The 52,553-nt window shown below is 64.2% G+C and carries 48 protein-coding genes and 1 pseudogene; 35 read left to right on the plus strand and 14 right to left on the minus strand.

Annotated elements, in window-relative coordinates; genetic code table 11:
• The 10 genes from BRAS3843_RS14865 to BRAS3843_RS14910 form a co-directional block, all read left to right on the plus strand.
• The coding region (locus tag BRAS3843_RS14865; RefSeq protein ID WP_035981759.1) for an XdhC family protein at positions 1-223 on the plus strand (223 nt) is incomplete at its 5' end.
• Entirely contained in the window at positions 220-1,824 is a 1,605-nt protein-coding gene (locus BRAS3843_RS14870; protein WP_008969759.1) for a molybdopterin-binding/glycosyltransferase family 2 protein, read from the plus strand. The genes BRAS3843_RS14865 and BRAS3843_RS14870, both read left to right, overlap by 4 nt.
• 216 nt (positions 1,825-2,040) lie before the next feature.
• The gene (locus BRAS3843_RS14875; RefSeq protein ID WP_050886436.1) at positions 2,041-2,397 is read left to right on the plus strand and encodes a DUF4189 domain-containing protein; all 357 of its coding nucleotides are present in this window, start codon (positions 2,041-2,043) and stop codon (positions 2,395-2,397) included.
• An 83-nt stretch (positions 2,398-2,480) separates the two neighbouring features.
• On the plus strand, positions 2,481-3,506 hold the full coding sequence (adhP, locus tag BRAS3843_RS14880) for an alcohol dehydrogenase AdhP (protein WP_008969761.1): 1,026 nt from the start codon (positions 2,481-2,483) through the stop codon (positions 3,504-3,506).
• A 110-nt stretch (positions 3,507-3,616) separates the two neighbouring features.
• A complete protein-coding gene (locus tag BRAS3843_RS14885; protein WP_008969762.1) occupies positions 3,617-4,897 on the plus strand; it encodes an alpha-galactosidase in 1,281 nt (426 codons plus the stop codon).
• A 166-nt stretch (positions 4,898-5,063) separates the two neighbouring features.
• Entirely contained in the window at positions 5,064-5,672 is a 609-nt protein-coding gene (locus tag BRAS3843_RS14890) for a TetR/AcrR family transcriptional regulator (protein WP_244425333.1), read from the plus strand.
• Positions 5,669-6,448 carry an efflux RND transporter periplasmic adaptor subunit gene (locus tag BRAS3843_RS14895; protein WP_008969764.1) on the plus strand — a complete coding sequence of 260 codons (780 nt, stop codon included), beginning with the start codon at positions 5,669-5,671 and terminating at the stop codon, positions 6,446-6,448. Before BRAS3843_RS14890 ends, BRAS3843_RS14895 begins: the two co-directional genes overlap by 4 nt.
• Entirely contained in the window at positions 6,445-7,380 is a 936-nt protein-coding gene (locus tag BRAS3843_RS14900; protein ID WP_008969765.1) for an ABC transporter ATP-binding protein, read from the plus strand. Before BRAS3843_RS14895 ends, BRAS3843_RS14900 begins: the two co-directional genes overlap by 4 nt.
• Positions 7,377-8,537, plus strand: a complete 1,161-nt coding sequence (locus tag BRAS3843_RS14905) for an ABC transporter permease (RefSeq protein ID WP_008969766.1) — start codon at positions 7,377-7,379, stop codon at positions 8,535-8,537. The genes BRAS3843_RS14900 and BRAS3843_RS14905 overlap by 4 nt, the downstream gene beginning before the upstream one ends.
• 27 nt (positions 8,538-8,564) lie before the next feature.
• The gene (locus BRAS3843_RS14910; protein ID WP_008969767.1) at positions 8,565-9,878 is read left to right on the plus strand and encodes an adenylate/guanylate cyclase domain-containing protein; all 1,314 of its coding nucleotides are present in this window, start codon (positions 8,565-8,567) and stop codon (positions 9,876-9,878) included.
• A gap of 6 nt (positions 9,879-9,884) precedes the next feature.
• Here BRAS3843_RS14910 and BRAS3843_RS14915 read toward each other — a convergent pair whose 3' ends face one another.
• Complete coding sequence (locus BRAS3843_RS14915) at positions 9,885-10,346, minus strand: DUF488 domain-containing protein (protein WP_008969768.1); 462 nt, start codon at positions 10,344-10,346, stop codon at positions 9,885-9,887.
• Between the two features lie 11 nt (positions 10,347-10,357).
• Positions 10,358-11,182 carry a DUF72 domain-containing protein gene (locus tag BRAS3843_RS14920; protein ID WP_008969769.1) on the minus strand — a complete coding sequence of 275 codons (825 nt, stop codon included), beginning with the start codon at positions 11,180-11,182 and terminating at the stop codon, positions 10,358-10,360.
• 160 nt (positions 11,183-11,342) lie between these two features.
• Between BRAS3843_RS14920 and BRAS3843_RS14925 the strand changes: the two genes are divergently transcribed.
• From BRAS3843_RS14925 to BRAS3843_RS14935, 3 genes are all read left to right on the plus strand, one after another.
• Positions 11,343-11,540, plus strand: coding sequence for a hypothetical protein (locus BRAS3843_RS14925; protein WP_008969771.1), 198 nt, complete (start codon positions 11,343-11,345; stop codon positions 11,538-11,540).
• Between the two features lie 248 nt (positions 11,541-11,788).
• Positions 11,789-12,922 carry a glycosyltransferase family 2 protein gene (locus tag BRAS3843_RS14930; protein ID WP_008969772.1) on the plus strand — a complete coding sequence of 378 codons (1,134 nt, stop codon included), beginning with the start codon at positions 11,789-11,791 and terminating at the stop codon, positions 12,920-12,922.
• Positions 12,919-14,436, plus strand: coding sequence for a glycosyltransferase family 39 protein (locus BRAS3843_RS14935; RefSeq protein ID WP_008969773.1), 1,518 nt, complete (start codon positions 12,919-12,921; stop codon positions 14,434-14,436). Before BRAS3843_RS14930 ends, BRAS3843_RS14935 begins: the two co-directional genes overlap by 4 nt.
• A gap of 12 nt (positions 14,437-14,448) precedes the next feature.
• On the opposite strand, the gene BRAS3843_RS14940 is transcribed toward BRAS3843_RS14935, so the two are convergent.
• Positions 14,449-15,255: an FkbM family methyltransferase gene (locus BRAS3843_RS14940; RefSeq protein WP_008969774.1), complete on the minus strand. Its 807-nt coding sequence runs from the start codon at positions 15,253-15,255 to the stop codon at positions 14,449-14,451.
• Between the two features lie 370 nt (positions 15,256-15,625).
• Between BRAS3843_RS14940 and BRAS3843_RS14945 the strand changes: the two genes are divergently transcribed.
• From BRAS3843_RS14945 to lepB, 18 genes and pseudogenes are all read left to right on the plus strand, one after another.
• Positions 15,626-16,798, plus strand: a complete 1,173-nt coding sequence (locus BRAS3843_RS14945; protein ID WP_083841369.1) for a tlde1 domain-containing protein — start codon at positions 15,626-15,628, stop codon at positions 16,796-16,798.
• Positions 16,799-17,829: 1,031 nt separating this feature from the next.
• Positions 17,830-18,519 carry a hypothetical protein gene (locus BRAS3843_RS14950; protein WP_139024866.1) on the plus strand — a complete coding sequence of 230 codons (690 nt, stop codon included), beginning with the start codon at positions 17,830-17,832 and terminating at the stop codon, positions 18,517-18,519.
• Positions 18,516-18,938, plus strand: coding sequence for a hypothetical protein (locus tag BRAS3843_RS14955; protein WP_008969777.1), 423 nt, complete (start codon positions 18,516-18,518; stop codon positions 18,936-18,938). Before BRAS3843_RS14950 ends, BRAS3843_RS14955 begins: the two co-directional genes overlap by 4 nt.
• 307 nt (positions 18,939-19,245) lie before the next feature.
• Positions 19,246-19,665 (plus strand): BlaI/MecI/CopY family transcriptional regulator, encoded by a 420-nt coding sequence (locus tag BRAS3843_RS14960; RefSeq protein ID WP_008969778.1) that lies wholly within the window; start codon positions 19,246-19,248, stop codon positions 19,663-19,665.
• The gene (locus tag BRAS3843_RS14965) at positions 19,665-22,193 is read left to right on the plus strand and encodes a M56 family metallopeptidase (protein ID WP_035981767.1); all 2,529 of its coding nucleotides are present in this window, start codon (positions 19,665-19,667) and stop codon (positions 22,191-22,193) included. Before BRAS3843_RS14960 ends, BRAS3843_RS14965 begins: the two co-directional genes overlap by 1 nt.
• 170 nt (positions 22,194-22,363) lie before the next feature.
• On the plus strand, positions 22,364-23,809 hold the full coding sequence (locus tag BRAS3843_RS14970; protein WP_008969780.1) for a DUF1800 domain-containing protein: 1,446 nt from the start codon (positions 22,364-22,366) through the stop codon (positions 23,807-23,809).
• 2 nt (positions 23,810-23,811) lie between these two features.
• The gene (locus BRAS3843_RS14975; RefSeq protein WP_035981761.1) at positions 23,812-25,059 is read left to right on the plus strand and encodes a DUF1501 domain-containing protein; all 1,248 of its coding nucleotides are present in this window, start codon (positions 23,812-23,814) and stop codon (positions 25,057-25,059) included.
• A complete protein-coding gene (locus BRAS3843_RS14980) occupies positions 25,056-27,017 on the plus strand; it encodes a S9 family peptidase (protein ID WP_008969782.1) in 1,962 nt (653 codons plus the stop codon). Before BRAS3843_RS14975 ends, BRAS3843_RS14980 begins: the two co-directional genes overlap by 4 nt.
• Positions 27,018-27,189: 172 nt before the next feature.
• Positions 27,190-28,365, plus strand: a complete 1,176-nt coding sequence (locus BRAS3843_RS14985; protein ID WP_008969783.1) for an OpgC domain-containing protein — start codon at positions 27,190-27,192, stop codon at positions 28,363-28,365.
• 17 nt (positions 28,366-28,382) lie between these two features.
• The gene (locus tag BRAS3843_RS14990; protein ID WP_008969784.1) at positions 28,383-28,871 is read left to right on the plus strand and encodes a DUF2059 domain-containing protein; all 489 of its coding nucleotides are present in this window, start codon (positions 28,383-28,385) and stop codon (positions 28,869-28,871) included.
• A 241-nt stretch (positions 28,872-29,112) separates the two neighbouring features.
• Positions 29,113-29,388, plus strand: coding sequence for a hypothetical protein (locus BRAS3843_RS40725; RefSeq protein WP_139024868.1), 276 nt, complete (start codon positions 29,113-29,115; stop codon positions 29,386-29,388).
• A gap of 55 nt (positions 29,389-29,443) precedes the next feature.
• The gene (locus BRAS3843_RS14995) at positions 29,444-31,723 is read left to right on the plus strand and encodes a hypothetical protein (RefSeq protein WP_139024869.1); all 2,280 of its coding nucleotides are present in this window, start codon (positions 29,444-29,446) and stop codon (positions 31,721-31,723) included.
• Positions 31,724-32,836: 1,113 nt separating this feature from the next.
• Positions 32,837-33,241, plus strand: a pseudogene (locus BRAS3843_RS42500) (RtcB family protein); the annotation flags it as partial.
• Between the two features lie 136 nt (positions 33,242-33,377).
• The gene (locus BRAS3843_RS42505; protein ID WP_277996480.1) at positions 33,378-33,899 is read left to right on the plus strand and encodes an RtcB family protein; all 522 of its coding nucleotides are present in this window, start codon (positions 33,378-33,380) and stop codon (positions 33,897-33,899) included.
• 94 nt (positions 33,900-33,993) lie between these two features.
• The gene (locus BRAS3843_RS15005; RefSeq protein ID WP_008969790.1) at positions 33,994-34,566 is read left to right on the plus strand and encodes a 2OG-Fe(II) oxygenase; all 573 of its coding nucleotides are present in this window, start codon (positions 33,994-33,996) and stop codon (positions 34,564-34,566) included.
• Between the two features lie 109 nt (positions 34,567-34,675).
• Positions 34,676-36,019, plus strand: coding sequence for an RtcB family protein (locus tag BRAS3843_RS15010; protein ID WP_008969791.1), 1,344 nt, complete (start codon positions 34,676-34,678; stop codon positions 36,017-36,019).
• A 90-nt stretch (positions 36,020-36,109) separates the two neighbouring features.
• A complete protein-coding gene (locus BRAS3843_RS15015; RefSeq protein ID WP_008969792.1) occupies positions 36,110-36,694 on the plus strand; it encodes a 2OG-Fe(II) oxygenase in 585 nt (194 codons plus the stop codon).
• Between the two features lie 111 nt (positions 36,695-36,805).
• Positions 36,806-37,564, plus strand: a complete 759-nt coding sequence (lepB, locus tag BRAS3843_RS15020) for a signal peptidase I (RefSeq protein ID WP_050886437.1) — start codon at positions 36,806-36,808, stop codon at positions 37,562-37,564.
• A gap of 61 nt (positions 37,565-37,625) precedes the next feature.
• On the opposite strand, the gene BRAS3843_RS15025 is transcribed toward lepB, so the two are convergent.
• The 4 genes from BRAS3843_RS15025 to groES form a co-directional block, all read right to left on the minus strand.
• The gene (locus tag BRAS3843_RS15025; RefSeq protein WP_008969794.1) at positions 37,626-37,910 is read right to left on the minus strand and encodes a HigA family addiction module antitoxin; all 285 of its coding nucleotides are present in this window, start codon (positions 37,908-37,910) and stop codon (positions 37,626-37,628) included.
• An 11-nt stretch (positions 37,911-37,921) separates the two neighbouring features.
• The gene (locus BRAS3843_RS39625) at positions 37,922-38,203 is read right to left on the minus strand and encodes a type II toxin-antitoxin system RelE/ParE family toxin (protein ID WP_083841370.1); all 282 of its coding nucleotides are present in this window, start codon (positions 38,201-38,203) and stop codon (positions 37,922-37,924) included.
• Between the two features lie 109 nt (positions 38,204-38,312).
• Entirely contained in the window at positions 38,313-39,953 is a 1,641-nt protein-coding gene (gene groL, locus BRAS3843_RS15035) for a chaperonin GroEL (protein WP_008969796.1), read from the minus strand.
• Between the two features lie 89 nt (positions 39,954-40,042).
• The gene (gene groES, locus BRAS3843_RS15040; protein WP_008969797.1) at positions 40,043-40,357 is read right to left on the minus strand and encodes a co-chaperone GroES; all 315 of its coding nucleotides are present in this window, start codon (positions 40,355-40,357) and stop codon (positions 40,043-40,045) included.
• 382 nt (positions 40,358-40,739) lie between these two features.
• Between groES and BRAS3843_RS15045 the strand changes: the two genes are divergently transcribed.
• From BRAS3843_RS15045 to BRAS3843_RS15055, 3 genes are all read left to right on the plus strand, one after another.
• Positions 40,740-41,024 (plus strand): usg protein, encoded by a 285-nt coding sequence (locus BRAS3843_RS15045; protein ID WP_008969799.1) that lies wholly within the window; start codon positions 40,740-40,742, stop codon positions 41,022-41,024.
• Positions 41,025-41,234: 210 nt separating this feature from the next.
• On the plus strand, positions 41,235-41,795 hold the full coding sequence (locus BRAS3843_RS15050; protein WP_008969800.1) for a cupin domain-containing protein: 561 nt from the start codon (positions 41,235-41,237) through the stop codon (positions 41,793-41,795).
• Between the two features lie 163 nt (positions 41,796-41,958).
• Entirely contained in the window at positions 41,959-43,953 is a 1,995-nt protein-coding gene (locus BRAS3843_RS15055; protein ID WP_008969801.1) for an acyltransferase family protein, read from the plus strand.
• A gap of 10 nt (positions 43,954-43,963) precedes the next feature.
• On the opposite strand, the gene BRAS3843_RS15060 is transcribed toward BRAS3843_RS15055, so the two are convergent.
• Positions 43,964-45,214 carry a nucleoside transporter C-terminal domain-containing protein gene (locus tag BRAS3843_RS15060; RefSeq protein WP_008969802.1) on the minus strand — a complete coding sequence of 417 codons (1,251 nt, stop codon included), beginning with the start codon at positions 45,212-45,214 and terminating at the stop codon, positions 43,964-43,966.
• 113 nt (positions 45,215-45,327) lie between these two features.
• Between BRAS3843_RS15060 and BRAS3843_RS15065 the strand changes: the two genes are divergently transcribed.
• Positions 45,328-46,554, plus strand: a complete 1,227-nt coding sequence (locus BRAS3843_RS15065) for an MFS transporter (protein WP_008969803.1) — start codon at positions 45,328-45,330, stop codon at positions 46,552-46,554.
• Between the two features lies 1 nt (position 46,555).
• On the opposite strand, the gene BRAS3843_RS15070 is transcribed toward BRAS3843_RS15065, so the two are convergent.
• From BRAS3843_RS15070 to BRAS3843_RS15095, 6 genes are all read right to left on the minus strand, one after another.
• Positions 46,556-47,839, minus strand: coding sequence for a glycosyltransferase family 87 protein (locus BRAS3843_RS15070; protein ID WP_008969804.1), 1,284 nt, complete (start codon positions 47,837-47,839; stop codon positions 46,556-46,558).
• Between the two features lie 228 nt (positions 47,840-48,067).
• Positions 48,068-48,823 (minus strand): SDR family oxidoreductase, encoded by a 756-nt coding sequence (locus BRAS3843_RS15075; protein WP_008969805.1) that lies wholly within the window; start codon positions 48,821-48,823, stop codon positions 48,068-48,070.
• Positions 48,824-48,921: 98 nt separating this feature from the next.
• On the minus strand, positions 48,922-49,680 hold the full coding sequence (locus BRAS3843_RS15080; protein ID WP_008969806.1) for a peptidase: 759 nt from the start codon (positions 49,678-49,680) through the stop codon (positions 48,922-48,924).
• Positions 49,681-49,793: 113 nt separating this feature from the next.
• Entirely contained in the window at positions 49,794-50,204 is a 411-nt protein-coding gene (locus BRAS3843_RS15085; protein WP_008969807.1) for a carboxymuconolactone decarboxylase family protein, read from the minus strand.
• Positions 50,205-50,437: 233 nt separating this feature from the next.
• Positions 50,438-51,289 (minus strand): transglutaminase family protein, encoded by an 852-nt coding sequence (locus BRAS3843_RS15090; RefSeq protein WP_008969808.1) that lies wholly within the window; start codon positions 51,287-51,289, stop codon positions 50,438-50,440.
• 143 nt (positions 51,290-51,432) lie between these two features.
• Positions 51,433-52,377, minus strand: coding sequence for an alpha-E domain-containing protein (locus tag BRAS3843_RS15095; protein WP_008969809.1), 945 nt, complete (start codon positions 52,375-52,377; stop codon positions 51,433-51,435).
• Positions 52,378-52,553: the final 176 nt, after the last annotated feature.

The following is a 52,553-nucleotide window of genomic DNA, read 5'->3' on the forward strand; positions in this document are numbered from 1 at the left end:
CGACTGCTTCTATATCGGCGCATTGGGATCGCGGAAGACGCATGGCAAGCGCGCCGAGCGGCTGCGCGCGCAAGGCGCGTCCGAGGCCGACGTCGCGCGCATCCGTGCGCCGATCGGGCTTGCAATCGGCGCGGTGTCGCCGGCCGAGATCGCGGTCTCGATCATGGCGGAGATCACCGCCGCGCTGCGGCTGCCGCCTAAACAGCAAGAAGAAGCGGCATGAAATTCGGTCCGGCCAGCCCGGCGGAGGCGATCGGCGGGGTGACCGTGCATACCCTACGCCGAGGATCCCTGGTGCTCAAGAAGGGCACCACGATCGGTGCGGCCGAGGTTGAGGCGCTGACCAAAGCGGGCGTGAACGAGATCGTCGTCGTCCGCCTGGAGACGGGCGACGTGTCCGAGGACGAAGCCGCCGCCAGCATCGCGCGCGCCGTCGCCGGCGATGGCATCCATGTCGATCGCGCCTTCACCGGGCGCGCCAACCTGTTCGCAGCGCAGGCCGGCGTGCTGGTGATCGACCGCGCTGCGGTGGACCGCATCAATGGCGTCGACGAGGCCGTCACCTTCGCGACCTTGTCGGCCTTCAAGCCGGTGGTCGAAGGCGAGATGGTCGGCACTGTCAAGCTGATCCCGTTCGGGGTCGAGGGGCGGCTGCGGGACGCCGCGGTGACAGCGGCCGGCGCAGGCGCGCTGCGGATCGCGCCCTATGTCGTCAAGCGCGTCGGCGTGGTCTCGACCATCCTGCCGGGCCTCTCGCCGAAAGTCATCGACAAGACCTTGCGTGTGACGTCCGAGCGGCTGGCGCCGGCGGGTGCTGCCATCATCGCCGAACGCCGGGTGCCGCATGAGGAAGCAGCACTGGCTGACGCGATCCTGGAGCTGCTCGGGCTCGGCGCCGAGCTCGTCATCGTGTTCGGCGCGTCGGCCATCGCCGACCGCCGCGACGTGATTCCGGCGGCGATCACCGGCATCGGCGGGCAAATCGAACATTTCGGCATGCCGGTCGATCCCGGCAATCTCCTGCTGATCGGCAACGCGTCCGGCGTGCCGGTGCTCGGCGCCCCCGGCTGTGCGCGCTCGCCGGTCGAGAATGGGTTCGACTGGGTGCTGATGCGGCTGCTGGCGGGCATCAAGGTGACGCGCGCCGAGCTGATGGCCATGGGCGTCGGCGGGTTGCTGATGGAGATCGTCACGCGGCCGCAGCCCCGCGCCCAGCCCGAGCCTGACGGCGCGCGCAAGGTCGCGGCGATCGTGCTTGCCGCCGGCCGCTCGACGCGGATGGGCGGACCGAACAAGCTCTTGGCCGAGCTTGAGGGCAAGAAGTTGGTGCGGATCGTCACCGAGCAGGCGCTGGCCTCCAAGGCCTGCGAGGTGATCGTCGTCACCGGACATCAGGCCGATCTGGTCGAGCAGGCGCTTGCCGGCCTCCGCGTCCGGTTCGTGCGCAATCCCGATTTCGCCGGCGGGCTCGCCAGCTCCGTGAAGGCCGGCATCGCCGCCGTGCCGGAGAGCGCCGATGGTGCAGTGGTCTGCCTCGGCGACATGCCGATGGTTTCCTCCGATCTGCTTGACCGGCTGATCGGCACGTTCGAGCCCGATCGCGGCAACCTCATCGTGGTGCCGGTCGCAGAGGGCCGGCGCGGCAATCCCGTGCTGTGGTCACGCCGCTTCTTCCAGGAATTGATGACGCTCGAGGGCGACGTCGGGGCGCGCCACCTCGTCGCCAAGCACGCAGAAGCCGTCGCCGAAGTCCCGGTCGAGGGCGATGCCGCCTTCCTCGATATCGACACGCCGCAGGCGCTGGAGGCGGCACGCCGATCGTAGGGTGGGTAGAGCGAAGCGAAACCCACCGCCGTGCCCGCTCCTCGATCGTTGATGGGTTTCGCTTGCGCTCAACCCATCCTACGAGACCCTCATTTCAACCTCCCATTCACCAAGTTGAAACGTCCTCCCGGCTAGATTTACCGCATTGGGCCTCGGGGGAGGATCTCGGTGATTGTTTCGACCGCCGCGCGACGTTTCGCGCTGTTTGCGTTCGGCATGACCGTTCTGGTCGGAGCCGCGCGCTTCGCCACTGATCATGTCGTCAGCGAGGCCCATGCGGCCGGCGCCTTCGCCATCGGCAAATGCGCGGCCTATGGCCAGGCTTATGACTATCCGACCGAGCCGCTGGCCAAGGCGGCCGCGCTCAAGCAGTGCAAGGGCGACTGCACCGCCGTGACCATGAAGAAAGCGTGTGCGGCGTTCTCGGTCGATCTCACCAATCCCTGTGGGCCGCATGGCTATGCGGTCAGGCCGAAGATCTCGACCTCGCTCAACGAGGCCACGCGCGAATGCTACAAATTCGGCGGTAAGGAATGCGTGATCCGCGCTTGGGTCTGCGACGGCAAGGGGTGATTGCTGCGGTGCCCTTGACACCGATCAAGCTCGGAACACCCGGCTTTGGCTAGTTTGCGCCTCGAGATGAGAGGAGCAGACACATGTCGACCATGAAAGCCGCCGTCGTCAAAGCCTTCGGCAAACCGCTGGTGATCGAGGACGTACCGGTTCCGGTGCCTGGGCCGGGTGAACTGCTGGTCAAGCTGAAGGCCTGCGGTGTCTGTCACACCGATCTGCACGCAGCTTCCGGCGACTGGCCGGTGAAGCCGGTGCCGCCGTTCATTCCCGGTCATGAGGTCGCCGGTGTCGTTGCCGCGCTCGGACCCGGCGTCACCGACTTCAAGATCGGCGATGCGGTCGGCGTCGCCTGGCTGCACGATGCCTGCATGCGCTGCGAGTATTGCGAGACCGGTTGGGAGACCTTGTGCGAGCACCAGCACAACACCGGCTACAGCGTGAATGGGGGCTTTGCCGAATATGTCATCGCCTCCGCGGCGTTTACGGCGCGCCTGCCGGCCAATGTCAATTTCGCCGCCATCGCGCCGATCCTGTGCGCTGGCGTCACCACCTATAAGGGGCTGAAGGAGACCGACACGCGACCGGGCGAGTGGGTGGTCATCTCCGGTGTCGGTGGACTTGGTCACGTCGCGCTCCAGTATGCCAAGGCAATGGGGCTGAAGGCGATCGGGCTCGACATTGCCGAGGACAAGCTGAAGCTTGCGCTGGAGGCTGGCGCCGATCATGCCGTCAACGCGCTCGACAAGGACGCGGTGGGGCGCGTCCTCAAGCTCACCGGCGGTGGCGCACATGGGGTGCTGGTGACGGCCGTGTCGACGCCGGCCTTTGCCCAGGCGCTGCATATGGTCCGTCGCAAGGGCACCGTCAGCCTGGTCGGGCTGCCGCCCGGCGAATTCCCGACGCCGATCTTCGACGTCGTGCTCAAGCGCATCACGGTGCGTGGCTCGATCGTCGGCACGCGGCGCGACCTCGATGAGGCGATCGCATTCGCAGCCGATGGCAAGGTCAAGGCGGAAGTGACGACGGCGCCGCTGTCGGAGATCAACGCGATCTTCGACAAGATGAAGGCCGGCAAGATCGACGGCCGCATCGTGCTCGATTTCACCTGACGGGACTGATCGGCGGACGTTCAATAGAGGCTGCGGCGTCAAGTAAATGCGCCGCAGCCTTTTTGATGTGGATCAGCATCCCCGTTGTTTCCGGCTGTCACGATGCTGGCATGGCAGCGGTGACAAAGATCGTCTTTCTCGGCGCGAGCAGCGCATCCTTCGGCCTCAGCATGTTTCGGGACCTGTTCTCGACGCATGAGCTCACAGGCAGCACGCTGGTGCTGGTCGGGCGCGATGCCGAGCGACTGGCGCGCGCCAAGGCCGTCGCCGGACTGCTGAACGAGAGGAGCGGCGCTGGGCTGACAATCGAGGCGACCACCGATTGGCGCAGCGCGCTCGATGGCGCCGGCTTCATCGTCCATTCTACCGCGGTCGACCGCAACCGGTTGTGGCGGCACGACTTCGAGGTGCCGCGCAAATACGGCATCCGCCACACGCTGGGCGAGAATGGCGGGCCGGGCGCGCTGTTCTTCACCTTGCGCACCTTGCCCGTGGTGTTCGACTTCGTCCGCGAGATCGAGGCGCGCTGCCCGGAGGCGCTGTTCATCAACTTCTCCAATCCCGAGAGCCGGATCATCCTGGCGCTGGGGCAGCACAGCCGCATCAAGCATGTCGGTCTGTGCCACGGCATCTTCATCGCGCGCAGCCAGGTCGCGTCGATCCTCGGACTGCCGGACGACCGGGTCGACGTCTGGGGCGCCGGTCTCAATCACTTTCAATGCCTGATGCAGATCCGTGACCGCGACACCGGCGCCGACCTTTATCCGCTGCTGCGCGAGAAGGAGGCGAGCCACGATCCCGAGGTGGCGCCGCTGACGCGGGCGCTGTTTCACAGCTTCGGCCATTGGCTCGGCTGCGGCGACGGTCATGTCGGCGAATATTTCGCCTATGGCTGGGAAGCGGGGGAGGGCGGCTACAATTTCGACTGGGACGAGGGTGAGCGTGCCAAGCTGAATCGCCTGATCGACGACGTGCTGGCCGGCCGCATCGAGATTCCTGACTGGTGGCGAATGCCCTCGGGTGAGCGCGCCGTGGCCGTGATCTCCTCCGTGCTGCACGATCGCAAGCAACTGATCGAATCCGGCGTTATCTACAATCGGCATGCCATTCCCAATCTGCCGGCCGATGCTGCGGTGGAAGTGCCGGTCGTGGCCGATCGCGCGGGGATCCATCCGGTCTCGCTCGGACCGTTGCCCGAGCCGATCGCGAAGCTGATGACCATTCAGGTCCAGGTGCAGCAGCTTGCGGTGCAGGCGGCGATGCAGGCCTCGAAGGAGATCGCGCTCCAGGCACTGCTGATCGACCCGGTCGTGAACTCCGCAACCTCAGCGCGGCAATTGCTGGACGAACTATGGGAGATCAACCGCCCCTACATTCGGCCGTCGGTCTGAGCCGAACTGCATGCGCTCGTGCCGTGGCGGGAACCGCAATGTCGGCCTTGACAATGACTGACCAGTCAGTCATATTATGATCATGGCCAAGCTGACGCGAAAACTTGCACCAGAAGCTCCACGGCGGACGAGGGCGCGGGAAGGGCACGCTGCCAGCACGGCGGAGGTGCCCGCGAGCCGGGCCGAGCGAGCGGCGGAACGCCGCGCGGCCATCGTCGAGGCAGCGATGGAGGAGTTCATCGCGCGCGGCTTCACTGCGACGCGGCTCGACGACATCGCCAAACGGGCCGGCGTCGCCAAGGGCACGATCTATCTGCATTTCAAGGACAAGGAATCGATGTTCGAGGAATTGATCCGCACTGCGATCGTGCCGTTCGTGAACCGCCTCACCGCGCCGCCGCCACCCGCGGGATCGGTGCGCGACATGGTCGAGGGGCTGGGGCGGCTCTTCATCCACGAGGTCGCGACCACGCGCCGCGGCGACATCGTGCGACTGATCGTGGCGGAGGGACCGCGCTTCCCGGCGATTGCCGATTTCTACTATCGCGAGGTGGTGTCTCGCGGGCTCGCCGCGATGCGCGCTCTGATCGAACTCGGCATCAATAGGGGCGAGATCCGCCAGCCCCAGCTTGTGCAATTCCCGCAGATCATGGTCGCGCCGGTGCTGATTGCGGTGCTGTGGAAGAGCCTGTTCGAACGGCATTCGCCGCTCGATGCCGAGGCGATGTTGCGGACCCATCTCGATCTCATCTTTGGCGAACGGAGTGCAACATGACAGGCCTCTGGCACTGCCTCGCTATTCTGGTCACGGCCTTCACGCTGAACGGCTGCCACGACAAGCGTGACCCCGGCTATCAGGGCTGGGTCGAGGCCGACATGATCTTCGTCAGCCCTGACGAGGCGGGGCGGGTGACCAAGCTCAATGTCCGCGAAGGCGACGAGGTCAAGGTCGGCGATCTCCTCTACTCGGTCGATGACGATCTGCAGCAGGCCGACCTCAACCAGAACAAGGCGACGCTGGCCAATGCGCAGCAGACCTATGACCGCGCGGCCGCACTGAGCAAGACCGGCGCCGGCACCCAGGCCACGCTGGATTCGGCGGTCTCCGCGTTGCGCGTCGCCGAGGCCCATGTGGTCACGTCGCAGACGCGGCTGGCGCGCCGCCGGGGTTTCGCGCCGGTCGCCGGCACAGTGCAGCAGATCTATTTCCGCGAGGGCGAGATGGTGGCGGCGCAACGGCCGGTGCTCTCGATCATGCCGCCCGGCAACATGAAGCTGCGCTTCTATGTCTCCGAGACCGAGCTGCCGAAATTTGCGATCGGCGATGAGGTCCGCGTCACCTGCGACAATTGTGCGCCCGATCTGACAGCACGGATCTATTTCATCGCAACGTCGGCGGAATACACCCCGCCGGTGATCTACAGCCTCGATGAGCGCAACAAGCTCGTGTATCTGATCCAGGCACGGCCGTCGCGGCCCGATGCGCTGCGCGTCGGCCAGCCGGTCAGCATCTATCCCAATGCCAAGACGCCAGTGGCCGATCGACGATGACGCACGCGGCTGACGAGATCGCGATCGACGTCAAGGGCCTGACCAAGTCGTTCGGCGGCCGCGAGGTCGTGCACGATCTGTCGATGCAGGTGAAGCGCGGTTCGATCTACGGCTTCCTTGGTCCGAACGGCTCCGGCAAGACCACGACCATCCGCATGCTGTGCGGGCTGCTCACGCCCGACAGCGGCGAGGGCACCTGCCTCGGTTTCGACATCCGGCACGACGCCGACCTCATCAAGCGGAGGGTCGGCTATATGACGCAGCGCTTCAGCCTGTACCAGGACCTGTCGGTGCGGGAGAATCTCGAATTCGTGGCGCGGCTCTATGGCCTGCGCGATCCGCGTGGCGCGGCGCGCGACATGGTCAAGCGGCTTGGCCTGTCCGGCCGGGAGGGCCAGCTCGCCGGCGAACTGTCGGGCGGCTGGAAGCAGCGGTTGGCGCTCGGTGCCTGCACGCTGCCCAATCCGCAATTGTTGCTGTTGGACGAGCCAACGGCCGGCGTCGATCCGAAGGCGCGGCGCGATTTCTGGAACGAGATCCACGCGCTCGCGGCCGAGGGGCTGACCGTGCTGGTCTCAACCCACTACATGGACGAGGCCGAGCGCTGTCACGAGATCGCCTATATCGCCTATGGCCATCTGCTGGTGCATGGGACGGTGGAGCAGGTCGTCGCACAATCGGCGCTCACGACCTACACGGTCAGCGGCGATCATCTGCAGGAGGTTGCCAATGCGCTAACGGGCCAGCCCGGCATCGACATGGTGGCGCCGTTCGGCACCAGCCTCCATGTCTCCGGCCGAGACAAGGCGGCGCTGGAATCCTCGATTCTGCCTTGGCGCGACAAGCCCGGCCTGCATTGGCAGCACGCAGCGCCGTCGCTCGAGGATGTCTTCATCGATCTGATGAACCGCTCGAAGGATAATTTCCAATGAGCGCCGTCGACACACAGCACGAATATGCGGGCGAGCCCCGCTTCGGATTCCTGCACCGGACCTACGCGATGCTGGTCAAGGAGTTCATCCAGCTCCGCCGCGACCGGGTGTCGTTCGCCATGATCGTGATGATCCCGGTCATGCAGCTCCTGCTGTTCGGTTATGCCATCAACACCACCCCGCATCATCTGCCGGCTGCGGTGCTGCTGCAGGAAGATTCCGATCTTGGCCGTTCGATCCTGAAAGCCCTGGAAAACACTGCCTATTTTCGCTTCACCCGCGAAGTGCATGACGTCAGTGAATTCGACGATCTCCTGTTGTCGGGCAAGGTGCTGTTCGGCGTCGAAATCCCGCGCGGCTTCGAGCGCGCGGTTCGGCGCGGCGATCGTCCGGCGCTGCTGGTCGCCGCTGATGCCACCGATCCGGTTGCTGCATCGTCTGCGCTGTCGTCGCTGGGCACCATCGTGCAGACCGCGCTCGCGCACGACCTCTACACCGGTGACCCCGTATCCCTGCCGTTCGAGATCCGCGCCCATGCCCGCTACAATCCGGCGGCCGAGTCGCGGCTGAACATTGTGCCCGGGCTGGTCGGTACCATCCTGACCATGACCATGCTGATCTTCACCGCGCTGTCGGTGACGCGCGAGATCGAGCGCGGCACGATGGAAAGCCTGTTGTCGATGCCGATCAAGCCGGTCGAGGTGATGCTGGGCAAGATCCTGCCTTACGTGATGGTTGGCTTCCTTCAGGCGTCCATCATCATCGGCATCGGCGTGCTGCTGTTCGGCGTGCCTGTGTTCGGCAGTTTGTTCCTGCTGGCCTTGCTCTCGACGCTGTTCATCGGCGCCAATTTGGCGATCGGTTATACCTTCTCGACCCTGGCGCAGAACCAACTGCAGGCGATGCAGCTGTCGATGATGTTCTTCCTGCCCAGCATATTGCTGTCGGGCTTCATGTTTCCCTTCCTCGGCATGCCGCAATGGGCGCAATATATCGGCGAGGGTCTGCCGCTGACGCATTACCTGCGTATCGTCCGCGCGATCATGCTGAAGGGATCGACCTTGCAGAACCTGCAATATGACACCATCGCTCTGTTCGGGCTGATGCTGTTTGCGATGACGGTCGCTGTGCTGCGCTTCCGCCGCACCCTCGATTGAGGCAGAATAGCTCGGAGAGCTGGATGGATGCCGACCGTGGGATGGGGCAGGGACGAGGAAGAGGAGGCCGTCGCTTCGGCTGGATTCAACCAGGCGCTGACGCGTCAGGTCATGGGCACGGAGCTGCTTCGCGTCAAGGTGCTGATCGGCACAGCGGCGCTCTTCCTCGCGATAACCGTCTTCGTCGATATTTTCGAGCCGAAGATCATGCTGTGGATCTGGCACGGCGGCTCCAGAGCGCTCACCAGCTACGCAATTCTGATCCTTTTCATTCTGTTCGAGGGCTGGATCCACTCCGAGATCCTTAAGAACATCGGGCGTGGCCGCGATGTGCCGGTCGTGCGGCGCTACGTCAGCGCCGTGATCGAGACCTCCCTGCCGACGCTGGTGCTGCTGATGCAGATCGAGAGCATCGGTCTCGACAAGGCGCTCGCCTTCGGCATGCCGCTCGCATACTTCGTTTTCATCATCCTTTCGACGTTGAGGCTCGACTTCTGGCTGTCGAGCTTCACCGGATTCGTGGCGGGTGCAGAGCTGCTGGCCGTCGCGCTCTTTGACCGTCCGGTCCTCGATGTCAGTCGGAATCCCGAAATCTATTTCCATGCCGAGCGCAGCTTCATCATCCTGCTCTGCGGCATTCTGGCCGGCGCGGTCGGCGTCCAGCTGCGACGCCAATTCGTGGCCAGCATTCATGCCGCAACCGCGCGCGATCGCGTCACGGATCTGTTCGGCCAGCACGTCTCGCCCCAGGTGGTCGAGCGCCTGATGAAGGAGGGGCCGACGGAAGCAAGAGACATCCGACAGGTCGCCGTGATGTTCGTCGACTTCCGCAGTTTCACCGCGGCCTCGCGGTCGCGTACGCCGCAGGAGGTGGTCGACCGGCTCGATGGCGCGTTCGCGGTGCTGGTCGATATCCTCGAGCGGCACGGCGGCATCGTCAATAAATTCCTCGGCGATGGCTTCCTGGCCCTGTTCGGCGCGCCGTTCGAGACGCCGGACGCGGCACAGCACGCCGTGACCGCGGCGCGCGAGATGGTGGCCGCGATGGAGCAGGTCAATGCCGGATCGGACTGGCCGCTACGGATCGGTATCGGCATTCATCTCGGCGAGGTCGTGGCCGGCAGCATCGGCTCCCCGCGGCGCAAGGAATACACCGTGATCGGCGACACCGTGAATTTCGCCTCGCGGCTGGAGGCGCTGAACAAGGAATTCAACTCTCAGCTTCTGATCTCGTCCGACGTGCGCGCCGCGATCGGGGAGGAAGGCAACGACGCCGTGCCGCATGGTCAGGTCGCAGTCCGCGGCTATGACCGAAGCGTCGACGTCTGGCAACTGAGCTAGCCAGGCTCACGTTTGCGGCGCGACCAGGTTTTCGACCTTGACGTGATCGCGGTCCTCGATGATCTCGGCGATCCACTGCCGGTGGCAGTGGCTGTGGTCGCGCTCGTAGCAGAGCAGGCAGATCGGGCCGGCCGTCTTCACCAGCGCGGATAGCTCGTCGAGCTGCTCTTTTGCCTGCGGCGTCTTCAGATGGGCGTTGTAGATCTTGTGGAGCGTGCTGTAGTGCCCGCTGCGTGCGGCCTCGCGGCCCTCCTTCGGCGTGCCCAGCCCGCGCAGGTGCACATAACCGATGCCGCGTTCGTCGAGACCTGCCGCGAGCTGGGTCTTGGAAAAGCCCGGGCGACGCGATGCTGCGATCGCGCGCACATCGACCAGAAGCTTCACGCCTGCGGATTGCAGCTCGTCGAGCACGGCCTTGGCGGGCGTCTGCTCATATCCGATCGTGAACAACGTCTTGGCTTTGGCCATCTCACTCTGCCTCAGCTTACCCGGGTGATCAGCTCCATGGCGCCGGCGGGTGCGCGCACCTTGCCCTCGTGAATGACGTAGGCGAAAACGTCGCGCGGGCTCTTCTTGGCTGGCTTGTCGTCAACGCGCGGCAGATCGTCGGGTTCGCCACCCTCGGCCCAGGTCTTGAGCCGCTTGGCCCAGGCGTCGAGCTGCTTCGGCGGATAGCAGGTCGCAATCTCGTCATCGCCCTTCTGCAGCCGTGCATAAACGAAATCGCCGGCGACATCAGCGATGGCCGGATATTTGCCGTGCTCGGCAAACACGACCGGGGTCTCGAACTCCCGCAGCAGAGCGACGAAGCCGGGCACGCAGAAGCTGTCATGCCTGACCTCGACGACGTGGCGCAGCTTGCGGCCGCCGATCTCGCGCGGCAGCAACTCCAGGAATTTGCCGAAATCGGCCTCGTCGAACTTCTTGGTCGGCGCAAACTGCCAGAGCACCGGGCCTAAGCGGTCGCCGAGCTCGAGCACGCCGGTGTCGTAGAAGCGTTTGACCGAGTCGCCGGCCTCGGCGAGCACGCGGCGGTTGGTCGCAAAGCGCGGACCCTTGAGCGAGAACACGAAGCCGTCCGGCACCTCGCGCGCCCATTTGCGAAAACTCTCCGGCTTCTGCGAGCCGTAATAGGTGCCGTTGATCTCGATCGACGTCAGCTTGGAGGCTGCGTATTCCAGTTCCTTGGATTGCGGCAGCTTCTCCGGGTAGAATACGCCGCGCCAGGGCGCAAACGTCCAGCCGCCGATTCCAATATAGATGTGGCTTTTTTGCTTTGCGGCGCGCGCGGGGGCTTTGCTCACGGAAGAGGTTCCGTTGTTCGGAGGGAAGAGGCGGGGATTGAGTGGAGAGAGTAGTCAAACCCTGCGATCTTGACCAGTTGGGCGGTATCGCCGTGACACTCTTTCAAGCCGCCGAGGTTCCGTGATATCCAGGCCGCGGGGGCGACGGGGACACATTCGGATGACATCGGAATCCATTGGCGGCGTTCTTGGCTTCATTGTCGCGGCGATCGTGCTGACGGCGGCGTTCTACTATGTTCCGGTAGGGCCGTTTGCCCGACCTGCTCCGGCCAGGGTCGAGGTGCCGGCCCAGCCGGTTCAGACCGTGCCCATCACGCCGACACCGCGTGGGCCAGTGGTGCGGGAGGTTCCGAACTAGCCGAAATCGCCCCTTGCGGATCGCACTGGGCCTCTTATCTAGCTTCTAACGGCGACGTTGAGCCTTGACGGGCTCCGTTGCTGGGACGACCACGGCAGAGCGGCTGCGCCGGATGTACGCGCTCCCTTTGTTTGTGGTCGTTGGCATTCTGGGCGGTATCTCGCACCGTCACACTTGCGGCTTTTTGCGCATCCGGGACGGCCCCGAGCTTGGCATGGCAGGGTGCGGCGGATATACGCATCCCCGCCATGAACGAAGCCATCAGACCGGCCGGGGCCGTGCCGCTGCAATCCGCTGCCATTCCGATCGTGACGGTCGTTGTTCCGACCTTCAACGAGCGCGATAACGTCGTGACGCTGTACAAGCGGTTGGAGGCGGCGTTCAAGGACCTGCCGTGGGAGGTCGTTTTCGTCGACGACAATTCGCCGGATGACACCTGGCAGGTGGTGCGGGAGCTGTCGCGGACCGACAGCCGCGTCCGCTGCATCCGCCGTATCGGTCGCCGCGGGCTCTCCGGCGCCTGCATCGAGGGCATTCTCGCCGCTAGCGCGCCCTATGCCGCCGTGATCGATGCCGATTTGCAACATGACGAGACGCAGCTGCCGAAGATGCTGGCGCTGCTCCAGAGCGGCGCCGCCGAGCTCGTGGTCGGCAGCCGCTATATCGAGGGCGGCAGCGCGGCGAGCTTCGACAAGCAGCGGGCAGGGGCTTCCGCTTTCGCCACCGAAATCGCCCGCCGCCTGCTCCGGGTCGAGATCGCCGACCCCATGAGCGGATTCTTCATGATCCGCCGCGACCGTTTCGAACAGATTGCGCCGAAACTCTCGACTCAGGGCTTCAAGATCCTGCTCGACATCGTCGCCAGCGCCGAGGGCGGCCTGCGCACGGTGGAAATTCCCTATACGTTCGGTTCGCGCCTGCATGGTGAAAGCAAGCTCGATTCGATGGTCGCGCTCGACTTCCTCGGCCTCGTGCTGGCCAAGATGACCAACGATGCCGTGTCGCTGCGCTTTCTCTTGTTCGCCATGGTCGGCGGCACGGGCCTGTTCGTGCATCTCGGCACGCTGTTTCTCGGCCTTCAGCTGTTCGACCTGCCGTTTACCGAGGCGCAGGCGATCGGCGCGTTCGCCGCGATGACCTCGAACTTCATCCTCAACAACTTTCTGACCTATCGCGACCAGCGGCTGAAGGGCTTTGCCGTCCTGCGCGGTCTCGTCGCGTTCTATGTCGTCTGCTCGGTCGGTCTGCTTGCCAATGTCGGCGTGGCCTTTTCGGTCTATGACCAGGAGCCGATCTGGTGGCTGGCGGGGGCTGCCGGCGCGCTGATGGGCGTGGTCTGGAATTACGCGATCTCCGGGCTGTTCGTCTGGCGCAAGCGATGATTTCTGCCGCCGCGGCCGAGGACGCGCGGCTGGTCCGCAACGTCTGGCTGACCATTGTCGCGCTGACCGTGCTGCGGCTGGTTGCGGCCGCGGTGACGCCGATCACCTTCGACGAAGCCTATTACTGGATGTGGTCGAAGCATCTGGCCTTCGGCTACTACGACCATCCGCCCCTGGTCGCGCTCGTCATTCGGCTCGGCACCCTGGTCGCGGGCGATACCGAGCTCGGTGTACGCCTGGTCTCGATCCTGCTCGCGCTGCCGATGAGCTATGCGGTCTATCGCACGGCCGAGATCCTGTTCGGCGGCGTGCGGGTGGCCGCGACCGCCGCGCTGCTGCTCAACGTCACCCTGATGGCCGCGGTCGGCACCATGATCGTGACGCCGGATGCGCCGCTGCTGGTGGCATCGAGCTTCGTCCTGTTCTGCTGCGCCAAGGTGCTGGAGACGGAGCGGGGTGCATGGTGGCTCGGCGTCGGCACAGCCGCCGGACTTGCGCTCACCGCAAAATACACCGCGATGTTCTTCGGCGCGGCGATCCTGATCTGGCTCGTCGCCGTGCCGAAGCTCCGGCACTGGCTGCGCTCGCCCTGGCTCTATCTCGGCGGGCTGGTCGCGCTTGCGATCTTCAGCCCTGTGATTGTCTGGAACGCCGAGCATCAATGGGTGTCTTTCATCAAGCAACTCGGGCGCGCCCGCATCGAGGATTTCCGTCCCGCCTATATCGCCGAGCTGATCCCGACCCAGTTTGCGTTCGCGACACCGCTCGTCTTCATCCTCGGCGTTATGGGTGTCTACGCATTGCTGACGCGCAAGGCGGGCGAGGCCGCGGGGCGCGTGCTCGTCAGCGTGATGGTCTGGGTCATCGTCGCCTATTTCATCTGGCACTCGCTGCATGCCCGGGTCGAGGCCAACTGGTTCGCGCCGATCTATCCGGCCTTCGTCGTGGCTGCCGCATTCGCAGCGCATCTTGCGCCATGGAAGCCGCGCGAGCAGCGGACCGTGTGCTTCTGCCTGCGCTTCGCGGCGCCGGTCGGCATCGTGATGTTCGTAGCCCTGATCGTGCAGGCCAACACCGGCTGGCTGTCGGGCTACGTCCGGGACTCCACGGTCCGTAGCGTCGGCGTCGGCTGGCGCCCGCTGGCCGACCAGATCGAGGCAGTGCGCGCCCGCGTCGGCGCGACTTGCGTGCTGGCGATGGACTACGGCACCACCGCCTGGCTCTCCTTCTATCTGCCGCCCGGCACCTGCGTGCTGCAGCCGATCCAGCGCATCCGCTGGGTCAATTTCCCCGAACCCGATCCGGAACAGCTCAAAGGCACGCTGCTGTTCGTCGACGAGGCGCAGATCGGGATCCGCTTCTATCCGAGCACCACCTTCGCCGAGATCGACAAGGTTGCGGAGGCGCCGCGCATGCGCGGACCGCTGGTGATCGAGACCTATGCGCTCTATGCGGTGAGCCATCCGAAGCGCGATGTCATCGACCACTCGCCGCCGCCGGAATTGGAGCGCTGAGGCGAGCGGGCCTCAGGCCGCCATCAGCTGCGGGGCGATGTCGACCAGCGTCTTGTCGCGCCCGTGGATTGCGATCATGTTGATGCCGGCCTCGATGATCTTGTAGCCGCGGCCGTCGAGCCATTGCCGCAGCTGATCCGCATCGGTCTTGATCTTCTCGATCAGCATGATCGGCATGCAGCGTTCGATCGTGGCCTTGCCGCCTTCGAGCGCCTCCATCTCCATGCCCTCGACATCGATCTTGATGAGGTCGCAGCGCGGCAGGTTGAAATCGTCCAGCGGGAGCTTCCGCACCTCGACCGTGTCGTTGGCGTAATCGACGGCCTGGCCGATGAACTCGGTATTGGGCCGCTGGCGCAGTTCGAGGCTGCCGAAGCTCGACGGTGTCAGATAGTTCGGGTTCGGGATCTTGAGCACCCCAGCTTCCGAAGATACCGCGGCATGGATCGCGATCGCGTTGAAGCAGTTGTTGATCGCGATATTGCCGGCGAGCGCGTAGTAGATCCGCTCCTGCGCCTCGATCGAGAGCACCGATCCCCAGCCGGTCATCGCATTCGCCCATTCGATCGTATGGACGCCGATATTGGCGCCGCAGTCGATGGCGACCGCGCCGTCGCCATAGTGCTTGCGGCGCAGGCTCAGGATGCGAACGGCGAGCTGTACTTCCCCGGGGTCGAAGGTGGCTGTCTCCAACAATTGGAAGCCGACGCCGTAGCCGCGCGTGGCGTCCACCATGCGATAGTCGAGCCGGTTGACGATCATCGTGCCGTGGTTGGTCGAGGCCAGCACGAAGGCAAGCTTGCGTCCGACGGTCTGCATCTACGAGTCCTTTTGGGTGCCGTGTCGGTAGGAGCGGACGCCATACGAATCGCCAGCGACATCTTACTGGGATTGGTTTCCTGTGCCATGCCGCTTCCGGCCGCCCGTCGGTGCGGACATTCCGGCAGGCTCCGGATTGAGGCGATTCGCGGCGCTCGTCGCAATTGCGCCCTGTTTCCGCCCAGGTTGCCGGCGACACAGGCCGAAATGGTTAACCCGCCTTCAATCTGCCAAAACTTAATCCGCATTTAACTAAAAGTCGCCTTAATGACGCTCCGTGCCTCTGCGAGATGCACAGCGGTTGGGCGATCCGCGACGCATCGAAAAGAGAGTTTCGAGTTTCCGTAGTCTCCGTTCCGAGCGTCAGTAAATGAGTAAGAGTCGAGCTGCGTTGGCTGCACGAAACCGCAGGAAATCTTCCCTGAAAGCGTTTTCTCACAAACTGTTCGGCGGCGCTGCAATCGCGTGTCTGGTGGCGGGTTGCGGCGTTCTGGTCTACGCCAAGATCATCGCCGCAAGCGCCTACCCGACGCTTGGGACCGACGGTTATGACGAGCCGGTGGTCAAATTCTCGTCGCCCATCGGTACGCGCAATGCATCGGATGCCGTCAACGACGCCTTCGCGGCGCTCCCCGACACGGCGCCCGTGATGGCCAAGGTCGCCAGCGTGCCCGCGATCACGTCGCAGATGTTCAACGATCGCTTTGCCGCTGCCGTGCCCCAGGGCGTCGCGTCCAACGCCGCCAACGGAGCGCCGCCGCCGTTGCCCCGGCTTGCGGAAGCCGCCGATTCCGACGAGAAGCCCGCCGGTCCGCCAAGGATGGCAGAGAAGGTCGCCGAGGCTCAAAAGGCCGAGGCTCCGAAGAAGGACGCGCGGCCGCCGATGCGGCTGGCGCTCGCCAATCCGAAGCAAGCGGCGCAGCCGGCGCCGTCGGCTGACGGCAGCGAACCGAAGGCCGGCATGAGCACGTTCCGCGCGATGACCGAGCGCGCCAAAGCGGCCGTGCTGTCGATCACCGGCGAGCGCCATTCGATCCAGGAAAAGCTCTGGGGCGGCAAGCCCGACCAGAACGGCGGGCTGCTGGCCTATGCCTCGGCGGATGCCAACATCACCGCGAGCATCGGCCAGGATCCGACTCACGGCGGCCAGCCGCCGTATGATCGCTCGACGGCGGTCTACGACATCTCGGCCAAGATGGTCTATCTGCCCGACGGCACCAAGCTCGAGGCGCATTCCGGCCTCGGCGACAACCTCGACAATCCGCGCTCGGAGAACGTCAGGATGCGCGGCGTCACCCCGCCGCATATCTATGAGTTGAAGCCGCGCGAGGCGCTGTTCCACGGCGTGCCGGCGCTGCGTCTCAATCCGATCGGCGGCAGCGAGTCGATCCACGGCCGCGACGGCCTGCTCGCGCACACCTTCATGCTCGGGCCGAACGGCGATTCCAACGGCTGCGTCTCGTTCCGCGACTACTACGCCTTCCTCGATGCCTACAAGAACAAGGGTATCCGCAAGCTCGCGGTCCTCGCCCGCATCAACTGAGGCGGATGAGGGCGGGCGACCATTGCGCCGCTTGCCCTGCATTGTATGTCCACCCTGCGTCTTCCTGGTCATTCCGGGGCGTCCACAGGGCGCGCCCGGAATCCATAACCACAGGCCGGCATGTAGGGCACGCTCTCAGACCAAGCCTGCTTCAACAAACATCTGTCGGGGAGTATGGATTCCGGGCTCGCGCGTACAGCGTAAAATGGCTTCACCATTTTATCGCGACCGCGCGCCCCGGAATGACGCCGGAAAGAATCTTCGTACACTCCTATCCACGCTTCAAACAGCAGCGGGCATACGTCCGCCATCTCGCGGCACCTTGTGTCCGAGTCTTGCTATAGCTGTGACCCTCTAGCTCAGAAGAGGGTGCAGGGAAGGCCGGGTGTTAGCCCACACCCATGGCCCGCCTGCAGAAGAAAATGCAGGCGGCAGTCACCACAGGTACGAGCCGCCACCGGCCTTCCCTGCGCAATGGTTTTTACGGCTGCTTCGCGCTCTCCCCAGGGACCGGCGTTCTTGCCCCTGTCATCGGCGCGATGCCCTCGCGTCGCAAAGCGATGTCGAGAAGCATCGTCGCCAACTTGATGTCAGCACCGGGACATCAGGACCACACGACTTGACCGTGCGCATCGGGATTGTTCGTCCGCATGAAATCACGCTGCAACCCGACGCGCCCACCGCATCCCGCACCCGACGTTCGTGACGACGCGTACGTCCCTCTGGTGAGGCGGGACGCGACTAGCATAACATAATTTCTGGAAAAGCGAAATCGATTTTTCGCGTGCCTCCCGACCAGAGCGATGGGGCTGAAAGCGCTCACGAAATCAGGCTTTCCACGCATCCTGTTCCAGTGGCGTGTGCGCTTGGCCTGTTGCCGCGCCGGTTGATGAAGCGGCAATTGATGCGGAGTAGGGCGGCACGCCGCGACCGCGTGCAGGCGACTCTTACGGGTATCCGCCGTTGACGAGCCCTTAATCGCTGGGCAATACCTGTTACCGTGGTTTTGAGTCGTTTTTCGGAGCCTACCGGTGAAAAGAGACCTCTCGATGATCGGTTTGGGCCTGTATACTCCGGTGGAGGCGGCGGCCCTCACCCATGTCGAGCCCCCGAAAATCCGTCGCTGGCTGTGTGGTCATGTCATTGGCGACAAGACCTATCCTGCACTGTGGAAAAGCCAACTCGAAAAGTTCGACATGGAGCAGCTCCATCTGAGCTTTCTCGATCTGGTGCAGTTGCGGGTCGCAAAGGCTTTCATCGAAGCGGGCCTGTCGCCGCAGAAGGTGCGGCGGGCGATTGAGTTCGGGTCCGAGATCGTGGCTTCGGATTATCCGTTCGCCAGCGCACGCTTCCGTACCGACGGCAAAACCGTTGTGCTGCATGTGCTCAAGACCGACGGCGACGAGGAGTTGATCGATCTGTTCAGCCAGGGCCAATACCTGATGCAGAAGGTGATCGAGCCAAGTTTGAAAAATCTGGAGTTTGACGAGGCCGAGACCGCCGCGCGGTGGTGGCCGCTCGGGCGGGGCAAGGGCGTAGTGATCGATCCACAGCGCCAATTCGGCCAACCCATCGATGATGCGACCGGCGTCCCGACCAGTGTGCTGGCTGAAGCCGCCAAGGCCGAGGGCTCTCCTGCACTCGCCGCCAAGCGGTTTATGGTGCCCCTTGCGTCCGTTCATCGCGCTGTTGCTTTCGAGCAGCAGCTCGCTGCGGCGTGAAGGTCTTTTTCGATAACTGCACAACACCCGTGTTCGCGGGATGCCTTGACGCTCTCGTCCGACCTGACGGCGACGAAGCGCACCACGTCCGATTCATGCACGAGTACGGTTTCACCCACGACACCAAGGACGTCGATTGGATCAAGCGACTTGGCGCGGACAATGACGTGTGGATTGTCGTCACCGGGGACCATCGGATCCGTAAGAACCTCGCCGAGCGCACGGCCTGGATCAAGGCGGGACTAAAGGGGTTTGTGCTCGCCAAGGCCTACCAGAAGACTCCGATCAACCAATGTGCCTCGATGCTGTTATGGCGTTGGCCCGAAATGCGGACCTTCATCTCGTCCGCTGCGGTCGGCTCGATGTTCGAACTGCCGATCAACAAGCGCAGTGGCTTCGAGGCGCTGGCGGTGAGGTGAGGCCGATCATCGCGGGCAGCGTGTCAGCTCCGCGTGAACCCGGACCAGAGTGTTAGGACACGATACGCAGGGCTTTTGCACACCTGCTTCCAGTTGGTGCAGGCCGGCCTCCTATTGCCGTGCCGGTCAACCAATGGGCAGCTGGTGTGGCGAGTTGCAGTTGCCACAACGCGGTAGTTCCTCATACCGCGGGACGGGCCATTTTCCCCCTCGATCAAGATCGTAAGCCCCATGAAAACGGTTGCCCGCGGCCGGACATTGCGCGACAATCTGTAGCGTTACAGAGCTTAAGCGACAGGACCGGTCCATGGATGGCAGCCTTCCCGAACTCGGCGACCTCGAACGCGAGGTCATGCAACTGGTCTGGGAGCATAATCCGGTCACAGCCGAAACCGTCCGCGAGAAGCTGTCGCGCCCGTTGAAGGAATCGACCGTGCGCACCGTGCTGCGGCGGTTGGAAGAGAAGGGCTACACGACCCACACCGTCGATGGCCGGACCTATGTCTACACCGCCGCCGAGCCGCGGGCACGCGTTGCCGCCAAGGCGGTGCAGCGCATCGTCGACTGGTTCTGCGACGGGTCGGTGGAGGAGGTGCTGGTCGGCATGGTCGACAATGCGATGCTCGACCAGCGCCAGCTGCAGATGCTGGCGGATCAGATCGCTGCGGCCAGGAAAGACAAATCGCCGGTGAAGCCAGTGAAGAGGTCAACAGGCGGGAGGAAATGATGCTCACCGTTCTGGCGGAAGCGGCGCTTCGCACCGTCCTGCTGGGAAGCGTCGTTGGTTTCGGTCTTTATCTGTTTCGGGTCCGTCATCCGCAGCTGCAGATGACGGCGTGGCTGGTCGTGCTAGCGGCGTCCCTGGTGATGCCGCTGCTGATGCATTGGAGCACGGTGACGATCACCTTGCATGCGCCGCAGGCGGCCAGCATCAGCCCGGTCGGCCCCATCGAGGATCTGCTGCCGGCGTCCGCGCCGGCTCCGCTGGCGGACGAATTTGAGGCCGTTGACGTCGCGCCGGTCGCGAACGTTCATGTCGTGAGCCCATGGACGATCGCCACGATCATCTACCTGCTCGTGGCCGGATGCCTGTTGCTGCGGCTCGCGATCGGGCTACGGCTCACCTACAGGCTCGTCCGCAAGGCGCGGCCGCTTCCCGGCGGTCAGACGGCTGATCTGCGCATCAGCGATGTCGTCGCGAGCCCGGTGACGATCGGCTCGACCATCCTCGTTCCGTCGCAATGGCTGTCATGGGACGCGGTGAAGCGCGAAGCCGTGCTCGCGCATGAGCGATCGCATATCGCCAACCGCGATTTCTATGTGCTGCTGATCGCAGCGGTCAATCGTGCGCTGTTCTGGTTCAGTCCGTTTGCCTGGTGGCAGTATCGCCGGCTCGCCGATCTCGCCGAGATGATCAGCGACGCCAGTGCGATCGAGGCGCTCAACGACCATGTCTCCTATGCCGAGATCCTGCTCGAGATCGTTCAGGCCCCGCGGGGCAGCGCCGTTGCGCTGGAGATGGCGCGCGCCTCGACGGTGCGCGCTCGGATCGAGCGTATCCTGGGCGGCGGCGCCGGTCCGGCGAAGGTCCGCCTGCGCGGGCGCATCGCCGTGGCCGCGGCCATCCTGCCAGCCATCATCGTATCGGCGCTCGCGATCGCGACGCGGACGGAGATAGCGAAGGCGAAGGCCGTGGCCGGGCCAACCGAGTTGGGGATGTCGACGCAAAAGGCCGAGCGCATCAGCTTCTATTCGCTGGGGCCGCGCGGGGTTTTCGCGATTTCCCGCCATGGTGACGCGCTGTTCGGGCAGCTCACCGGTCAACGCCGGCTGCGGCTCGCATCGATCGGGCAGGGGGCCTATTCCTACGCCGACACCACCGGCCTGCTCAACTTCGTCGTCGGGAATGACGCGCCGCCGGATCTGGTCGTACATCAGGAGAGCCGCGAGTGGCAGGCCGGGCGCATCGCCGAACTATCGCCCTGTGACAGCGAGGCCGAGGCCAGGCCTGCCGCCGATTATCTCGGCTTTTACGAGTTGAGCCCGAGCCGGGTGCTCGCGGTGACCGCGAGCGGCGAGCGGCTGCAATTTCGCGAGACCGGGCGCGGCTCTTTCGAGGTGAAGGCTGATTGCCCCGATGCCTATTCGAGCGCCAGCGACGACCTCGTGTTGTTCCTGCGCGATAGCAAGGAACAGGTGACGCGGCTGCTGCTGCAGGATCCGCTGCTCGGTGCCCGGGTTGCCCACCGGGTCGACGAGCCGCGAGCGAAAGAGATCGAGGATAATTTCGCCCGGCGCATGGCCGAAGTGCCGGACCGCTTCCGCGAGCAGGTGCCGACGCCCGGCAGCCGCGAGATGGTGCTGCGGGGCATCGCAGATCTGCAACGGGGCGCGCCGAACTACGAACGCATGGGGGCGGCGCTCGCGAGCTATATCCGCCAGCACATGTCGTCGCTGCGGAGCACGCTGGTGACGCTGGGCGACGTGCAATCGATCTTCTTCCGCGGTGTCGGCGGAGGCGGCTACGACATCTACGGCGTGAAGTTCGCCAACGGCTCGGCAGAATTCCGCATTCTGGTGGGGCCAGAGGGCAGGGTCGATGACGTGCTGTTCCGGCCCGACGGCAATGATGCGCCGGGCGAGGTGCTGAACTGCGCCAGCGAAGCGAATTTGCGCGCGCAGCCGGATCAGACGCCGATCAAGCTGATGATCTACAACGCGACCGGCGCTGAGATCCGCCTGTTTCGCGTCGACGCGCAGGGCCGGCGGTCGCCGCATGGCGTGGTCGAGGACGACCTGTCGTCGTCGTTCCTGACCGAGATCGGCAGTCCCTGGATCGTCGCCGATGCGAATGGGCGTTGCCTGGAGATCATCCTGCCGGGGCGGCGGACGCGCTATAACATGGTCGAGGCGCAGCGGATCGGCAACGCAGCCGACCATTTCGGCGAACGCCGGGGCGCGCCCGCGCCCGGCAGCGAGGACAAGCTGCGGCGCTATATCGAATCGATCGCCGACGGCCACCCGGATTATGAGCACATGACCACCGAGGTCGCCGCCTATACGCGGCAGCAATTGGCGATGAACCAGGCCATCCTGGCGCGGCTCGGCGCGTTGCGGGCGATCAGCTTCCGCGGCGTCACCGCGCTGGATAGCGACATCTACATGGTGCATTTCGCCAACGGCACCGCCGAATGGCGCATCGGCCTTGCGAGAGACGGCAGCATCGGACGCATCGCGCTCGGTCCGTCGTACTGATCTTTCGGGCGGGCCGATCTGAACCTGTGCTGAGCTGACGGCACGCTGATCCGCACCGTCAGCTCGCTGCCCGCGCGGTACCATCCCCGTTGGCGCAATCTCGGCTTGCGGGGCTGCGTCTCAAATGCTACAATTTGTAGCGCTACAGATCGTCATGAGAGGACGGCGCGATGCAGAGCTCGCCCAAGGCGGACGCGGTGCTGGTCTTGAACCGGTTCGGACTGGGGCCTCGTCCCGGCTCGATCGTTGGCATCGCATCGGATCCGCGCGGGGCGCTGCTGGCCGAGCTCGAACGGGCGCCGGCGATGCTTGCAGCGGCCGCCGCCTTGCCGTCCACGGCCACGGCCTTTCGCGCCGTCAATGAGGCTAATGCGCGCCGCCAAGCCAAGACCATCGCGGCGAAGAAGGCGCGCGAGGAGGCGAAGCGGCAGCAGGTTGCGGCCGGCGCGACCATGGTCGCGGATAGCGGGCAGGCCGACACCGAAGCGGACGCCAAGGCGGCAGCGGAAGCGGTGCCCGATCCCGGCCGTCAGTTCTATCTCCAGGAGGCGAAGGTGCGGACCGAGGCGGCGCTGACCGCCGAGATCGGCTTTGCCGAGCGCCTGGTGTGGTTCTGGTCCAATCATTTCTGCATCTCCGCCGACAAGATCCAGAGCATGTCGGGCGGCTATGAGCGCGAGGCGATCCGCCCCTACGCGCTCGGCCGCTTCGTCGACCTCCTGCTCGCGGCGGAGGGGCATCCGGCGATGCTGTTCTATCTCGACAACAACGTCTCGATGGGCGCGAACTCGATCGCCGGCATCAACCGCACGCGCGGCCTCAATGAGAACTTCGCGCGCGAGATCATGGAGCTGCATACGCTGGGCGTGCGCAGCGGTTACGGCCAGGATGACGTCATCGCCTTCGCCAACGTGCTGACCGGCTGGACGCTGCTGCCGCCGGCCGACAATCCCGAGCATGGCGGCGAGTTCAGCTTCAATCCGCGCCTGCACGAGCCGGGCGCCCAGACCGTGCTGGGGAAGAGCTATGCCGAGGAAGGTGTCGAGCAGGGGCGCGCCGTCCTGCGGGATCTCGCCGCCCATCCCGCGACGGCAACGCATGTGGCGGGCAAGCTGGCTCGCGATTTCATCGCCGATCAGCCGCCTCAGGAGCTGGTGGACGACATGGCGCGGGTGTTTCGAGACACCGCTGGCGATCTCAAGGAGGTTGCCAAGGCGATGGTCGCATCGCCCGCGGCCTGGACTCTGCCGCCGACCAAACTGAAGCGCCCGTCCGAATGGGTGGTCGGGATGGTGCGCGCGGCCGGGATCACGGAAGTCGATGCGCTGCGTTTCACGCAGGGGCAGAGGATCCTGGGCGAGGCGCTGTGGCGGCCGCCGTCGCCGAGGGGCTACGCCGATGACGAGGCGAGCTGGATCGACGGCCTCGGCCGGCGGCTCGACGTCGCCAATGTCTTTGCCGAGCGCATCGCCGGCCAGGTCGATCCGCAATTCGTGACCGAGACCGTGCTGCAGTCCTGCGTGTCATCGGACGTGATGGAGGCGATCGCGCACGCCGAAAGCCGCCAGCAGGCGCTGGTGCTGCTGTTCATGTCGGCGGATCTTCAGAGGAGGTGACGATGGCCGGATTTCATCTGCCGACGCGACGCGATGTGCTGCGCGGCTCGGGCGCGCTGTTCGCCTGGACCCAGATGCCGCGCCTTGCACGCGCGGAAGGGCGCGATCCGCGCCTGCTGGTGATCGTGCTGCGCGGCGCGCTCGACGGGCTCGGTGCGGTGGCTCCGGTCGGCGATCCCGACTGGGTCGGCTTGCGTGGCGATCGCGCGCTGCTCCTCGACGGCAAGCCGCCGGCGCTGTCGCTTGACGGCTTCTTTGCGCTCAATCCGGCGATGCCGAACCTGCACCGGCTGTATCAGGCGAAACAGGCCGCCGTGGTGCATGCGACCTGCACGCCCTATCGCGAGCGCTCGCATTTCGACGGTCAGGACGTGCTCGAAAGCGGCATGGTCAAGCCCGGCGCGACCGACACCGGCTGGCTCAACCGCGCGCTCGGCGAGATGCAGTCCGACGGCCGCGTCAATCTCAACGGCAGCCGCGTGCTCGGCGTCGGCGCGGTGACGCCGCTGGTCGTGCGCGGCAAGGCGCCGGTGATGTCCTGGGCGCCGCAACTTCTGTTGCCTGCGAGCGCGGACACCCAGATGCGGCTGCTCGATCTCTATCGCCACACTGATCCGAAGCTGGCGGCGGCGATGGAGGGGCGGATCAATCTTGCCGCGATCGGCGGCACCGCCGCACCGAGCGCGCCGATGACCGATGATCCCGCGGCCGCGCTGCTCGGCTTCGCCCGCGTGCGCACCTTCTTCGCGGACACCGCAGGCGCTGCTGCGCGCTTCCTGGCGCGGGCCGATGGTCCGCGCGTCGGCGCCCTCGGCTTCGTCGGCTGGGACACTCATGTCAATGAGGGTGCGGGCTCAGGCCAGCTCGCCAATCTGCTGGGCGCGCTCGACGGCGCGATTGCTGCGATCGAGACCGGCATGGGGCCGGCGTGGGGAGAGACCGTCGTGGCCGTCGTCACCGAGTTCGGCCGCACCGCGCATATCAACGGCACCAACGGCACCGATCACGGCACCGGCACGGTTGCCTTTCTCGCGGGCGGCGCGTTGAATGGCGGCCGCGTGATTGCGGACTGGCCGGGCCTAAAACTCGCCCAGCTCTACGAGCAGCGCGATCTCAGGGCGACGACCGATCTGCGGGCTGTACTCAAGGGATTGCTCAGGGATCATCTGCGCGTCGACGACCAGGCGCTGGCGGCGCGCGTCTTCCCTGATAGCGGCGACCTCGCGCCTATGGCGGGTCTGTTGGCATGAACTCAGCGACCGACGGCCGGGCATTCGACAGCGCGCGACGTGGGCTCATTCCCCGTCGCGTGCTGTTCGACAATCCGACGTTCTTCGACGCCAAGCTGTCGCCGGACGGACAATTCGTGTCCTGGCTCGCGCCGGTCGACGGCGTGCTCAATCTCTGGGTCGCGCCGTGCGATCACATTGCCGGCGCAGAGCCGGTGACGCGCACGAAGGGCCGGCCGATCACCTGGCAGGATTGGAGCCCCGACGGGCGCTTCCTGATGTTCATCAAGGACGAGAACGGCGATGAGAACTTTCATCTGTTCGTGGTCGATCCATGGACGTGCGCGTTGCGCGACCTCACGCCCTATCCGGGCGTGCGCGCGATGCCGACGCTGTGGTCGCGCGCCGTGCCGAACCAGATCGCCGTCACGCTCAACGATCGCGACCCTCGCAGTCCCGACGTGTTCGCGCTCGATCTCGACAGCGGCGAGCGTACGCTGATCTGGCAGAACACCCAGCAGCTCGAGTTCGTCGGCCTGGACTGGCAGCTCAAGCCGCGGCACGCCCGCAGCTACGCACCCGACGGCGGCGCGCGGCTGTGGCGGATCGAGGACGGCACGCTGGTGCCCTGGTGCGACGTGCCGTTCGAGGCGAGCTGGAGCACGCGGGTCGCGACCTTCGACATCAGCGGACGCCATCTGCATCTGTTCTCCTGCCTGCATCACGACAAGACGGCGCTGGTGCGCATGGACTGGGCGACCGGCGACGAGCAGGTGCTGTTTGCCAGCGATGAGGCCGACGTGACCGGCTGGATCCTGGATGGACAGAGCTTCGAGCCGCTGGCGGCCGCGATCGATCCCGGCCGGCAGCACTGGCATGCGATCTCCGGCGCGGTGGCGAATGATCTGGCGCTCATCCGCGATGCGCTGCCGGGCCATGCTTTTCACGTCATCAGCCAGTCCGACGACGCCCGCCGCTGGACTCTGATGAGCTACACGCCGCAGCAGCCCGGCACTTTCCATCTGTACGATCGTAACAGTGGCACGGTGACCGAGCTGTTCACCGCGCGGCCGGAGCTGAAATCATACCGCCTCGCGCCGATGCATCCGATCAGCGCCAAGGCACGCGACGGGCTCGATCTGGTGTCCTATCTGACCCTGCCGTCTGACATCGACGGCGACCGGCCGCCAGAGCCGCTGCCGATGGTGCTGGTCGTGCATGGCGGGCCCTGGGGCCGCGACGTCCACGGCTATCGCGGCGACCATCAATGGCTCGCCGATCGCGGTTATGCCGTGCTCTCGGTGAATTATCGCGGCTCGACCGGCTTCGGCAAAGCCTTCGTCTCGGCGAGCGAGAAGCAGCATGCGCGCAAGATGCACGACGATCTCATCGACATGGTCGACTGGGCGGTCGCGCAAGGAGTAGCGCTGCGCGACCGGATCGCGATCACCGGCGTGTCCTACGGCGGCTACGCCTCCTTCGTCGCCGCAACCTTCACGCCGGAGGTGTTCTGCTGCGCGGTGCCGGTGGTCGGCATCACCAACCTGCAGACGCTGCTCGAATCCATGCCGCCGTATTGGTCGGGATTTGCCGAGTTCATGTATCGCAGCTATGGCGATCCGCGCACCGCGGCGGGGCGGGCGCTGCTGGCCGAGCGCTCGCCGATCCATCAGGTCGACAACATCACAAAGCCGATGCTGATCTTCCACGGCGCCAACGACGTGCGCTGCCTGATCGCGGAGAGTGATACCATCGTCGCCGCGATGCGACAGCGGAGTATTCCGGTCACCTATATCGTCTATCCCGACGAGGGGCATGGCTTCCAGAAGCCGGAGAACCGCCTGTCCTATATCGCGATGGCGGAGGCCTTCTTCGCGCGCCATCTCGGCGGCGCATTCGAGCCGATCGACCGGGATTTCGACGGTTCCAGCCATGAGGTGAGGGCCGGCGCGCCGCTGCTGGCCGACTATATCGCATAGACGAGCGCCCTCGCGGCGCCCAATCCGCGAGCGCCTGCCGGCCTATCGCCCTGCCCAGATGGCGGATGGACGGTACCACGAACCCCATTTACATCACCCTGCGATCGCGCTGAAAATGGCGCTCTCTTGATGTGTGCCGATGCAACGGACGATTCCGGAGCAGGGGGCGACGATGATCAATCCGAATGCCTTAGCGGGGTTGCGCCGGATCGAACGCGACGTGCGGCTCGATCTGTTTCGGGGGATCGGTCTGTGGATGATCTTTCTCGATCACATTCCGCATGACGTCGTCTCCTGGCTGACGCTCCGCAATTACGGCTTCAGCGACGCCGCCGAATTCTTCGTCTTCATTTCGGGCTATCTGGTCGGCTTCATCTACGCGCCAATCATCCGCGCCGGACTGTTCTTTGCCGCCGCCAAGCGGCTGCTGCGGCGGGCGCTGCAGATGTACGTGGCCCATATCATGCTGTTTCTTTTGTTCACCGCCCAGATCGCGCGTACCGTGCGGCGGTTCGACAATCCGCTATATGAGGACGAATTCAACATCCACAATTTTCTGGAGCATCCGGACGTGCTGATCGGGCAGGCGATCACGCTGCGCTACAAGCCGGTCAATCTCGACGTGCTGCCGCTCTACATCACCCTGGTCGCAACAGCCCCGTTCATGCTCTGGTGCCTGGTGCGCCGGCCGAACCTGACGCTCGCGGCGTCGGTGGTGCTCTATGCGTTCTCGCGCTGGTTCGATTGGAACGTCCCATCGTATCCGGCGGGCACGACCTGGTATTTCAATCCGTTCTGCTGGCAGCTTCTGTTCGTGTTCGCGGCATGGTGCGGCAATGGCGGCTTTGCGCTGATCGCGCGGTGGGTGTGGTCGCGCGCGGTGATGTGGCTTGCGGTGGCGTGGCTGGTCTTCGCCTTCCTGATCGTGATGACCTGGCACATCCCGGCGCTCGCGGTGCTGGTGCCGAAATGGATGATCAAGGTGATCTATCCGATCGACAAGACCGACCTCGACCTGTTCCGCCTGACGCATTTCCTCGCGCTGGCGACCTGGGTCTCCTATCTCGTGCCGCGCGACTGGCCGCCGCTGAAGGCGCGCTGGACATTCCCGATGCGGCTCTGCGGCCGGCACTCGCTGCCGATCTTCTGCCTCGGCGTGTTCCTGTCGTTCTCGGCGCATTGGATCCTCATGCAATATACGCGTGGCGTCTGGGAGCAGCTGGCGGTCAGCGCCGCCGGCATCCTGATCATGATCGGCTTCGCCTGGCTGCTCGAGCGCACCAACGAGGTGCCCGACCTGTTCGTCGAGGTGCTGGAGAGCAAAGAGGCCGGGACCGAGAGCGCCTGATGCCGGGGGAGAGATCGATGCCTGCGCGGATCCTGATGATCGTTGCGATGGTCCTGGCTCTGACCGGTCACGCCGGCGCGCAAGCGCCGTCGCCCGAGGCGTTGGAGGCCGCGCGCAACCTGGTCGTGACCATGAAGCTGGCTGATCAGTACAAGGCGATGCTGCCGACCATCCTGCTCGGCATCAAGCCGGTGCTGGTGCAGGACCGGCCGGAGATCGAGCGCGACTACGAGGCGATGGCGGCGACGGTTGGTGACGCCTACACGCCGTTCTATCAGGCCATGGTCGATCGCGTCGCCGCGCTCTATGCCAGCGCGTTTACGATCGACGAGCTGCATCAGATCGAGGCGTTCTATCGCACGGCAGTCGGTCAGAAATTGCTGGAGAAAGTGCCCGCGCTGGCGCAACAGCGCGAGGTCGTGGTGCAGGACATCAGCCGCAAAGCTGCCGATGAGCTGAAAGCGCGCCTGACCGACGCGCTGCGGCAGAAGGGGCACAAGCTGTGACGGCGTCGTCACACAGCGTGCGCGACACAAAAATTTCGTAACTCAGCCTCTTGCAAGGGGCCCCGGTGCAAGCTGGAAACGTCTCGATTCGCCACGGTTCGAACCATGCCTGCCGTGATGTCCTGGACCAGCGTACCGCCAAGCTTCCCCTCAACTCGGTCCAAGAAGCAATCTTGCGGCCGGCCTTACGACGGTGCTCTGCTCTGTCGGCGAAGGTCAGGACCGAGCCTGGTCCATCGAGATGACGTTTCCGCTCGCGCGGTTCCTCCTTGGCAGCCTGACGCGCGGCAATTTCTCGGCTTGTCGTTTTGCAGGATTTGTGGATTTCTTGCCTGGCGATGATCGTTCGAGCATGTGCGAAATCCCGCTTCGGCCGTATACGCCGGCATGGCGACGGGTGGCTCGTGACGATCACCGCGACAGCCCGGGAACCAATGCTTTCAACGCCATGGGCGTGTCGCCGGCGTCGGTTCGAATGCAAGTTCAACCACGCAGGCTCAGTGACGCCAGGCTTTGAAACAAATGGGCTTCAGTATTTCGGGATTGCCGCAGTGCCATGGAGATAACATCCAGTGAATATCAATCGGCGCGGCATTTTAACGACATTCGTAGCCACAGCGGTTAGTTCGGTTAGTGAAAAGGCCCTCGCATTTGTGAGAGGCGGGATACGGTCAGCATCCACTGCCGCTCCAACCTGGCAAACGCTCAAGGTCGGCGGCGGCGGCAACATGCGCGGTATGGATGTCGTCGGGACCACGCTCCTTGCGCGGTCGGATACTCACCCAGCGCTCTATTTTTGGGATTCGGCGGCCAACAGATGGGACCCTTTAGTCACGTCCTATTCGTTGCCATCCAACTATGTGGCGTCCTATGGCAACAACGTCTTCGCGGATGGCGTATGGGAAGCGCGCATCTGCCCGAGCACGTTGACCAAGCTTTATATGGTCTATCTCAGCACGCCATTCGTTTCGACGAACAGCGGGCGGACTTGGACGTCGATCAAATCCGGTGCGTGGCCGAGCTTTGCCAACAATGGCGTTGCCGGTTGGTTTGAGGCGAACGGCGATCACGGCGTCTGCAACATGGCGGTTGATCCCGCCAATGACCAGATCGTGTTTGTGGGATCGCCTGCAAACGGTCTGCTCAAGACCAGCAACAGCGGCGGGAAGTGGGTCGTCGACAGTGGCGTTCCCGCTGCGACGTCGCAAGGTATCGGAATTGTCTTCGATCCCACGTCCTCGGTGGTTGGCGGCGCAACTCAAGGCATATTTGCCGTCTCGAACGGGCAAGGGGTTTGGCATTCGACCAACGGCGGTTCGTCATGGACCAGGCTCAACACGACGGGAATGCCGACCGCCTATTGGGATATGGTCGTAGATCAGCTCGGGACGCTATGGATCACGACAGGCGCGGGAGGTGCACTCCGGTCGTGGACGTCTGAAACTGGATGGGTCAGAAACTCACTCAGGGATGGCGCAGGTCTCAGCGGGATCGCGGTGTCGCCTCTTACTCCTAATAATATGCTCTGCTGCAGCCTCGGCGGTCGCATGTACATCTCGACTGATCGTGGGAGCACCTGGACCACGTCGATCATCACCTCGAGGGTTGACGGCAGCGCAGACGCGCCTTGGCAGAATTGGGGACCTTCTGCTGGCTACGCTGGAACAAATAACGGCGGCTATAGCCGAGGATCCTATGGATACTCGGCCAACAGGCTTCTGTTCGATAGCACCGGCGTCGTCTACATGGCGCAAGGGTTCGGGGTTTTCTCAGCGCCGACGCCGTTCGCGAATCCCAACAATATCACCTATAGGGCACAGTCTCGCGGCATTGAGGCGCTTGATGCCACCTGTGTTATCCATCCTCCGGGCGGGGTCCCGATCGGAACTGCATGGGATCTACCGATCTGGCGGTGGCCGGACTACGGCGCGGCATATCCATCGAAGTACGGTCCGGACGACGACTTCTATGCCAACATGCCAACCTACGGCGTGGCTCTGAAGCGTGGTCACATGATCGACTATGCCTCAAGCTCACCAAATTTCCTTGTTGGCTTGACCTCGTTCGGTTTGTACTACTCCAGTGATTACGGCAGCACCTGGTCGCGGATGTCAAACCAGGCGGCGCTGGGAGATACCTATTATCAGGGAGCTTGCGTCGCATCGTCATCCCCGACCAACCATCTTTTCTTTGGTGTCGGCTCAGGGCTAATCTACACGACTGACAACGGGGTGACGTGGAAAAAATCGTCCTATGCCGGCAGTGGCATGCCGTCTTTCCCATTCTTCTATGAATGTGTCATCGCAGCCGATCGCGTCACGCCCGGAAAGTTCTATGTGCTTTCCGCCGGCGACAAGATGTACGTGTCCACGGATGGCGGGGCGACGTTCAAGGCCGCCGGCGCGCTGACCGACGCCCTCGGGCTCGCGCGAGTCAAATGCGTGCCTGCGAATGCCGGGCATGTGTTCGTCGTGACCGGAAACTCGCTCAATCGGCAGCCAGTGCCCAGCGCCATCTTGAAGTGGTCCACCAAGAGCGGCACCTCGTTCTCGACGCTGTTTGACTTCCACAGCGTGGAGGACATTGGCTTCGGGACGGTCGTCGCGGGCCAATCCTATCCAACGCTCTACATCGCCGCCCACCGCGCCAGCACGGCGACCTACGGCATCTACAAGTGCAACAACTTCAACCCGAGCACAGGCGCCGGCACCTGGACGCTGATGACGAATTCAGACGGGACGAACTATCCGGAAGGGTGGTTCTCTGCGATTGCCGGCGTGGCGGGTGACCCGGTCAACGACAATAGATGCTCAATCGCTTATACGAATGGCGGGTTCAAGAGGTACGGTTAATCCCGTACCTTGTTGATGGCGCGATTCGGGAGCCGCCGCGCTCGCGACGCCGCAATGTAGTCGTTGCGCACGCAATCCGCTTTCGAATTGATTGGATCAAGAGTGAGTTTTGTGAGGCTCTTGCGAAATCCCGAATATCGAATGACCGACAGACTGTAGCATTTCGCCGATCGGTTCCGAGCTCTTCTCCCCATGCTCCTCGAACAGGATGATCTTGGTGCTTGCGATACGATTGAGCCGGCACTTGCGACTTCAACATGCGTTCGTGGTTATGGATTCCGGGCTCGCTTGCTCCGCAAGCGCCCCGGAATGAAGGATAAATTGTGTACTCCCTCTACTCGTCATTCCGGGGCATCGCGCAGCGATGAGCCCGGAATCCATAACCACGCGCTCATTTGCAATGTGCTCCATGAGCACGATGCGGATCTCATTTTGTATCAGCGCTCCAACTGACACTTTACAAATTCCGAAATTGCTGTAAGAGCACGGGCCACGACGTTGCGGATTTCCGCCAGCGAGAGACCTATGCCGTATTCGTATCCACGCCCGATCAAGGAAGCAGCGCTGCCGCTGATGCGGCAATGCCTGAATTCCGCGCGCGTGCCGGCGGTCTCCGCAGGCAAGGCGCTGCCAGGCAATATTGCACCGATAGCGTAAAGGCGGCGGGTTTTCCCTCTGCCTTGGGCAGAGAGAAAATCCGCAAAGCCGTGGTCCCTTCGGGGACGATCTCGACCGACCTCTCTGCTTGCACAACGGTTTGCGCGATCTGACATCGCGCTGGCCTGATATCTGGAGCCCATGTCGGGTTTCCGGACCTGTAACTGCTTGAGAGAGGAGGATCAGATGCGATCCGATCCCTACCGAGAGCGGGCGCGAGAGCTGGCGGTTGAAGCCGGCCTCGATCCCGATGCCAAGATCGACCGGCCCGGGCAGCGGCCGATGCCGCTGTGGTGCACGTTTCACGACGCCGCCCGCAAGGAGCAGCTTGCGCGTGACGCGGAGGCGCTCGCCAACACCGTGGCGGGCCGGCCGCAGGCGGCCGAGTATCAGAACAGCCCGCTGAAGGTGTTCGGCCAGCACGAGGACGCGACGCTTGCGCAGATGCGCAATTGCATGGCGGTCGGCAACGCCGTGGCCGGCGTGATCTGCGCCGACGGCCATCTCGGCTATGCCCAACCGGTCGGCGGCGTGATCGCCTATGAGAAGCAGATCAGCATCTCCGGCGTCGGCTTCGACATCGGCTGCGGCAACATGGCCGTGCGTCTCGATACTCAGTTCAGTGAGATCGAGAACAAGGTCGGTGCGATCACCCAGGATGTCGCCAAGGTGATCTCCTTCGGCGTCGGCCGCAAGAATGCACAGCGCGTCGAGCATGAGCTGTTCGACGACGCCGATGCCTGGCGCGAGTCCGACATGGGCGAGTACCGGCAGAAGGCCGTCGGACAGCTCGGCACGGTGGGTTCGGGCAACCACTATGTCGATTTGATGCGCGATGAGGCCGGCTTCGTCTGGATCGGCGTGCATTTCGGCAGCCGTGGTCTCGGCCACACCAGCGCGACGCGCTACCTCAAGGCGGCCGGTGGCAAGGACGGCATGACCTGCCGTCGTCGACGAGGACTCGGAGCTCGGGCGGCGCTACATCGCCGCGATGCAGTTGGCGGGGCGTTATGCCTATGCCGGACGGGAGTGGGTGGTCGAGCGCGTGCGCGCGATCATCGGCGGCGCCGTCACGGACATGGTGCACAACCACCACAACTACGCCTGGCGCGAGACCCATGGCGGCAAGGACCTGTGGGTCGTCCGCAAGGGGGCGACGCCGGCCTTTCCTGGCCAGCGCGGCTTCGTCGGCGGCTCGATGGGGGACGATGCCGTCATCATCGAGGGCGTGGAGTCCGAGGAGGCGAAGGCTTCGCTGTACTCGACGGTGCACGGGGCCGGGCGGCTGTTCGGGCGGCGGGAAGCCAAGCGGCGTTTCACCCGCGCCGAGATGGACGCGTGGCTGCAGGGCCGGGGCGTTACCCTGATCGGGGCCGACCTCGACGAGAGTCCGATGGCCTATCGCCGTCTGCCGGAGGTGATCGCCGAGCACGCGGGCTCGGTGAAGGTGCTTCACACCTTGCGTCCGTTCGCGGTGGTGATGGCCGGCGAGGGCGAGTTCGATCCGTTCAAGGATTGAGTTCGTCGTCACGGCCGATTGGCGGTCAACGTGTGGTTCAATTCAAGAGGACAGGCCGCCCACGGGCGGCTTGTCATTCCGGTGGAGGATGATGATGGCTGAGCTGACATGGAGAGCGGATAACATCGAAACGATCGCGGGCTTTTTCTCGGCTGCGGAGTGCGACGATTATATCGCGTTCGCGGAGATGATGGGCTTCGAGGAGGCGACCTTGTTTGCGCCACGCGGTGTGAAGGACGTACGCAACAATGATCGCGTCATCGTCGACGACGCCGAGCGCGCGCAGGAGCTCTATCAGCGGCTGATTGGTCATCTCGCGCCGTCGTTCCAGCATCGCTGGACGCCGGTCGGGCTGAACGAGCGGTTGCGGCTCTATCGCTATGATGTCGGGCAGCGGTTCGAATGGCATCGCGACGGCCACTTCGAGCGGCCGAACGGCGAGCGCAGCCAGTTCACCTTCATGGTCTATCTCAACGATGACTTCGAAGGAGGAGCGACATCGTTTGGCGATGACAGCGGTCTGACGCCTGATGGTCCTCTTCGCATCACGCCGGAGAAGGGCATGGCGCTGCTGTTCCACCACCCGATCATGCATCGCGGTGATCCCGTCACCAAGGGGCGCAAATATGTGTTGCGGAGCGATGTGATGTACCGGCGCCTCGCTTGAGGCCGTCGCGCTCAATTGCTGGAAGCCGCCCACGGGCGGCTTTTCGCCCAATGAACATCGTCGAGGCCGGGTACGACAAATATTTCTGAATTGGAATGCGAGACGAGCGATGATCGATGGAAACACCTTGATCGCCTGGGGGTTCAAGCCGGGCCGCTGGTTCAGGGATGGACTGGCGACGGCGAACGCGTTGCGCGCCGAGGGCGCCGACGACGACGCGATTTTCGCGGCCTTGCAGGCATTGCAGCCGCTCGAAACCTTGATGCGCACCAATGGACTCCCGTTCTCCATGCTGATCGATGCCGAGAACGAGCTGGAACGTGCCAACGTCGCGGCCGTGGCGCAGCACATGGATGCGCTGATGAGAGTCCCGACCATTGTGATCGGCGCGGTGATGCCGGATGCCTGCCCGTCCGGGACGACGACGGGCACGATTCCCGTGGGCGGCGTGGTCGCCTGCGAGGATGCGATCCATCCCGGCTTCCACTCTTCGGACATCTGCTGCTCGGTCGCGATCACGGTGTTCACGCGCAAGGATGATCCGAAACGCGTGCTCGATGCCGTTCACGCCGTCACTCATTTCGGCCCGGGCGGCCGCGACAAGCTGCTTAGTCCGCCGGACGAGGTGATGGCTGCGTTCGACGCCAATCCGTTCCTGAAGGGCCTGGAGCGTTTCGCGGTCGGCCACTTCGCCACGCAGGGTGACGGCAATCATTTTGCATTTGTCGGCCATCTGAAGTCGACGGGCCAGGTCGCGCTGGTGACCCACCATGGCTCGCGCGGCCTCGGCGCACAGGTCTACAAGCGCGGCATGGCCGCGGCCAGGAAGCACACCGCGATCCATGCGCCGAAGGTCCCGGACCACAATGCCTGGATCAGAGCGTCGAACGACGACGGGCGCGCTTATTGGGAGGCGTTGCAGGTGGTGCGGCTCTGGACCAAGGCCAACCACCACGCCATCCATGATCTCGCGGCCGCCAAGCTTGGTAACAAGATCGCCGATCGTTTTTGGAACGAGCACAATTTCGTTTTCAGGAAGACGGACGGCCTGTTCTACCACGGCAAGGGCGCAACCCCGAACTGGGCGGGCTTCTCCGCCGATGATGACGGGCGCACCATCGTGCCGCTCAACATGGCGGAGCCGGTGTTGTTGTTGAAGCATACCGACAACAAGGACGCGCTTGGCTTTGCGCCCCACGGCGCCGGTCGTAATCTCGGGCGCAAAGCGTTTCTGCGCCAGAACCGGCCCGAGCTGCCTGATGGCATCGACGCGCGCTTCTACTGCGGTAAGCCGGACCTGTCCGAGCTGCCGCAGGCCTACAAGAACGCGGCCTCGGTGCGTGCGCAGATCGAGGCCTATCGCCTCGGTGAAGTGATCGACGAGGTGATCCCGTACGGCTCGGTCATGGCCGGCGATTGGGAAGCCGATGCGCCGTGGCGGAAGGGACGGTGAGGTTCGGAACGGGACGTCGCGCGAAAGTTTCGGCGAGATCGGAGAGGCCGCCCACGGGCGGCCTCCGGCCAAGCAGGATGGAGGCGAGACATGAGCGAGATCCGGTGGAGAGCGAAGAATGTCGGTACGATCGAGGGCTTTCTCTCGCTCGGCGAATGCGACGACTATGTTCGGTTCGGCGAGGCGATCGGCTTCGCCGAAGCACCGATATCGACCTTGGAGGGCATGATCATGATGAAGGACGTTCGTAACAACGATCGGGTCATGGTTGACGATTCCGCGCGGGCTCAGGCGCTTTATGAAAGGCTCTCCGGTCATTTGGCGCTACGATTCCAGAAGACGTGGGTGCCCGTCGCGCTGAACGAACGCCTGCGGCTCTATCGGTATGATGTCGGGCAGCAGTTCGACTGGCATCTCGATGGCCATTTCGAGCGCGAACTCGGTGAGCGCAGCCAATTCACCTTCATGGTCTATCTCAATGACGACTTCGAAGGCGGAGCAACGTCATTCAAAGATGGCTATGGAGGAGCCTCGATCGGTGATCCGTTTCGGATCAGGCCGGAGAAGGGAATGGCGCTCCTGTTCCACCATCCGATCATGCATCGCGGCGATCCAGTTACGAAGGGGCGCAAATACGTGCTGCGAACCGATATCATGTATCGTCGCCAGGGGTGAGGCATGGCGCACCACACGCAACCAATTGGCGGTTGCGTGTGGTGCTGCCGTCGGCCATCCTTGCGGTGAGATGCATTGGGGGGCGTGGTGACGGGCGTCGAGGCTGGAGCGATCAGGTCGAAGCGGGAGCCCTGGTGGTCGATCGCGGCTGTTTTCGTGCTCGGTTTCGTGCTGCTGTCGCTCTTGACGGCGTCGCCGCTGTTGGTTCGTGCCTTTCTGTATCAGCCGTTCAATATTCCGGCCGGCTCGATGAAGCCGACCTTCCTGGTCGGCGACGTCTTCTTCGTCGCGAAATATCCCTACGGCTATAGCCGTTACACGTGGCCGTTGTCCTGGCCGTCCTCCCTGGCTGCTTCGGCCCGCATCTGGGGTGCTGTGCCCGCGCGCGGCGACGTCGTCGCGTTTTTCCTGCCGAAGGATAATGCGACCGTGTACATCAAGCGCGTGGTCGGGCTGCCCGGTGACCGCATTCAGATGAAGGACGGGCGGCTCTACATCAACGAGACGCCGGTCGTGCGCGAGCGGCGCGACGACGCGGTCGGGCTCAGCGCCTGCGGCGACGAGTCCCGCGAGCGCGTCAAACGCTGGCGCGAAACCCTGCCGAATGGCGTGAGCTACGACACGCTCGATTGCCTCGACAACGGTTTCTTTGACAACACGCCCGTCTATACCGTGCCGCCCGATCGATTGTTCATGCTCGGCGACAACCGCGACAATTCCACCGACAGCCGCGTGCTCAGTCAGGTCGGCTATGTCCCGATCGAGAACGTCATCGGCCGCGCCGCGATGATCTATTTCTCGGTCACAGGCGGCGAAAAGGGGGAGCCGGGCCGGATCCGCTTCGAGCGGATCGGGATGATGGTACGGTGACTTTAGTTAGCTGCGTCAGCACGGATACCGCGCATCGCCCTGTCATCGCACCAGGGGCATTTCAAGCCGCGTCGCGCGGCACGATCTTCTTGTAATTCTGTGTCTGTGCCGCCTTGGAAAGATCATAGGCGGTCTGCAGGTTCATCCAGAAGCGGGGGTCGGTGCCGAAATAGCGGCCGAGCCTGATCGCGGTGTCGGCCGTAACATCGCGGGTGCCGCGCATGATCTCGGTGAGACGATTGGGCGGCACGTCGAGCAGCTTTGCCAGGGCGCGCGCAGACAGGCCAAGAGGAATCAGGAATTCCTCGCGGAGCACTTCGCCGGGATGGGTGCGCAGGCGGGGCATCGTCCTCTCCTTCAATGGTAGTCCACGATCTCAACTTCTTCTGGACCGTCAGAGGTCCATCGAAAGCAGAGGCGCCATTGCTGGTTTATCCGAATGGAATGCTGACCGCGACGATCGCCTTTCAGAGCTTCCAGCCGGTTGCCCGGCGGGGAGCGCAGATCCTCCAGACGAACGGCAGCATCCACCATGTCGAGCTTCCGAAGGGCGACCACTTCGAAGCTCCGCCACTTCGCAGAGCAGGCGCCGTCCCGGAACAGCCGCTCAGTCGCCCTGTCGGCAAAGCTGCGGATCATGCGCCATGATGTGATACGTATCGCGTATCAGTCAAGTCTCTCGTTGGTCTGAAAACAAAAAGGGCGCGGTTCGCACCGCGCCCTTCGTAAAGTTCAGAGCAGTTGGACCTTAGAAGTCCATGCCGCCCATGCCGCCGCCCGGAGGCATTGCGGGGCCGGCCGCGTTCTTCTTCGGCAGCTCGGCAACCATCGCCTCGGTGGTGATCAGGAGGCTGGCCACGGAGGCCGCGTTCTGGATCGCGGTGCGCACGACCTTGGTCGGGTCGATGATGCCCTTCGAGACCATGTTCACGTATTCGCCGGACTGCGAGTCGAAGCCGTAGGCATACTGCTCCTTCTCGAGGATCTTGCCGACGATGACCGAACCGTCCTCGCCCGCATTGATGGCGATCTGGCGGGCCGGAGCGGAGAGCGCCTTGCGGACGATCTCGATGCCGGTCTTCTGGTCCTCGTTCTTGGAGCGCAGGCCCTTGAGCTGCTCGGAGGCACGGAGCAGGGCGACGCCGCCGCCCGGCAGGATGCCTTCCTCGACAGCAGCGCGGGTCGCATGCATCGCGTCATCAACGCGATCCTTGCGCTCCTTGACCTCGACCTCGGTCGCGCCGCCGACGCGGATCACCGCGACGCCGCCGGCGAGCTTGGCCAGACGCTCCTGCAGCTTCTCACGGTCGTAGTCCGAGGTGGTCTCCTCGATCTGCGCCTTGATCTGGGCCACGCGCGCCTCGATGTCGGCCTTCTTGCCGGCGCCGTTGACGATCGTGGTGTTCTCCTTGTCGATCATGACCTTCTTGGCGCGGCCGAGCATCGACAGGTTGACGTTCTCGAGCTTGATGCCGAGATCTTCCGAGATCGCCTGGCCGCCGGTCAGGATCGCGATGTCCTGCAGCATGGCCTTGCGGCGGTCGCCGAAGCCTGGCGCCTTGACGGCCGCGACCTTCAGGCCGCCACGGAGGCGGTTGACGACCAGGGTGGCGAGCGCTTCGCCTTCGACGTCCTCAGCGACGATCACCAGCGGCTTGCCGGTCTGCACGACGGCTTCGAGCAGCGGCAGCAGCTCGTTCAGCGACGACAGCTTCTTCTCGTTGATCAGGATGTAGGCGTCGTCCATCTCAACGCGCATCTTGTCGGCGTTGGTGACGAAGTAGGGCGAGATGTAGCCGCGGTCGAACTGCATGCCCTCGACGACGTCGAGCTCGGTCTCCAGCGACTTGGCTTCCTCGACGGTGATGACGCCCTCGTTGCCGACCTTCTTCATGGCGTCGGCGAGGAACTTGCCGATCTCGGCATCGCCATTGGCCGAGATGGTGCCAACCTGGGCGATCTCGTCGTTCGAGGTGACCTTCTTGGAGTTCTTCGACAGGTCCGCAACGACCGCCTCGACCGCGAGGTCGATGCCGCGCTTGAGGTCCATCGGGTTCATGCCGGCGGCAACCGCCTTGGCGCCTTCGCGCACGATCGCGGCGGCGAGCACGGTCGCGGTGGTGGTGCCATCGCCGGCAGCATCAGCGGACTTGGAGGCGACTTCGCGCACCATCTGCGCGCCCATGTTCTCGAACTTGTCGTCGAGCTCGATCTCCTTGGCGACGGTGACGCCGTCCTTGGTGATGCGGGGAGCGCCGAACGACTTGTCGAGCACCACGTTGCGGCCCTTCGGGCCGAGGGTGACCTTCACGGCATTGGAGAGGATCTCGACGCCGCGCAGCATGCGGTCGCGGGCGTCGACGCCGAACTTCACGTCTTTGGCTGACATATTGGGTTTCCCTGAGTTGAAACGTCTATCTCACCCTTGCCGGGGCGCCCGCGGGGCGCTCCTCAGGGTGAGCGTGTGCGAGCGGATAATTAGGCGGCTTTCTTCTTGGCGCCGACGTCGGTCAGCACGCCCATGATGTCGCTTTCCTTCATGATCAACAGCTCCTGGCCGTCGATCTTGACCTCGGTGCCCGACCACTTGCCGAACAGCACGCGGTCACCGACCTGGACGTCGAGCGGGACCAGCTTGCCGCTCTCGTCGCGGGCGCCGGGGCCCACCGCGATCACTTCGCCCTGCGAGGGCTTTTCCTTGGCCGAGTCGGGGATGATGATGCCGCCGGCAGTCTTCTCTTCGGCGTCGATGCGCTTGACCACGACGCGGTCGTGAAGCGGACGGAAAGCCATACAGTCCTCCTAAGCTATTGAGGCGATTATCAGTTTCTGGAGATTGGCAGTCGATGCCAGCGAGTGCCAGCCTGCCGGGCTGGACATAGGCGAGAGTTTTGGAGCCGGCAAGGGCTTCTAGCAGAAAAATTAGCAGTCAATCACGCGGTCTGCCAGAAGGTCCGGGCATCGTTAACGAGGCCGGAACGGATCGTGAAACCCAGTATTAGCACCCCCGCTAAGTCGCTGCTAGTGCAGGAAATTTCAACAACCCGTTAAACATTTAGGCTTGTGATGGATTGAAGTCATGCGTCACATTTCTCTCATGTGAGCGCATCTTCACCGGGTGACTCCATCGCAGGTGCCACGCGGGGACAATGCGCTTCCTAAAACGGAGGTTGGCATGGTGTCGAAGGTTGCCGTTTCCGAGGATTTTCGGAAACAGGTCCTGGGTTACGGGCTGACGACGGCGCAGATCCTTTATCGGATGCCGGATCATCCCTCGCTGCTCCAGACCTACGTCTGGCAGAATTACGACCTGTTCCCGAAATTCCCCGCGCTGCAGGACTTCCTGGCGTTCTGGCAGAGTAAGCTCGAAGGGCCGCTGTTCTCGGTGACGGTGGCGCATTCCAAGCTGATCAAGCCAGCGGAGCTGCGCGCAGTTGACGGTGTGTTCCGGCTGAACTGAGCGGAAGCCATAGTAGAAGCGGCAACCACGGTGTCATTCCGGGGCATCGCGTAGCGATGAGCCCGGAATCCATCGGGCGGCAGAACGTGTGGCAACGTGGATTCCGGGCTCGTGCTTCGCACGCCCCGGAATGACGATATATCGAGGCGCGACAGCGGAGCTCCTTCAATCTGTGCTACCCTTCGCTCGAGGAAACCGAAGGAGAGCACGATGGCCAGCAAGAGCCGTGCGAAGAAGGCGGCATTACGGACCGCCGCGAAGGCGGCGACGCGCAAGACATCGCCGCGCAAGAGCGCCAAGGCGAAAGCCAAATCTGCGGCGGCCAAATCGATTGCGCGCCGACCACTCCCGCGCAAAGCTGCCGCCGCGCCTGCCGTGCGGCGGAAGAAGCAGCGGATCGCCATCAGCCATCATCGCGATGAAGACTTCAAGGCCGATGGGCTGCGCGCCTACGCGCACTACCGCGACCTCGGCATTGCTGACGCGACGCATGGGCTCGCGCGCGCCCATGTGATCCGGCTGCTGCCGCCCTGCAACCCGCAGGAGGTTGCGAAGCTGCACACCCACGACGTCGAATTCCAGATGGTCTATGTGCTCAAGGGCTGGGTGAAGAGCTATCTCGAAGGTGTCGGCGAAACGCTGATGAAAGAGGGCAGCGCCTGGACCCAGCCGCCGCGCATCCGCCACATGATCCTCGACTATTCCGACGACGTCGAACTGCTCGAGGTGATCCTGCCGGCCGACTTCAAAACGGTCGAACTCTCGACGTAAATCGGTCTGAAACAGCTGGAAACATTCGCCCTGCGGTCGCGGCGGCCTGACCGCATGGTGTTTGTCACATCTTTGCCCGGCGTTGTTGGGCGGGATGGGCCCGCAAGGAATGCGATGTCCGCATCGCGTCCGCCGTGGGCTTGTGTCAGGCGTATGCGTTCCGTTGTCGTCAATAGCCGCCCAGTTCCGATCGGTATCCTTCCCAGGCGCGTCATTCCCGGCGGCGCGTTATCTCGACGATGTCGCCAGCCCTGGACATCGGGATGATATCGACTGGCTGCGCGCCATCGCAGTCCTGTCCGTTGTCGCCTTCCATTTCGAGACGCCGGGAATTTTCGGCGGCTTCGTCGGCGTCGATATCTTCTTCGTCATCTCCGGCTATCTGATCATCGGCATCCTGCAATCCGAGATCGCGCAGGGCCGCTTCTCCTTCACGGGATTCTATGAGCGGCGGCTGCGCCGGCTGTTGCCGGCGCTCTATGTCATGGTGGTGCTGACCGCGCTGCCGTCATTGCACTTCCTGCTCAACTCCGAACGCGCCGAATTCTTCCGCTCCGCTGTTGCGGTCGTCACCTTCACCTCGAACATCTTCTTCTGGCAGCAGTCGGGCTATTTCGATCGCGCAGCGGTGGAGAAGCCGCTGCTGCACAGCTGGTCGCTTGCGGTCGAGGAACAGTTCTATCTGGTGCTGCCGGTCCTGATCTGGGGCGTGCTGCGGTTCGCCCACGGCCGCCGACTGGTGCTGCCGATCACGCTGGTGATGCTGGCCGCAGCTTCATTCGCGCTCGGTCTCATTTTGATGCGCGACGGCGCGTCCGCGAGCGCCTTCTTCCTGAGCCCGGCGCGGGCGTGGGAATTCCTGATCGGCGGACTGGTGGCGCTGCCGGGCGTGCGGCAGCCGCGGCCCGGGCTCGCGCAGCGAAGCGCACGCGGATTGTCGCTGCTGCTGATGGCGATCCCGATCCTGTCGCTGCGGCCAGGGCCCGGCTTTCCCGGCCTCAACGCCGTGGCGCCGTGCCTCGGCGCGGCCATGTTCATCTGGAGCGGGATTGGTGTCGCGAGCCCCGCGCGCGGCGCGCTGTCGCCGCTGTCGCTCCTGCAGTTCTTCGGCCGTATCTCCTATTCGCTTTATCTCTGGCATTGGCCGCTGTTCGCCTTTGCGCGCTTTGCCAAGCCCGGCCTCGTGCTCGAGGCTCACGAAAAGGCCGCGCTGTTCGCGCTGACGGTCGGCGTCTCCTATCTGTCCTGGCGCTATGTCGAGCAGCCGTTCCGCAGCCGCAGCCTGGCCGCGACCCCGCGTGCCGCTTTCAGCATGGCGGCGGTCGCAAGCCTGCTGCTGCTCCTCGGCAGCGGTGTGGGAGAGATCTTGGGCAGCTTCAGCTCCGAGGCCGATCGCGCCGCGGCGCAGCTCGATGCTTACAACGACTACGACATGAAGCCGGTCTATCGCTACGGCACCTGTTTCACGACATCGGATGGGCGGCTCGGTGACGCCTGCCTGACTGCGGTGCCCGGCAAGACCAACATCCTGCTGTGGGGCGACAGCTTTGCCGCACATTACTATTACGGCCTCAAGGCCAGCCTCGATCCTGAGGTCATCAACATCATGCAGGCGACACAACCGGCCTGCATGCCGACGCTGAGCGCGGAGACGCAAGGCCTCGCCTCCTGCCGCGCATTCGCCGCGCAGATGCGGGACTATTTCGGCGAGCAGAAGCCGGACCTCGTGGTGATGTCGGCGGATTGGCTGGAATATGCCCGGCCGCCGCGCTTTGGCGGCATGATCGCTGATCTGAGGCAGACCATCACGCGCCTGAACGAGGCCGGCATTGCCGTCGTCCTGCTCGGTCCCTCGTTGCAGTTCCGCGCACGTCTGCCGTCCATGCTGGCGCGCGCGCAGCTGCGCGGCATCGCCGCGACGTCGGAGCAATTCGTGCGCGCCGACATTTATGCGCTCGACCAGATGATGCGCAACGCGTTGCCGGTCGGCGAAGGCCTGTCCTATCTCTCGGTCCTGGATGCCGTCTGTCCGGAGCAGCGCTGCCCGCTCACCGAACACAGCCTGCCGCTGTCCTTCGATCATGCGCATCTGACGGCCGAAGGCTCGGTCTATGTGATGGCGAAGGTAGCGCCGAGCCTGAAGATGGTTCTGCCGTAAAGGGTATGGCTCAAGTCAATACGCCGACGATCGCGCCCATCAGGCAGGTGGTGAGCGTGCCCGAGACGATCGATTTCAAGCCGAGGGCATTGATCTCCTCGCGCCGCGAGGGCGCCATGGTGCCGAGCCCTGCGATCATGATGCCGAGGCTGCCGAAATTGGCGAAGCCGCACATCGCATAGAGCATGATCAATCTGGCACGTGGATCGAGCGCGGCAGCGTCGAGCTTGGATAATTCGACATAGGCGATCAGCTCGTTCAGCACGGTCTTGGTGCCCATCAGGCTGCCGGCGGTGACGGCTTGCGACCAGGGCAGCCCGATCAGCCAGCACACCGGCGCCATGACCAGGCCGAGCAGCCGCTGCAGCGAGATGTCGGCGCCCCCGATCGCAGGCAACAGCGACAGGATCGCGTTGGCGAGATGCACCAAAGCGACCAGCACGATCAGCATCGCGACGATGTTCATCAGGAGCTCGAGCCCTGCGCTCGTGCCCTTGACGATGGCGTCCATCGTGCTCGCAGCGTCCATTTCGGGATCGGTTAGCGCACCGCCGGTGAGCTGTTTCGCGGTCTCCGGCACCATGATCAGGCTGACCAGGATCGCAGCCGGCGCGCCGAGCACGGAGGCAATGACGAAATGCGCGGCCGCATCGGGGATCAGCGGCGCCAGTAGGGTCGCGTAGAGCACCAGCACGGTGCCGGCGATGCCGGCCATACCGCCGGTCATCACCAGAAACAATTCGCTCCGCGTCATCTGCGCGAGATAGGGCCGGACGAACAATGGCGCTTCCACCATGCCGAGAAAGATGTTGGCTGCGGTCGACAGCCCTACGGCACCGCCGACGCCCAATGTGCGCTCCAGGAGCCACGCCATGCCGCGCACGATCGGCGGCAGGATGCGCCAGTAGAACAGCAGCGTGGTCAGCACGCTCATGACCAGCACGATCGGCAACGCCTGAAACGCGAGGATGAAATCGGCGCCGGGCGCCTTGAGGTCGAAGGGCAGGGCGGCGCCGCCGAGATAGCCGAACACGAAGGAGGTGCCGGCGCGCGAGGCCGCCGAGATCGCGCCGACCGCGTCGTTGATGGCGCCGAAGGCGCGCGCGACCACCGGAACCTTGATCAGGACCACCGCGGTGACCAGCGTGACCACAAGGCCGAGCACGGCCTGCTTCAGCGACACCGCGCGGCGGTCCTCGCTGAGCGCCCAGGCGATCAAGAGCAGCGCGACGACGCCGAACGCGGATTGCAGCTGTAGCATTGGTCCCCCGAGTTTGGTCACTATGAGCAGCCCAGATAGCAAAGCGCAATGCCATGCGCAGACCTCGGGGCTGAAGTTGACAAGGCCCCGGTGCTGGGTCACGCAAACGTGCCATGTCCTCCACCATCCCGATCGGCGCGGGCACGCTGCTCAAGCAAAGCTCGTTCCTGTTCTTCCTGCTCTCGCGCAGCCTGTCGCGCTTCTCCAGCCAGATCGCAGGCGTCGCGATCGGCTGGCAGATCTATGACCTCACGGGACGCGCCTTCGATCTCGGCATGGTCGGGCTGATTCAGTTCCTGCCGACCGCGCTTCTGGTGTTCGTGGCCGGCAGCGCCGCCGACCGCTACCCGCGCAAGCGTGTCGTGCAGCTCTGCCAGCTCGCGGAAGCGCTGACTGCGCTCTATTTGTGCTGGGGCGCCTATGCGGGCGTGCTCACGGAGCTGCAGCTGTTCGCGGCGACCTTCGTGCTTGGCATCACCGGCGCCTTCGAGAGCCCAGCCACCGCCGCCCTGCTGCCGTTGATCGCACCCAGCGGCAGCCTGCAGCGGGCCAGTGCGCTGTCCAGCGGGGCGGCCCAGCTCGCGACCATCATCGGTCCCGCGCTGGGCGGCTTCGCCTATGCGGTCGCACCCGGTCTCGCTTACGGCATCATGGTCGTGTTCTGGCTGCTCGGAATGCTCTTCACCGGCGTCATCGAGGTGCCCGACGACGTGCCTGCGCCGAAGGAGGATGCGACCAATGCCGACCTGTTCGCCGGCGTCCGCTTCATCTGGCAGAACCCGGCGATCCTCGGCACGATCTCGCTCGACCTGTTCGCGGTGCTGTTCGGCGGCGTCACCGCGCTGCTGCCGATCTATGCCCGCGACATTCTCGAGACCGGTCCGCTCGGGCTCGGCATCCTGCGCGCGGCACCCGCGGTCGGCGCGCTCGCGATGACCGCGGTGCTGGCGCAGCACACGATCAGCCGCCATGTGGGCTTGCGCATGTTCCAGGCGGTGATCGTGTTCGGGGCCGCCACCATGGTGTTCGCGGTCTCGCATTGGATGTGGGTATCGGTCGCCGCGCTCGCGATCCTCGGCGCAGCGGATACGATCAGCGTCGTGATCCGCTTCTCGCTGGTGCAGCTGGCCACCCCGAACGAGATGCGCGGCCGGGTCGGCGCGGTGAACTTCCTGTTCATCAACGCCTCCAACCAGCTCGGCCAGTTCGAGAGCGGTGTCACCGCGGCGCTGTTCGGCACCATGCCCGCCGCCGTGCTCGGCGGCGTCGGCACCATTGCGATTGCGCTGTTGTGGATGAAGCTGTTTCCGGCGCTGCGGGCCGTCGAACGTCTCGAATAGTTCAGCCGGTCACGGAAATCGAGGCAGGCGCCGGCAGGACGGTTTTTGCCGGCACAAACAGCCGTCGCAACAGATAGAGCGCGAAGGCCGCCGGGATCAGGCCCGGCCCGGGCAACTGCAGATTGCCGAATAGCAGTTGCAGCGCGGGCAGCCAGAAGACGAGCTGAGCCAGCCGCCGGCCGACCGTATCGAGCTTTCCGTCAGCTAGCAGAGCTATCGCAGCAGCGGTCAGCGGCAGCACGTCATAGGTGCCCATATAGGGCGAGGCGCAGATCGTGCAGGCCAGCAGCAGAGCCCTGAGCAGCGCCGGATCGCCGTGCTTGCGATAGCGGAAGGCGGCATACACGGCGGCAACCGCGGCCACTGCCGCAACGGCCTGGATCGCATCCGCCACCTGATCGCCGAGCAGGCCGTGGAAGCTCATGAACAGCGTCGCATGATACGGCATGGCGATGCCGCTGGGATCGCGCAACACCTCGCGCATGACGGGCAGCGCTTTGGTGACATAGTCGACCCAGCCCTGCACCCCGCCGATGGCGACGCTCGCGGCGAACAGCGCCGCCGCCGCAACCGCCGCGGAGGCCATGACGCGCCAGCGGTGAGAGGCGACCAGCAGTACCGGCAGCAGAATGCCGAGCTGCGGCTTGATCGTGAGCAGCCCGATCAAGAGCCCGGCGAACGCCGGCCGGCGGTCCAAGAAGGCAAAGCTCGCAAACAGTGCGGCCGTGGTCAGGAACGAGCTTTGACCGGACAGAATGCACATCAGCGCCGCCGGCGAGATGGCGACGACGAGCAGCGCGCGCCGGTCCGCGAAGCTGCTGCGGCAACCCAGATAGAAGGCGAGCAGACCGAGGGCGAACCAGAGGAGCAGGGCCGGGACGTAGTTCAAGAGTCCGAACGGCGCCATCACCACCAGCGCGTTCGGCGGATTGGGCACGTTCTGCCCGGGGTAACCAGCGCCGAGCAGCGCGGTGAGCGCATCATTGTAGATCGACAGATCGTAGAAGCGCGACGGATCGGGCGTGAATGCGGCGCGGCCATACATCCAGAAATTCAGGAAATCGCGACCGACGACCAGCGTCGAGCCGTCGCGCGGGAACGGCCAGCTCCACTGCGTGGACCAGAGAAAGGTGAGGAACGTGAAGATGAAAAAGCCGCCGCCGAGCATGGCCAGGCCGCGCAGCATCTCGCGATCGGCCTCATTTGCGGCCGCTGGGGTCATAAGCTCGAGCAGCCGCTTGAGGCGACTGAGAGGAGCCTGGCCGAGGATGGCGGAGGGCTGCATGGGCACAGCTCGGATCGCGGGACAGCGCCGCGCACGAGGTCGCGAGCCTCAGCATCCTAAAAGTTGCCGATTAAGATACCATTGAAGCAACGTGCAAAATGTTCCGCGCGGTGCTCTGATCCCGGATCGCGCGCAGGCCGCGGCCGGGTCGCGCCCGCGCAGGACAGGTCGGGATCGTTGCAAATGCAGCCCGGATGTCGCGTCGCGCATCCGGGCTACGGATGTCCGTCAGCCGCGTCCGACGAACGGCATCTTGCTGGCCATCACCGTGATGAACAGGACGTTGGCATCGAGCGGGAGCGAGGCCATGTAGGCCACGGCGTCGCCGACCGCCTTCGAATCCATGCGCGGCTCCGGCATCATCCGGCCGTCGGGCTGCAGCACGCCGGCGACCATCCGGTCCGTCATCGGCGTCTCGGCATTGCCGATGTCGATCTGGCCGACCGCGATGTCATAGGCGCGACCGTCGAGATTGGAGGCCCTGGTAAGGCCGGTGATGGCGTGCTTGGTCGAGGTGTAGGCGGCCGAGAACGGCCGCGGCGCATGCGCCGAGATCGAGCCGTTGTTGATGATGCGGCCGCCGCGCGGGTTCTGGTCCTTCATGATGCGGAAGGCGTGCTGGGTGCAGAGGAAGGGCGCGGTGAGGTTGGTCGAGACCACCGCCTGCCATTGGGCGAGCGGCAGATCCTCGAACGGCACCGGCGGCGCGCCCATGCCGGCATTGTTGAACAACAGATCGAGCCGGCCGTAGGTCTCCGTCACCTTGGCGAACAGCGCCGCGATCGAGCCGGGATCGGTCATATCGGCGGTGACCGGGAGACTCATCCCGGGCTCGCCGAGCTTGGCGGTTTCCTCCAGCATCTCCTTGCGGCGGCCGACGAGCACCACCGTGAAGCCGGTCTTCATCAATGCCAGCGACGCAGCGCGGCCAACGCCCGTACCTGCGCCGGTCACCACGGCGATCTTGCGTCCAGCCTCGGTCATGTTTCCTCACCTTTCATTTTTCTTGGTGTCGATCTTCTTGGTGTCGATCGAGCCTGATCTCTTTCGGAAAACCGCTTCGCAGGTTTCCGGATCATGCTCTACTGCTTCGGTTCGCTTTGGGTCTTGTAGGGCGGTCGGGGAATGTTGTTGTGCGCCGCCCGCAGCGCCGCCGACCAGCGCGAGCGCAGGTCGTGGAAATAAGGCTCGCCAGCCTCGATGCGATGATTGAGATCGGCCTCGCAGACGTCGGAGCGGACCACCAGCACGTCGAGCGGCAGGCCGACGCCGAGATTGGAGCGCATCGTCGAATCCATCGAGATCAGCCCCGTCTTCAGCGCCTCATAGAGCTCGACGTCGTAATGCATGGCGCGGTCGAGCACCGGCTTGCCGTATTTGTGCTCGCCGATCTGCAAATAAGGCGTATCGGTGGTGCACTCGATGAAATTGCCGGCCGTGTAGACCATGAACAGCCGCATCCGCGAGCCCTTGATCTGGCCGCCGAACAGGAAGGAAACGTCGAAGGAGATATCTTCGGCCTTCAGCGCCGGACCTTCGGTGGCATGGACCATGCGGATGGCCTTGCCGATCCGCTGCGCCGCCTGAAACATGGTTGGCGCATTCATCAGGGTCTCGACCTCGCCCGTGTCAGGATCCTCGATCCCCTCGGTCAGCGTCGACAGCACCGACTGGCTGATGGCGAGATTGCCGGCGCTGGCGATCGCCAGGATCCGCTCGCCCGGATTGGAGAAGATGTGCAGCTTGCGGAAGGTCGAGACGTTGTCGAGGCCGGCATTGGTCCTGGTGTCCGCGATCATCACGAGGCCGTCGCGCACCAATATTCCGCAGCAGTAGGTCATGCCCGATCCCCGCACTTGAGAGCCGGAATTACTAGCCAATTTCGGCTGACCGTCCAACCCCCGTATTCCCAGCGCGCACGAACGGGCATGCCGCGACCTTTACGATCCTCTGTTCAGCCTTGTTCCGGATCGACGAGGAATGCGTCGTCAACCGGCACACCCAACGCCGTGACGAGCCGGTTCGTCTCGGCAGCCATGCCGACAATGGCAATCATCTCGGCATATTCCGCGTTGCTCATGCCCTTCGCTCGTGCGGCCGCGGTATGAGAATGAATGCAGTAAGTGCAGCCATGGGCGATGGAAACGGCAACGTAGAGCATTTCCTTGACCTTGGGATCGAGCGCACCGGGCGCCATCACCTCTTTGACGCTTTCCCAGGTCCGACGAAGGGTCCTCGGGTCGTGCGCAAGCGCACGCCAGAAGTTGTTGACGAAATCAGACTGCCGCGTCTTGCGAATGTCGTCGAAGACGGCACGCGCCTCCGGCGAGAGTTCATTATCCGAGAGCAGTTTTACAGTCGCCATGGTCCAGTCCCGCTGGTTTGCCGTCACGCGTGATTGGTATCATACATGACCCAGTCCTGCTGCGCCGTTCGCTGCGGATGGCTTGGTGGTCTGCGGGATCAACGATCGCGCGCTTGCGCGGAGGCAAGCCCGCAAGCGGAAGGAGGGAGCGCACCGTCGTTGCGGAAGCAGCACGTGCGATCATGCCGCCGTTCCAGGAGAAAGTGATCCGCGCAAAGGCTGTGCGCCGAAAATTACGACTGCCGCTGCGATTGTGACTGCAACTGGCCGCTGCCGCGGCCGGCCTGTTCCACCGTGACCTTGACGGTCAGGGTCTCCGAGCCGCCGCCATAGCGGGTGCCGCGCACGGGTGCCGCGCCCAGATAATCCAGGCCGATGGCGACGCGCACATGCGCATCGGTGGTGCAGATGCAGTTGGCGGCATCGAAGCCGACCCAGCCGAGATCGGGCACGAAGGCTTCGGCCCAGGCGTGGCCGGCCGCCTGGTGCGCTGCACCATCGGACCGCAGGAAATGCCCTGAGACGAAGCGGGCCGGGACGCCGCCGGCACGGGCGCAGGCAATGAAGATATGGGCATAATCCTGGCAGACGCCGCGCTTGAGCACGAAGGCCTCTGCCGCCGAGGTGCCGGTGTTGGTCGGATCCTCGTCAAAGGTCATGTGCTCGTTGATCTGCGTCATCAGCGCATGCAGGAAACCGAGCACGTCGTCCTCGGACTCGCTGCGCAATTCGCGGACGAAGCTCGCCATCGCCGGCGTGGCCGTGGTCAGCGCTGTCGGGCGCAGGAAGAAGCCCGCAGGAAAGCGCTCGTCGGCGCCTCTCAGCACGCCCCCGGTGTCGTGGGTCTCGACCAGCCCTTCGGCGGTGATGGTCAGGTCCTCGATCGCGCCATGCGTGATCACGTGCGTGACGTTGCCGAACGCGTCTTCATGCATCTGGAGGCGCGAATCGGTCGAGACGTCGATCTGCCACTCCGCGACATATTGGCCGTCATGGCTGCCCGGGGTCATCCGGATGATCTGGATGACACCGGTGGCCGCCGGCTCGTAGCGGTAGGTGGTTGTATGCGAGATACGCAGGCGCATAGTCGTGTCCGATGGAATGCCGGTCTATCCATCGTCATGCCTGGGCATCCACGAAGTTTCTCGCCGAGAGGGAAAAGCAAGACGTGGATGGCCGGGACTTCGCCCGGCCATGACGGTGACCAAGAACCTTCACCTTAACTCGATCAGATCAGATACTGCTTGGTGATGATCTCACCAAGCCGCGAATTGTCGGCGATGAACTCCTGGATGAACTCATGGACGCCACGCTGGAAGATATCATCCATATTGGAATGTTCCAGCCGGTTACGGACGCCGCGGGCATGGCGCTGTGACGGACCCTGCCGGCCATAGGCGACGCCGATCTGGTCGAGATTGCGCACGAGATTGCCGTAGCAGCTTGCCAGCGAGCGCGGCAGCGAATCGTTGAGGATCAACAGATCGGCGATCAGCCAGGGTTTCAGGGTCTCGCGATACACCCAATGGTAGGCGGTGAGCGCCGACACCGAGCGCAGGATCGAGCTCCACTGATAGAAATCGAGCGGGCCGCCGACATGCTCCTCCTCGGGCAGGAGGACGTGGTATTTCACGTCCAGGATGCGGGCGGTGTTGTCAGCACGCTCCAGATGCAGGCCGAGCCGCGAGAACCAGTAGGCGTCGTTGCGCAGCATGGTGCGGTAGGCCGAGCCGTCGAAGCGCAGCGAGGTTTCCTGCACGAAGCGCAGGAAACGCGCCAGCTCCTCGCGCGTCTTGGTGCCCTTGCTCCAGACCTCCTGCAGCTCGATCCAGGCTCCGTTGATGGTGTCCCACATCTCCGAGGTCAGGGCTGTCCGCACCGAGCGGGCGTTCAGCCTGGCGGCCTCGATGCAGTTCTTGATCGACGAGGAATTGGACGGATTGAACGAGAGATATTCGACGACGTTATGCTCGTTGGCCTCCTGATAGACCTCGAAGAAGCTGACATTGACGCCGGCCGTCATCAGCGCCGATTCCCACTCATTGGTCTTGCCGATATAGGCGGCGGGAAGCGCGGTGACGCGCAACGTGGCGTCGATGGTGCGGGCGAGATATTCGGCCCGCTCGACATAGCGGGCCAGCCAATAGAGATTTTCGGCGGTGCGCGAGAGCATGGGCGGTTCTATCGGCTGTTTGGCAATGGCATGTGGCGCTGGCTCGGGCCGGGAGCGGCTTTTCTGTGCGCCAAGGCGGAAGCGAAATCGCGGAGGGCTCTGACCCTCTCGCTTCTGGGGCTACTTTGAACACACATGTTCGCGGCGTTCTCGGTGCACCCTCTCCCCTCTGCGCG

The sequence above is a fragment of the Bradyrhizobium sp. STM 3843 genome (assembly GCF_000239815.1).
Taxonomy (GTDB): Bacteria; Pseudomonadota; Alphaproteobacteria; order Rhizobiales; family Xanthobacteraceae; genus Bradyrhizobium.

What these genes read in the sequence shown, in the direction of transcription:
- BRAS3843_RS15080 (WP_008969806.1), bottom strand. Translation starts at nt 49,680, where the DNA reads ATGACCTACTGCTGCGGAATATTGGTGCGCGACGGCCTCGTGATGATC.
- BRAS3843_RS39625 (WP_083841370.1), bottom strand. Translation starts at nt 38,203, where the DNA reads ATGATCCGCAGCTTTGCCGACAGGGCGACTGAGCGGCTGTTCCGGGAC.
- BRAS3843_RS15050 (WP_008969800.1), top strand. Translation starts at nt 41,235, where the DNA reads ATGGCCAGCAAGAGCCGTGCGAAGAAGGCGGCATTACGGACCGCCGCG.
- BRAS3843_RS15095 (WP_008969809.1), bottom strand. Translation starts at nt 52,377, where the DNA reads ATGCTCTCGCGCACCGCCGAAAATCTCTATTGGCTGGCCCGCTATGTC.
- BRAS3843_RS40725 (WP_139024868.1), top strand. Translation starts at nt 29,113, where the DNA reads ATGACGTTTCCGCTCGCGCGGTTCCTCCTTGGCAGCCTGACGCGCGGC.
- BRAS3843_RS15060 (WP_008969802.1), bottom strand. Translation starts at nt 45,214, where the DNA reads ATGCTACAGCTGCAATCCGCGTTCGGCGTCGTCGCGCTGCTCTTGATC.
- BRAS3843_RS14900 (WP_008969765.1), top strand. Translation starts at nt 6,445, where the DNA reads ATGACGCACGCGGCTGACGAGATCGCGATCGACGTCAAGGGCCTGACC.
- BRAS3843_RS14915 (WP_008969768.1), bottom strand. Translation starts at nt 10,346, where the DNA reads ATGGCCAAAGCCAAGACGTTGTTCACGATCGGATATGAGCAGACGCCC.
- BRAS3843_RS14960 (WP_008969778.1), top strand. Translation starts at nt 19,246, where the DNA reads ATGGATGGCAGCCTTCCCGAACTCGGCGACCTCGAACGCGAGGTCATG.
- BRAS3843_RS14975 (WP_035981761.1), top strand. Translation starts at nt 23,812, where the DNA reads ATGGCCGGATTTCATCTGCCGACGCGACGCGATGTGCTGCGCGGCTCG.
- groES (WP_008969797.1), bottom strand. Translation starts at nt 40,357, where the DNA reads ATGGCTTTCCGTCCGCTTCACGACCGCGTCGTGGTCAAGCGCATCGAC.
- BRAS3843_RS14940 (WP_008969774.1), bottom strand. Translation starts at nt 15,255, where the DNA reads ATGCAGACCGTCGGACGCAAGCTTGCCTTCGTGCTGGCCTCGACCAAC.
- BRAS3843_RS14875 (WP_050886436.1), top strand. Translation starts at nt 2,041, where the DNA reads ATGACCGTTCTGGTCGGAGCCGCGCGCTTCGCCACTGATCATGTCGTC.
- BRAS3843_RS15075 (WP_008969805.1), bottom strand. Translation starts at nt 48,823, where the DNA reads ATGACCGAGGCTGGACGCAAGATCGCCGTGGTGACCGGCGCAGGTACG.
- BRAS3843_RS14990 (WP_008969784.1), top strand. Translation starts at nt 28,383, where the DNA reads ATGCCTGCGCGGATCCTGATGATCGTTGCGATGGTCCTGGCTCTGACC.
- BRAS3843_RS14985 (WP_008969783.1), top strand. Translation starts at nt 27,190, where the DNA reads ATGATCAATCCGAATGCCTTAGCGGGGTTGCGCCGGATCGAACGCGAC.
- BRAS3843_RS14885 (WP_008969762.1), top strand. Translation starts at nt 3,617, where the DNA reads ATGGCAGCGGTGACAAAGATCGTCTTTCTCGGCGCGAGCAGCGCATCC.
- BRAS3843_RS15010 (WP_008969791.1), top strand. Translation starts at nt 34,676, where the DNA reads ATGATCGATGGAAACACCTTGATCGCCTGGGGGTTCAAGCCGGGCCGC.
- BRAS3843_RS14965 (WP_035981767.1), top strand. Translation starts at nt 19,665, where the DNA reads ATGCTCACCGTTCTGGCGGAAGCGGCGCTTCGCACCGTCCTGCTGGGA.
- adhP (WP_008969761.1), top strand. Translation starts at nt 2,481, where the DNA reads ATGTCGACCATGAAAGCCGCCGTCGTCAAAGCCTTCGGCAAACCGCTG.
- BRAS3843_RS14930 (WP_008969772.1), top strand. Translation starts at nt 11,789, where the DNA reads ATGAACGAAGCCATCAGACCGGCCGGGGCCGTGCCGCTGCAATCCGCT.
- BRAS3843_RS15015 (WP_008969792.1), top strand. Translation starts at nt 36,110, where the DNA reads ATGAGCGAGATCCGGTGGAGAGCGAAGAATGTCGGTACGATCGAGGGC.
- BRAS3843_RS14905 (WP_008969766.1), top strand. Translation starts at nt 7,377, where the DNA reads ATGAGCGCCGTCGACACACAGCACGAATATGCGGGCGAGCCCCGCTTC.
- BRAS3843_RS14980 (WP_008969782.1), top strand. Translation starts at nt 25,056, where the DNA reads ATGAACTCAGCGACCGACGGCCGGGCATTCGACAGCGCGCGACGTGGG.
- BRAS3843_RS15025 (WP_008969794.1), bottom strand. Translation starts at nt 37,910, where the DNA reads ATGCCCCGCCTGCGCACCCATCCCGGCGAAGTGCTCCGCGAGGAATTC.
- BRAS3843_RS14945 (WP_083841369.1), top strand. Translation starts at nt 15,626, where the DNA reads ATGAGTAAGAGTCGAGCTGCGTTGGCTGCACGAAACCGCAGGAAATCT.
- BRAS3843_RS15005 (WP_008969790.1), top strand. Translation starts at nt 33,994, where the DNA reads ATGGCTGAGCTGACATGGAGAGCGGATAACATCGAAACGATCGCGGGC.
- BRAS3843_RS14910 (WP_008969767.1), top strand. Translation starts at nt 8,565, where the DNA reads ATGCCGACCGTGGGATGGGGCAGGGACGAGGAAGAGGAGGCCGTCGCT.
- BRAS3843_RS15085 (WP_008969807.1), bottom strand. Translation starts at nt 50,204, where the DNA reads ATGGCGACTGTAAAACTGCTCTCGGATAATGAACTCTCGCCGGAGGCG.
- BRAS3843_RS15065 (WP_008969803.1), top strand. Translation starts at nt 45,328, where the DNA reads ATGTCCTCCACCATCCCGATCGGCGCGGGCACGCTGCTCAAGCAAAGC.
- BRAS3843_RS14870 (WP_008969759.1), top strand. Translation starts at nt 220, where the DNA reads ATGAAATTCGGTCCGGCCAGCCCGGCGGAGGCGATCGGCGGGGTGACC.
- BRAS3843_RS14970 (WP_008969780.1), top strand. Translation starts at nt 22,364, where the DNA reads ATGCAGAGCTCGCCCAAGGCGGACGCGGTGCTGGTCTTGAACCGGTTC.
- BRAS3843_RS15045 (WP_008969799.1), top strand. Translation starts at nt 40,740, where the DNA reads ATGGTGTCGAAGGTTGCCGTTTCCGAGGATTTTCGGAAACAGGTCCTG.
- BRAS3843_RS15090 (WP_008969808.1), bottom strand. Translation starts at nt 51,289, where the DNA reads ATGCGCCTGCGTATCTCGCATACAACCACCTACCGCTACGAGCCGGCG.
- BRAS3843_RS15070 (WP_008969804.1), bottom strand. Translation starts at nt 47,839, where the DNA reads ATGCAGCCCTCCGCCATCCTCGGCCAGGCTCCTCTCAGTCGCCTCAAG.
- BRAS3843_RS14935 (WP_008969773.1), top strand. Translation starts at nt 12,919, where the DNA reads ATGATTTCTGCCGCCGCGGCCGAGGACGCGCGGCTGGTCCGCAACGTC.
- groL (WP_008969796.1), bottom strand. Translation starts at nt 39,953, where the DNA reads ATGTCAGCCAAAGACGTGAAGTTCGGCGTCGACGCCCGCGACCGCATG.
- BRAS3843_RS14895 (WP_008969764.1), top strand. Translation starts at nt 5,669, where the DNA reads ATGACAGGCCTCTGGCACTGCCTCGCTATTCTGGTCACGGCCTTCACG.
- BRAS3843_RS14925 (WP_008969771.1), top strand. Translation starts at nt 11,343, where the DNA reads ATGACATCGGAATCCATTGGCGGCGTTCTTGGCTTCATTGTCGCGGCG.